This window comes from Rhodococcus sp. T2V (assembly GCF_029269925.1).
GTDB classification, from domain to species: Bacteria; Actinomycetota; Actinomycetes; order Mycobacteriales; family Mycobacteriaceae; genus Rhodococcus_F; species Rhodococcus_F koreensis.
Genome location: NZ_JARJBD010000058.1, coordinates 1 through 57,671, shown reverse-complemented (window position 1 = coordinate 57,671; position 57,671 = coordinate 1). Strand labels below are relative to the sequence as shown.

The 57,671-nt window shown below is 70.1% G+C and carries 25 protein-coding genes (1 of these 25 running past the window's edge); 13 read left to right on the top strand and 12 right to left on the bottom strand.

Annotation, left to right across the window (positions count from 1 at the left end; translation table 11 throughout):
• Positions 1–1,640: the 3' portion of a bifunctional SulP family inorganic anion transporter/carbonic anhydrase gene (locus tag P3H15_RS35285; protein ID WP_276141501.1), read on the top strand. 637 nt of this gene lie to the left of the window's left edge; the window shows 1,640 of its 2,277 coding nt (coding positions 638–2,277); its start codon lies beyond the left edge, outside the window; it ends in the stop codon at positions 1,638–1,640.
• Position 1,641: 1 nt separating this feature from the next.
• On the opposite strand, the gene P3H15_RS35280 is transcribed toward P3H15_RS35285, so the two are convergent.
• Positions 1,642–2,538 carry a diiron oxygenase gene (locus tag P3H15_RS35280; RefSeq protein ID WP_276141500.1) on the bottom strand — a complete coding sequence of 299 codons (897 nt, stop codon included), beginning with the start codon at positions 2,536–2,538 and terminating at the stop codon, positions 1,642–1,644.
• A 115-nt stretch (positions 2,539–2,653) separates the two neighbouring features.
• On the bottom strand, positions 2,654–4,159 hold the full coding sequence (locus tag P3H15_RS35275; RefSeq protein WP_276141508.1) for a DHA2 family efflux MFS transporter permease subunit: 1,506 nt from the start codon (positions 4,157–4,159) through the stop codon (positions 2,654–2,656).
• Between the two features lie 164 nt (positions 4,160–4,323).
• Between P3H15_RS35275 and P3H15_RS35270 the strand changes: the two genes are divergently transcribed.
• Complete coding sequence (locus P3H15_RS35270; RefSeq protein ID WP_276141499.1) at positions 4,324–4,995, top strand: TetR/AcrR family transcriptional regulator; 672 nt, start codon at positions 4,324–4,326, stop codon at positions 4,993–4,995.
• Between the two features lie 203 nt (positions 4,996–5,198).
• Here P3H15_RS35270 and P3H15_RS35265 read toward each other — a convergent pair whose 3' ends face one another.
• Positions 5,199–6,254 carry an adenylate/guanylate cyclase domain-containing protein gene (locus P3H15_RS35265; RefSeq protein ID WP_276141498.1) on the bottom strand — a complete coding sequence of 352 codons (1,056 nt, stop codon included), beginning with the start codon at positions 6,252–6,254 and terminating at the stop codon, positions 5,199–5,201.
• 101 nt (positions 6,255–6,355) lie between these two features.
• Between P3H15_RS35265 and P3H15_RS35260 the strand changes: the two genes are divergently transcribed.
• Both P3H15_RS35260 and P3H15_RS35255 read left to right on the top strand, forming a co-directional pair.
• A complete protein-coding gene (locus P3H15_RS35260) occupies positions 6,356–7,072 on the top strand; it encodes a DUF6319 family protein (RefSeq protein WP_276141497.1) in 717 nt (238 codons plus the stop codon).
• A 119-nt stretch (positions 7,073–7,191) separates the two neighbouring features.
• Positions 7,192–7,845 (top strand): S1 family peptidase, encoded by a 654-nt coding sequence (locus P3H15_RS35255; protein ID WP_095863423.1) that lies wholly within the window; start codon positions 7,192–7,194, stop codon positions 7,843–7,845.
• 68 nt (positions 7,846–7,913) lie between these two features.
• Here P3H15_RS35255 and ilvD read toward each other — a convergent pair whose 3' ends face one another.
• Together ilvD and P3H15_RS35245 are read right to left on the bottom strand one after the other, a co-directional pair.
• Entirely contained in the window at positions 7,914–9,608 is a 1,695-nt protein-coding gene (gene ilvD, locus P3H15_RS35250; RefSeq protein WP_276141496.1) for a dihydroxy-acid dehydratase, read from the bottom strand.
• Between the two features lie 37 nt (positions 9,609–9,645).
• Positions 9,646–10,212, bottom strand: a complete 567-nt coding sequence (locus tag P3H15_RS35245; RefSeq protein WP_219456930.1) for a TIGR03086 family metal-binding protein — start codon at positions 10,210–10,212, stop codon at positions 9,646–9,648.
• Between the two features lie 84 nt (positions 10,213–10,296).
• Between P3H15_RS35245 and P3H15_RS35240 the strand changes: the two genes are divergently transcribed.
• From P3H15_RS35240 to P3H15_RS35225, 4 genes are all read left to right on the top strand, one after another.
• Positions 10,297–11,295, top strand: coding sequence for an aldo/keto reductase (locus tag P3H15_RS35240; protein ID WP_276141495.1), 999 nt, complete (start codon positions 10,297–10,299; stop codon positions 11,293–11,295).
• 45 nt (positions 11,296–11,340) lie between these two features.
• Positions 11,341–12,618: a nitrate/nitrite transporter gene (locus P3H15_RS35235; RefSeq protein WP_276141494.1), complete on the top strand. Its 1,278-nt coding sequence runs from the start codon at positions 11,341–11,343 to the stop codon at positions 12,616–12,618.
• A gap of 82 nt (positions 12,619–12,700) precedes the next feature.
• Positions 12,701–14,281, top strand: a complete 1,581-nt coding sequence (locus tag P3H15_RS35230; protein WP_276141507.1) for an FAD-binding oxidoreductase — start codon at positions 12,701–12,703, stop codon at positions 14,279–14,281.
• Complete coding sequence (locus P3H15_RS35225; RefSeq protein ID WP_276141493.1) at positions 14,278–15,192, top strand: diacylglycerol kinase; 915 nt, start codon at positions 14,278–14,280, stop codon at positions 15,190–15,192. Before P3H15_RS35230 ends, P3H15_RS35225 begins: the two co-directional genes overlap by 4 nt.
• A 4-nt stretch (positions 15,193–15,196) precedes the next feature.
• Here P3H15_RS35225 and P3H15_RS35220 read toward each other — a convergent pair whose 3' ends face one another.
• Positions 15,197–15,580 (bottom strand): RNA-binding S4 domain-containing protein, encoded by a 384-nt coding sequence (locus P3H15_RS35220; protein WP_015888907.1) that lies wholly within the window; start codon positions 15,578–15,580, stop codon positions 15,197–15,199.
• Between the two features lie 34 nt (positions 15,581–15,614).
• Positions 15,615–17,105: an MFS transporter gene (locus P3H15_RS35215; RefSeq protein WP_276141492.1), complete on the bottom strand. Its 1,491-nt coding sequence runs from the start codon at positions 17,103–17,105 to the stop codon at positions 15,615–15,617.
• On the opposite strand from P3H15_RS35215, the gene P3H15_RS35210 reads away from it, so the two are divergent.
• Both P3H15_RS35210 and P3H15_RS35205 read left to right on the top strand, forming a co-directional pair.
• Complete coding sequence (locus tag P3H15_RS35210; protein ID WP_276141490.1) at positions 17,085–17,249, top strand: hypothetical protein; 165 nt, start codon at positions 17,085–17,087, stop codon at positions 17,247–17,249. The two genes, P3H15_RS35215 and P3H15_RS35210, sit on opposite strands and share 21 nt — an antisense overlap.
• A 53-nt stretch (positions 17,250–17,302) precedes the next feature.
• Positions 17,303–17,716, top strand: coding sequence for a hypothetical protein (locus tag P3H15_RS35205; RefSeq protein WP_276141489.1), 414 nt, complete (start codon positions 17,303–17,305; stop codon positions 17,714–17,716).
• A gap of 12 nt (positions 17,717–17,728) precedes the next feature.
• On the opposite strand, the gene P3H15_RS35200 is transcribed toward P3H15_RS35205, so the two are convergent.
• Entirely contained in the window at positions 17,729–19,177 is a 1,449-nt protein-coding gene (locus tag P3H15_RS35200; RefSeq protein ID WP_276141488.1) for an MFS transporter, read from the bottom strand.
• Between the two features lie 86 nt (positions 19,178–19,263).
• Positions 19,264–20,508: a hypothetical protein gene (locus tag P3H15_RS35195; RefSeq protein ID WP_276141487.1), complete on the bottom strand. Its 1,245-nt coding sequence runs from the start codon at positions 20,506–20,508 to the stop codon at positions 19,264–19,266.
• A gap of 91 nt (positions 20,509–20,599) precedes the next feature.
• On the opposite strand from P3H15_RS35195, the gene ubiG reads away from it, so the two are divergent.
• Complete coding sequence (gene ubiG / locus P3H15_RS35190; protein WP_346348813.1) at positions 20,600–21,439, top strand: bifunctional 2-polyprenyl-6-hydroxyphenol methylase/3-demethylubiquinol 3-O-methyltransferase UbiG; 840 nt, start codon at positions 20,600–20,602, stop codon at positions 21,437–21,439.
• On the opposite strand, the gene P3H15_RS35185 is transcribed toward ubiG, so the two are convergent.
• The 3 genes from P3H15_RS35185 to P3H15_RS35175 all read right to left on the bottom strand — a co-directional run bounded on the left by P3H15_RS35185 (position 21,430) and on the right by P3H15_RS35175 (position 24,386).
• Positions 21,430–22,278, bottom strand: coding sequence for a 3-hydroxybutyryl-CoA dehydrogenase (locus P3H15_RS35185; RefSeq protein WP_276141485.1), 849 nt, complete (start codon positions 22,276–22,278; stop codon positions 21,430–21,432). The two genes, ubiG and P3H15_RS35185, sit on opposite strands and share 10 nt — an antisense overlap.
• Before the next feature lie 74 nt (positions 22,279–22,352).
• Positions 22,353–23,513 carry an acyl-CoA dehydrogenase gene (locus P3H15_RS35180; RefSeq protein WP_276141484.1) on the bottom strand — a complete coding sequence of 387 codons (1,161 nt, stop codon included), beginning with the start codon at positions 23,511–23,513 and terminating at the stop codon, positions 22,353–22,355.
• A 174-nt stretch (positions 23,514–23,687) separates the two neighbouring features.
• Positions 23,688–24,386: a TetR family transcriptional regulator gene (locus P3H15_RS35175; protein ID WP_276141483.1), complete on the bottom strand. Its 699-nt coding sequence runs from the start codon at positions 24,384–24,386 to the stop codon at positions 23,688–23,690.
• 118 nt (positions 24,387–24,504) lie between these two features.
• Here P3H15_RS35175 and P3H15_RS35170 point away from each other — a divergent pair, with 118 nt between their 5' ends.
• On the top strand, positions 24,505–51,258 hold the full coding sequence (locus P3H15_RS35170; RefSeq protein WP_276141482.1) for a non-ribosomal peptide synthase/polyketide synthase: 26,754 nt from the start codon (positions 24,505–24,507) through the stop codon (positions 51,256–51,258).
• Between the two features lie 164 nt (positions 51,259–51,422).
• Positions 51,423–57,671: non-ribosomal peptide synthetase (locus P3H15_RS35165; protein WP_276141481.1), on the top strand; the 6,249-nt coding region annotated here is incomplete at its 3' end.

Genomic DNA, 57,671 nt, shown 5'->3' with positions numbered 1-57,671 from the left:
CCGTCGTCGCCGCAACCGTTCTGTCCCTGGTTCTCCCGTTCGAGCTCGATCGAATCACGTTGGACGGCTCCCTGTTCGACGCCGTGGCGCTGCCCTCGATGCCGGAAGGCCCGTGGCTCGCCGTGGCCACCGGTGTGCTGACGGTCGCGCTGATCGCCAGCGTCGAAAGCCTGCTGTCCGCCGTCGCCGTCGACAAGATGCACGGCGGGACCCGGTCGGAGTTCAATCGGGAACTCGTCGGTCAGGGTTCGGCCAACATGGTCTCGGGTCTCATCGGTGGCCTGCCGGTCACCGGTGTCATCGTGCGCAGCTCCACCAACGTCGCCGCCGGGGCGAAGACCCGGGCATCCGCGGTGCTGCACGGCGTCTGGATCCTCGTCTTCGCCGCACTGCTCACCGCGCTGGTCGAGCAGATCCCGATGGCCGCGCTCGCCGGACTGCTCATCGTGATCGGCATCCAGCTCGTCAAGATGGCGCACCTGCGCACGGCCCGCCGCACCGGCGACCTGTGGGTGTACGGCGTGACCGTGGCCGGCGTGGTCTTCCTGAACCTGCTCGAGGGCGTGATCATCGGTCTCGCACTCGCGGTGGTCCTGCTGCTGTGGCGGGTCATCCACCCCAGGATGCGCGCCGAACCCATCGGATCCGAGGACTCCGGGCGGTGGCGCGTGACCGTCGAGGGGTCGTGCAGCTTCCTGTCCATGCCCGCACTGACCGGGCTGCTCGCGAAAGTCCCCGCGGGCGCACACGTCACCGTGGAACTGGCGGTCGACTTCCTCGACCACGCCATGTTCGAAGCGATCGACGACTGGAAGCGGCACTACGAGAACAACGGCGGAACCGTCGTGATCGACGCGCTCGGTCCCGTCGACATGGACGCCGTGGGTGCGTCGCCGCCCCGGCGCGGCGTCGGCGTGGCGAGCCCCCGCGGGTTCGCCCCGTGGAAGAGCTGGCAGCCGCGGCACCACGACACCGGGGAGACCACCACACCGGCGGCGCTGCGACCCGTCCTCGCCGGAGTGTCGGAGTACCACCGGCGCCACGCGGCGCAACTGCAGCCGCACCTCGACGACCTGCGGGACGGGCAGCGCCCCGACTCGCTGTTCCTCACCTGCTCCGATTCACGCATCGTGCCGAACGTGATCACCAGCAGCGGTCCCGGCGACCTGTTCACGGTGCGCAACGTCGGCAACCTCGTCCCGACCGGGAAGCAGGACGTGTCCGTCGAAGCGGGCCTGGCCTTCGCGCTCGACGAACTCGAGGTCAGCTCGGTGATCGTGTGCGGCCACTCCGGCTGCGGCGCGATGAAGGCCGTCCTGGCAGAGGCGCAGGCGGACACGGACGGATCCGAGGGCGCCGTCGAGCAGTGGCTGACGTTCGCGCAGCCGAGCCGCACGGCGTTCCTCGGCGGTCACCCGGTGGCGCGTGCGGCGGCCGAACTGGGATTCGACGAAGTCGACCAGCTGGGCATGGTGAACGTGGCGGTCCAGGTGCACACCCTCGGGCGCCATCCCCTCGTCGGCGCGGCGGCGGCCGAGGGCCGAGTACGCGTCGCGGGAATGTTCTTCGACATTCCGTCCGCGCGCGTACTCGAGATCACCTCGACCGGTGTGTCCTACCTGGACCACGTGCCGACATGATTCAGAGGAGATGGACCCTCTTGTAGAGGCGCTTCGACGGGCCGCCGACGAGGCCGACGCCATCGAGGAACTGCATCAACTTGGAACCGGACGTCCGGACGGTGTCCTTGTAGTGCTGGTTGCTCTTGGCCTCGGCGGCGGCCCGCTTCGGGTCGAGGCCGGCGTTCGCGTAGACGTCCTTGCGGATCATGCTCTTCATCACGAAGTACACGACCACCGCCGTGTTGAGCCGCTCGATCTGGAGGCGGGTCCAGCTCGCGCCCTCGATGCGGCGTCCGACCTCCTCGCGGGCGAAGCGGATGTGGCGGGCCTCCTCGAGGACGTGGATCTTGCTCACCGTGCGGGTGACGGGCTGCACGCGCTCGTCCTTCATGAAGTCGCGCTGCATCATGTCGAGGATCTCCTCGGCGGCCATCACGCTGGCGTACGCGTTGGCGCCCCGGAAGAAGCCGCCCCAGATGCGCCCGAGCTTGTGGATCACCGGATGGGGGCCGTAGCTCGGCATGTTCAGGCGTTCGCCTGCGCGGGCGAACATCACCGAGTGGCGGCACTCGTCCGCGACCTCGGTGAGGGCGAACTGGACGTGCCGTGAGTGCTTGTCGCGGCCGTACACGTCGCGCAGGAGCATCTGCATGAGGAGGATCTCGAACCACAATCCGACGCTGGAGACGCTGGCGGCCTCGTGCTTGGTGAGTTCGACCTTCTGATGGTCGGTCATCTCGTCCCAGAGGGCCGTGCCGTAGAGCGTGCTCCATTCGGGGGTGAGGCCGAACTTGTCCTCCGGGATCGGTGCTTCCCAGTCGACCTCGACCATCGGGTCGTAGGACTTGCGTGCCGAGGACGCCAGCAAGCGCTGGGCGGTCTCTTCGCGGTCGGAGACGACGATCGATGCGGTCATCACTACCCCTTGATCTGTGACTGGTTGACCTGTGATGTGGGCGGTCAACTAACTGTGACATTCAGTTACTGATACTGAACGATACAGCGACGGCGGTCACAAGGGCAACGTCCGCTCAGTCGATCTCGGCCAGTTCCTGCGGCGATTCGGCCCTCGGCACGGACCCCTTCCGCCCGGGCGCCCACACCGCGAGCAGTAGCGATGCGCCGAACAGCACGCAGGCCAGAACGATGGACGCCTCGTCGAAACCCTTCAGGAACGAATCCCGGGCGAACGTCGCCAGTTGCTCACCCTGCGGGCCGGCGACGTCGGCGACCTGCAGTGCCGCCGCCAGCGAACTCGACACCGGCTCCTTCGCGGCCTCCGGGACGGCGTCGACCGTGGGCTGCACGTGCCTGCCGTAACCTGCGGCCAGGACGCTGCCCGCGAGCGCGACCCCGATGGCCGAGCCGATCTCGCGCGCCGTGTCGTTGACGGCCGACGCGACACCCTGCTTCTCGTCGGGAGTGTTCTGCACGATCGCCGACGTCGCGGGCGCCGTGCACAGTCCGATGCCGAACGCGGCCACGATGAGCGGGGCGCACACCTCGGCGTAACTCGACTGCGCGTCGAGCCGCACCAGTAGGAGAATGCCCAGGCCGAGCAGCGCGGAGCCGGACGCGAGCAGCGGCCGCAGCCCGACGTGCGGGACGAGCATCGGCATGACCGCGGACATCGCGACCACCGGCACGGCGAGGGGAGCGAGCGCGAGCGCCGACTGCAGAGGGGAGTAGTCCAGCACCAGTTGCAGGTACTGGACGAGCAGGAAGAACAGGCCGAGTGAGGCGAGGAACTGCAGCAGCAGCGACATCGACCCCGAGCCGAACGCACGGTTGGCGAACAGTCGGACGTCGAGCAGGGGATGTTTTCGGCGAAGTTCCACGAGGGCGAACGCGGCCGCGGCGGCGAGTCCGCCGACGAGCAGTCCGAGCACGACGGGATCCAGCCAGCCGCGCTGCGGCGCCTCGATGGTTCCCAGGACGAACAGGCCGACCGCGGCGGCGATCAGCCCGGTGCCGGGCAGGTCCAGAGGTGGGCGCTGCGACTCCCGGGACGACGAGATGGTGAAGCCCGTGACGAAGATCAGCGCGGACACCACGGTGAGGCCGATGAAGATGGCGTGCCACGACCACTTCTCGAGCAGAAATCCGGAGACCAGCAGGCCTGCGATCGCACCGGAACCGGCGACACCCGACCAGATGCCCACGGCCCGGCCCCGGTGTGCCGGTGGAAAACCCGACGTGAGCAGCGACAGCGTGGCGGGCATGACGAGGGCGGCGCCGACGCCCGCCATCGCCCGGGAGCCGATGATCCACTCGGGCGCGTCGTCGACGAGGGGGATCGCGGTGGAGGCGCCGAAGATCAGCAGTCCGATCATGAGCAGCCCACGCCTGCCGTACCGGTCGCCGAGCGCGCCCGCCGGAAGCAGCAGGGCGGCCAGCGTCAGGGTGTAGCCGTCGACGATCCACGTCAGCTGACTCTGCGTCGCACCCGTGTCTCGGGCGAGGTCGGGGAGTGCGGTGTTGAGGGCCGCCATCGCCGCGACGACAAGGGCGACGGCGCAGCACGAGACCGTGAGCATCCAGATCTGCCGCAGGGTCCAGCCGGCATTCTCCGGTTGTTCCTGCTGTTCCTGTGATGCCTCGTTCCGAGCGTGCACGACACTCCTCCCGATAGAAATAAGACTGTCAGTATCGTTGGTAGACTGACGGTTCACAAGAGGTCGGGCAGTGGCAGGAACGGGCGGTGCAGATGACCGAGCAGGATCCCCGCAGGCAGCGCTCGCGTGCGCGACTTCTCGACGCCGCGACAACTCTCCTCGCGAAGGGCGGCACGGACGCCGTCACCATCGACGCCGTCACGACGCTGGCGAAGGTGGCTCGTGCCACGCTCTACCGGCATTTCGACAACGGCACCGAACTGGTTGCCGCGGCGTTCGGGCGGCTGATTCCGCCGGCCCCGACGGTGCCCGCTGAAGGCGACCTCCGGGACCGGCTGGTCGAGTTGATGGTCAGTCAGGCGAAACTCATCGAGAGTGCCCCCATGAACGTGACGGCGATGTGCTGGCTGGGCATGGGTCCCGCGCTGGACGACTACTCGAGCGCGGACGCCGCCCAGTCGGACAAACCGGAACTGCGGACGCTCCGGCAGACGATCGTCGCGCAGTACCGGGCGGCGTTCGACCAGGTCTTCGGCACACCGGAGGCGGCGGAACGCCTCGGAAAATTCGACTACGACCTCGCCCTCGCCCAGCTCCTCGGACCGCTCGTCTTCACCCGGCTCGCCACCCTCACCCCGCTCGGACGCGCCGCGTGTGAGCAGATCGTCGACGACTTCCTCGCGGCACGCGCCGCCCAGGTCGAAGCCGGTGTCGGCTCGCCGGCGCTGCGCGAGATACCGCCTGCTCAGGCATTATGACGTCGACAGCTCAGGCTGTCGTCATTACCGTGGCAGTGCGCGCGGCACCCGACGCCGCGCCTGTCTGATGAATGGTGTGGGAAGGTTTTTCGATGATCACTGATGCACTCAACTGGCTCCTCGGTGCGTGGGGCGGCGTCGCCGCCGGCAGCAGCGGATACTCCATCCCGCCCGGAACCCTTCCCTTCGGAAGCTGACGCTCGTCAGGCGTCCCGGTTGCGGCGCAGCACGAACTGCTCCAGCCTGCGTATCCCTCGAACGCGTCGTGGGCGTAGCTGTTTGAGGTAGTAATCGGGAGCGCCGTCGAGTTCGTGGGCGAGTTCCTCGTCGATCAGCACCGTGCCGGGACGCGCCGAACCGGTGAGTCTCGCCGCGGTGTTGACGACAGAACCGTAGAGGTCGCCGAACCGGACGAGAACCGGACCCATCGCCAGACCGACCCGCAGTTCGGGGTCCGACTCGTCCGGCAAAACCCGCTCCTGGAGTTGCAGGGCGATCTCCGCCGCATCCGCCGGCGATTCGACGGCGAACATCACCTCGTCGCCGACCGTTTTCACCACCCACCCCTGATGCCCGCCGATCACCGTCGTCGAGGCCGACTCGAAGCGTTCCAGCAGATCCGCGAGATCCCGGGCACCGAGCTGACGCGTCAGGGACGTGTATCCGACGATGTCCGCGAACCCGACCACCAGGGTCCGGCTCGCGACCTCCTCACCGGGATTGCCCACGTTGCGGCCCGTGGTCGAGGCGACGTGCCTGCGCCACACGTACGCCTGCAGCGACTCGACCGCCGGAAGGATCTCGGCGGTGAGTCCCCGCACCTGCTCCCGGATCGCCTGCTCGTCGCTGCCCGCCGAGTCCGCGAGCTGATCGTCGATGTGCGTGCTGATCAGCGACACCTGCCATTCGGCGAGCCGCGACAGCGACTGGCCCAGAGCGCGGGCCGCCGCCACTTCGCGTTCCGGCGAGATGATCCCGCGGTCGACGAGTGACGCGATGGTCCTCAGCGCGGCGGCGTCCCCCTCGGTGAACATGACGCTGTCGGGGTCGATGTCGACCGCGAACCCCATCGACACCCACAGGCGGTCCGCCCGGTCGAGGGACACCCCCGCGACGTCGGCGATCTCGGCCCGCGTGTACCGGCGGGGCCCGCCCAGAAGCGACTCCTCGAGATCGGCCTGGACGTCGCGGAGCAGGGTCGGTGAGATCTCCGTCGGCGCTGACGTCTCGTCGCCGTTCTCCGGTGCTTCCGAGGTCACGTCGTTCCTCTCGTTACGTTCGATGCGGAACCGTCGGTGGTGTGTGCAAGAGTTGCGGTGCTCACGAGCGTAACCAGGAGACAGACCAGAAAGGACAGCGCATGCCGCCCCGTAGACGTTCCGGCGCCGCCGCACCGGATCACCTGACCGCGGAGAATCTCGAGACCCTCGCTGCCGCGATCGCGGAAGGCAAGCGGGCCACCGTGTATCTGCGCGAGGCGATGCCCAGCCTCGGGCTCGAGGCCGGAGCCTCGGCCAAAGTCATCTCCGTGCAAGGCAATACGGTCTTGATTCGCCCCAAGGGCGTCGACGACGAGCTCCCCTTCGAAGCCGAGGAGCTTCTGATGAGACGAAGTCCGGCGCCCAAGCCGGCGCCCGCCGCCAAGTCCGCCCCCGCAGCGCCGGTCGTGCACCAGGAGATCGAACCGGGTCCGCCGCCCGCCCCCAAGACGCCCGCGGCGAAGGCCGTCGCGGTGCCGCAACCGGCCGCCGCCGCAGTCCCGAAACCCGCCGCGGCACCGGCCAAACGCACCGCCAAGAAGGTGCCGGCGGGCGTCAGCGTCACCATCCACGCCGGCGCCGACAACGACTGGAGCGTCACCGTCGCGCACGGAGCCAAGCGTCCCGGCAAGGCCGTCCCCGTGTCACCGGACGCCGTCGAGCGTGCCGTCCGGGAACTCGGCGAGGAGACGGCGATCGAGGCCGTCGAGTCGATCATCGTGGCGGCCCGCAACCTCGCCGCCGCCCGGGTCGACGAGCTGAGCCGGCAACTCGAGGACGCCCGGAAAGCGCTGGAGGCACTCGGCGCCGGCGAGTAGTACCGGAGCGAGCAACGGCCGCGGTCTCTACATCGGCATTTCCGCACGCAGGTCTTGTGCGGGGTGGGATTCTTATGGAGACACGCGGCCGTCGGGGCTCATCCGGGAAGGTTCGAAAAATGTTGAAACGATTCGCGGCGGTTGTTGCGGCGACAGCGGGAATTCTGGGATTCGTTGCGGCAGGGACCGCGACAGCAGCTCCGGCCGCCGTCATGGGGGGCGGTTCGGGGATCGTGGTGAACGACGAACTGGTCTGTTCACTCACCACCATCGGACACGACAATGCGGGCAGGCTCGTCGGCCTGACGGCGGGCCACTGCGGTGAGGTCGGCTCGTACGTGGTGCCCGAGGCCAGTCAGGACAGCGGCATCATCGGGAAGTTCGTCATCTCCAACCCCGCGCTCGACTACGCGGTGATCCAGTTCGATCCGGCGAAGGTCGTCCCGGTCAACCGGGTCGGCGGCGTCACCATCACCCGGATCGGCGCCCCGGCAGCGTTCCCGCAGGTGGCGTGCAAGGAAGGCCGAACCACGGGCAACACGTGCGGCATCGTCTACGGCGACCTCATGCAGACGGGGGAGACGTGGACCCAGGCCTGTGTGATCGAAGGTGACTCGGGCGCACCGATGGTCGTCGGCACCACCCTCGTCGCCATGGTCAACGCCTACCTCGCCGCCCCGTGCATCGGCCCGGAGATCGGCACCAACCTCAACTCGATCGTCGCCGACATGAACGCGAACGCCGGTCCCGGCGCCGGGTTCCGGCCCATCTAGGCGCCTTCGGCGCCCGTGAGTGCTTAACGAGTCTCTGGACTCGTCAACCACTCACGGGCGCGGAGCGCCTACCCGCAGACGGCGCCGCCCGAGGCGGAACCGACGAGCTTCGTGTACTTGGCCAGGACCCCGCGGGTGTAGCGCGGGGGCAGGGGTTCCCACTCGCTCTTGCGGCCGGCGAGTTCCTTCTCGTCGACGAGCAATTCCAGCGTGCCCTTTCCGACGTCCAGGCGGATCTGGTCGCCGTCGCGGACGAACGCGATCGGACCGCCGTCGACGGCCTCCGGTGCCACGTGCCCGACGCACAGGCCGGTGGTGCCGCCGGAGAATCGGCCGTCGGTGAGCAGCAGGACGTCCTTGCCGAGGCCTGCGCCCTTGATGGCGCCGGTGATCGCGAGCATCTCGCGCATGCCGGGACCGCCCTTGGGTCCCTCGTAGCGGATGACGACGACGTCGCCGCCCGTGATGGTGCCGTCCTCGAGGGCGTCCATCGCGGCCCGCTCCCGTTCGAAGACGCGTGCCGTGCCGGTGAAGACGTCGGAGTCGAACCCGGCGGACTTCACCACCGCGCCGCCCGGCGCGAGGGAACCCTTGAGGATCGTGATGCCGCCGGTCGGGTGGATGGGCGAACTCATCGCCCGCAGCACCTTGCCGTCCGGGTCGGGCGGCGCGATGTCGGCCAGGTTCTCGGCCATCGTCCGGCCGGTGACGGTCAGGCAGTCGCCGTGCAGCATCCCGGCGTCGAGGAGGGCCTTCATGATGACGGGGACGCCGCCGATGTGGTCGACGTCCTTCATCACGTGCTTGCCGAACGGTTTGACGTCCGCGAGGTGCGGGACCCGGGCGCCGACGCGGGAGAAGTCGTCGAGGGTCAACTCCACCCCGGCTTCGCTGGCGATGGCCAGCAGGTGCAGGACGGCGTTGGTGGAGCCGCCGAACGCCATCACCACGGCGATGGCGTTCTCGAACGCCTCCTTCGTGAGGATGTCCCTGGCGGTGATGCCGCGGCGGAGCAGTTCGACGACGGCCTCGCCGCTGCGCCTCGCGAACCCGTCGCGGCGACGGTCGGTGGCCGGCGGGGACGCGCTGCCCGGCAGCGACATGCCGAGCGCCTCGGCGGCGCTGGCCATCGTGTTCGCCGTGTACATGCCGCCGCACGCACCCTCTCCGGGGCAGATGGCGCGCTCGATGGCGTCGACGTCCTCGCGGCTCATCAGTCCGCGCGAACACGCGCCGACCGCCTCGAACGCGTCGATGATGGTGACGTCGAGTTCGGTGCCGTCGGACAGTTTGGCGACGCCCGGCAGGATCGACCCCGCGTAGAGGAACACGCTCGACAGGTCGAGGCGGGCCGCGGCCATCAGCATGCCGGGCAGCGACTTGTCGCAACCGGCGAGCAGCACGGACCCGTCGAGGCGTTCGGCCTGCATCACCGTTTCCACGCTGTCGGCGATCACCTCACGGGACACGAGGGAGAAGTGCATGCCCTCGTGTCCCATCGAGATGCCGTCGGAGACGGAGATGGTGCCGAACTCGAGGGGATACCCGCCCGCGGCGTGGACGCCGTCCTTGACGGCCTTCGCGAGCCGGTCGAGCGACAGGTTGCAGGGGGTGATCTCGTTCCACGACGACGCCACGCCGATCTGGGATTTTCCCCAGTCGTCGTCGCCCATTCCCACCGCACGGAGCATGCCGCGTGCTGCGGTCTTCTCCAGTCCGTCGGTGACGTCGCGGCTGCGGGGTTTCGGATCCGGAGTACTCATGCATCCCAGCGTAGGCGGGACCCTCGGGCGCGGTTGGTTAAATGCGTTGCCGGGGATCGCGACCGGTCAGGGCGATCAGGCGATCCTGCAGCGGCGCGTCGCCGGGTACGTCGACGGGGTCGGCGAACAGTCCGCTCTCGGAGAGCATCTCGCGCTGGCCGTCGAGGTCCGACCAGACCCCGGCGACGAGTTGCGGGTCGAGTGTGTCGTCGGATCCGGTGGCCTTGGCGAGGTCCCAGGCGTGGATGGTGACGTCGGCGGTCTGCTGCCGCAGGTACGGCTCGAGCGGCACCGTGCCGTAGGACAGGTGCACGTGCGTCTGCGGGTCGGTCGACGACCACGCGCGGATGGCCGCGTCCGAATACCGCTGCCATTCCGCCCGCATGTCGCCGTGCAGGGGTTCGATGTCCGGGGTCGCCTCGCCGACCGTCTTCCCGGCGAGCAACGGGGGAACCCACTGCTGTTCCTCGATGACGTGCCGCACCAGGTGGGTGACGTCCCATTCGCGGTCCGGTGTCGGCGCCGACCAGTCGGTGATCGCGGCGACCCGCGCACCGAACTCGCGGTGGGCGATGCGGGCGAGTTCGAACCAGTCGAATGCCATGCCTTCAGGGTAGAGGCAGACGGGTCACGATCAGCGCGATTCCAAACGATGCACCTGTCGGGGTGCTCGGGAAGGATGGGGCGCATGACCAACATCCCCACCGTGCAGTTGTCCGAAGGCCTCACCGTCAGTGCGCAGGGCTACGGCGCCATGTCCGTCGCCTCCGTGTACGGCCCCGTCGATCCCGCGGAGGCGCTCGCGACCCTCCACCACGCCATCGACATCGGAGTGACGTTCATCGACACGGCCAACGTGTACGGCGACGGCGCGAGTGAGGTCGCGGTGGGCACGGTGTTGAAGGAACGCCGCGACGAGGTGCAGCTGGCCACCAAGTTCGGTCTCGTCGGCAACATCGCGAACGGCAGGCGCAGCATCAACGGCAAGCCCGAGTACGTGGGGCAGGCTCTCGACGAATCGCTGAGCCGGCTCGGTGTCGACACCGTCGACCTGTACTACCTGCACCGCGTCGACCCCGAGGTGCCCATCGAGGACACCGTCGGCGCGATCGCGGAACAGGTGAAGGCCGGGAAGGTCCGCCACATCGGACTGTCGGAGGCGACCGGCGACGAACTCCGTCGCGCGTCGCGGGTGCATCCCATCGCCGCGATCCAGAGCGAGTGGAGCATCTGGAGTCGCGACGTCGAGAAGCACGTGGTTCCCGCGGCGGCGGAACTGGGCATCGGCTTCGTGCCGTACTCGCCCGTGGGCCGGGGCTTCCTCACCGGAACGTACGACCCGGCCGTGCTGGGCGACAAGGACCTGCGTCGCCGGTTCCCGCGTTTCGGGGACGACTCGCTGCCGTCGAACCTGAAGGTGCTCGACGTCGTCCGGGAGGTGGCCGCCGAACTCGATGCGACGCCCGCCCAGGTGTCGCTGGCGTGGCTGGACGCGAAGGGCCGCGAGTTCGGGTTGCCGTCCGTGTCGATTCCCGGCACGCGGTTCGCGGCCCGTGTGACGGAGAACGCAGGTGCGGTCGCGCTCACCCTGACCGAGGGGCAGATCGCGCGTCTGGACCTGCTCGCGGACCTCACGGTCGGCGAGCGCACGGCCGATCCGACCTGGGTGTCGCTGGGCCGCGAGTGACTTCACCCAGCGGGTAATACCTGCTGGCGGGTAGTTTGATCTGCGATGAGCAGAGTGTGGTTGGTGTGGGGCGTCGGGGTTGTCGCATATATCGTCGCCGTCCTGCATCGAACCTCGTTCGGTGTGTCGGGGCTCGCGGCGTCGGAACGATTTTCGATCAGTCCGAGTGTGCTGTCGAGTTTCGTCGTACTCCAGATCGTGGTGTACGCGGGGATGCAGATCCCGGCCGGTGTGCTCCTCGACCGGTACGGGTCGCGGGTCATGATCGCCGCCGGCGCGCTCATCATGGCGTCGGCGCAGATGGTGCTCGCGCTCACCGACTCGCTGCCGCTGGCCGTCGCCGCGCGCGTGTTCGTCGGCGTCGGCGATGCGATGACGTTCATCTCCGTGCTGCGCCTGGTGCCGCAATGGTTCGCGCCGCGGCGGGTCCCGCTCGTGTCCCAGCTGACGGGCATCTTCGGTCAGATCGGTCAGATCCTGTCGGCGCTGCCGTTGATGCTGCTGCTGAACGGGCCGGGCTGGAGTTTCGCGTACGGCACGGCGGCGTCGCTCGGGTTGCTGTCCTTCGTGCTGGCCGTGTCCGTCATCCGCAACGCCCCGCCCGGTCTCGAGGTGGTGGCCGCGCCCGCCGGGCTGCGGGAGGTGGGAACGCAGATCCGCGCGGTGTGGCGGCGGCACGGCACCCGGCTGGGCTTCTTCACCCATATGGGCACGCAGTTCTCGATGACGACGTTCGCGCTGTTGTGGGGTGTGCCGTACCTGAGGTCGGCGCAGGGGCTGTCGGCGGCCGAGGCCGGTTCGCTGCTCACCCTGTCGGTGATCTCGGCGATCGTGGCCGGGCCGATCATCGGCATCCTCAGCGGCCGGTTCCCGATGCGCCGCTCGTATCTGGTGCTGGCGATCATGATCAGCAACGCGGCGATGTGGACCGTGGTGCTGGCACTGCCGGGTCCGGCGCCGATCTGGTTGCTGGCGCTTCTGGTGATGGTGATCTCGGTGGGCGGCCCCGGTTCGATGATCGGCTTCGACTACGCCCGCATGTTCAACCCCAGCACCAGCATGGGTACCGCGCAGGGAATGGTCAACATCGGTGGATTTCTGGCGTCGTTGCTGGTCATTCAGGCGATGGGGCTCATCCTCGACGCGATGGGAGGGTACTCGTTCGACAGTTTCCGGGTGGCCTGGCTCGTGCAGTATCCCGTCTGGATCGTGGCGATCACCGGGGTTCTGGTGACGCGGGGGAAGACGCGGAAGCAGATGGGACTGGTGCTGCGGCCGATCCGGCAGGTGTGGCGGGAGCGGGGCGATCGCCCGAAGGGCTAGTTACACTCTTACATGATATGTAACACTATAACGCATGAGCAATGAGCGTTCGGAAGATCACGCCGTCCTGACGGCACCCCCGATGCAGTGGGACGCCTGGGGTGCGCCCGAGAAGCACAAGGTCCTCTCGGACGGCATCAAGGGGCTGCTGCAGCAGGCCCTCGGAGTCACCATCAGGGAACCCTCCGAGCGGGCGGCCGACGACGCCGTCCTCGCTCCGAGCGCACTGTCCGACCAGCACGTCACCGCGCTTGCGGGCATCGTCGGAGAGCAGTTCGCCGGCACCGCACACACCGACCGGCTGCTGCGCTCCGGCGGCAAGAGCACGCTCGACCTGTTGCGCCGCCGCAGCACCGAACCCCAGAACGCGCCCGACGCCGTCGTCACCCCCGGCACCGACGCCGAGGTCGCCGACGTGCTCCGGTACTGCGCCGCCAACGGCATCGCCGTGGTCCCGTTCGGCGGCGGAACCAGCGTCGTCGGCGGACTCGACCCCGTGCGCGACCGATTCGACGCCGTCGTCTCACTGGACCTGCGCCGGTTCGACTCGCTGATCGACCTCGACACCGACTCCGGCATCGCGACGCTCGGAGCGGGCGTGACCGGTCCGCTCGCCGAGGAACTGCTCGGCGCGCACGGCTTCTCGCTCGGGCACTTCCCGCAGAGTTTCATGTTCGCGACCATCGGCGGCTTCGCGGCCACCCGGTCGTCGGGGCAGGCGTCCGCGGGGTACGGGCGGTTCGAGGACATGGTGCAGGGACTGCGAGTGGTGACCCCCACCGGAACCCTCGACACGGGGCGTGCCCCGGCGTCCGCGGCAGGCCCGGACCTCGGCGAACTGTTCGTCGGGTCGGAGGGCACGCTCGGCGTCATCACCCGGGTGCGGGTGCGCGTGCACGCGGTCCCGGCCACCACCGTCCGGGAGGGCTGGCGGTTCCCCGACTTCGAGACCGGCGCGGCCGCACTGCGTGCGCTGCGGCAGGAGGGTGCGGTCCCGACCGTGCTGCGACTGTCCGACGAGGCGGAAACGGCGGTGAACCTGGCGACCACCGACAAGATCGGCGAGGAGACCGTCACCGGCGGCTGCCTGGCGATCACCACGTTCGAGGGCACCGCCGAGCACACCGCGGAACGGTCGGCGGAGGCCCGCGCGGTGCTGCGGGCGCACGGCGGCACGTCGCTGGGCGAAGAACCCGGAAACGGCTGGGAGCACGGCCGTTTCGACGCACCGTACCTGCGCGACTCGCTGCTCGACGCGGGAGCGCTGTGCGAGACGCTGGAAACCGCGACCACGTGGGGCAACCTCGCCGCCCTCCGCGTGGCCGTCACCACCGCGCTGACGGAATCGCTGTCGGCGCAGGGCACCCCGCCGCTCGTCCTCTGCCACATCTCGCACACGTATCCGACGGGCGCCTCGCTGTACTTCACCGTCGTGTCCGCGCAGGCGGACGACCCGATCGAGCAGTGGCGGAAGGCCAAGACCGCCGCCGGGGACGCGATCGTCGCCGCCGGCGGAACCATCACGCACCACCATGCGGTCGGCGTCGACCACCGCCCGTGGATGCGGGACGAGATCGGCGATCTGGGCGTCACGATTCTGCGGGCGGTCAAGGACGCCGTCGATCCCGCGGGAATCCTCAACCCCGGCAAGCTGATTCCGTGAGCACGCAGCAGGTGATCGAGAAGGTCACCGTCCTCGTCAACCCGCTCGCCGGGCACGGCCACGCGCCGGTCGCCGGGCGCAAGGGGGTCGCACGCCTGCGGGAACGCGGCGTCGCCGTCACCGAAATCATCGGAACGGACGCCGATCACGCGCGCGCGCTGGCCCGGCGGGCCATCGACGACGGCACCGATGCGCTCGTCGTCGTCGGGGGAGACGGCGCCATCAGCATCGGATTGCAGGCGGCAGCGCAGTCCGGGACACCGGTCGGCCTGATCCCGGCAGGCACCGGCAACGACCATGCGCGCGAATTCGGCATCCCCGTCGGCGACCCCGTCGCGGCCGCCGACGTCATCGCGGACGGCGAGGTGCAGGAATCCGACCTCGCCAGGATCACCCTCGAGAGCGGTGCGGTCGTGTGGGCGGGCACGATCGTCGCGAGCGGTTTCGACTCACTCGTCACCGACCGCGCCAACCGGATGTCCTGGCCGAAGGGCCCGATGCGGTACAACCTGGCGATGCTCGCCGAACTGACGCAACTCCGCCCGCTGCACTACCGCATCGAACTCGACGACCAGACCTTCGAGGTCGACGCGACACTCGTCGCCGTCGGCAACGGCCGCTCCTACGGCGGCGGGATGCAGATCTGCCCGAACGCCGACAAGACCGACGGACTGCTCGACGTCACCGTCGTCGACTACGGCCGCCGGTCGAGGCTGGTCCGGCTGTTCCCCCGCGTCTACAAGGGCACCCACGTGGAACTCCCCGACGTGCAGACCTACCGCTCGCGGACGGTGCGACTGCAGTGCGACGGCATCACGGCGTACGCGGACGGCGACCGCGTCGGCCCGCTGCCGGTCACCATCGAGGCGGTGCCTGCCGCGCTGCGGATCCTCAGCCACACCCCGGCCTGAGCGCTCACAGCCCGCGCAACCGGTCCATCTCGCGGCGTTCGCGTTTGGTGGGCCTGCCCGCGCCGCGGTCGCGCTGCGGGATCGACGCGAGGACCTCGCGCGGTGGGGGTGGTGGTGTGTTGTCGGTGTAGCACTCGACGGCCACCACCGCGCCGACCCGTTTGGTGATCGGCCGGATCACCTCGACGATCCGTTCGACACCGGCCGCGCGGATGCGGACCTCGTCGCCTGCCTTGACCGGCTGCGCCGGTTTCGCGGTGCTGCCGTTGACCCGCACGTGCCCCGACCTGCACGCGGCCGCCGCCGCGGAACGCGTCTTGAACAGCCGGATCGCCCACGTCCAGCTGTCGACCCGGACGCTCGACGGGTCGGTACCGGAAATCGCCACCCGACCAGGATACGAAAGCGTGCCCGCAGGCGCGTCATCCCTCCGGCGGGGTGGGGCCGGGCCGCGCGAGCGCCGGTTGTACCGCGGGACCGGTGACGTCGCAATGCGGTTTGCACGCGATCGACTCCGGGATCGGACCGCGCGGGGCGGGAGCCGGTGCGGCGGGCGCCCGGATCAGGGCCGCGGCGATGGCCGCCCCGACGAGGAGCAGTGCGATGCAGACGAACATCGCGATGCGGAAGCCGTCCGAGAAGCTGGTGGGGTCGAGCATGCTCTCGGCGTCGATCCCGGCGATCCCGGGGAGCGCGGCCACCGCCAGCAGCTGGCTGGTGCGCGCGACCGCGTTGTTCACCCCGGACGCGATGCCCGACTGTTCCACCGGGACCGATCCGAGCACGGCCGCGGTCAGCGGCGCGACCATGGCGGACAGTCCGAGACCGAACACGACGACGCCGGGAAGCACGACCGTCCAATAGCTCGCGTCCGGCCCGATCCGCGTCATCAACAGCAGCCCGACCGCTGCGAGGGCGGGCCCGACGGTCATCGGCAGTCGCGGGCCGTGGGTCTGGGCGTAGCTGCCGGCGCGGGAGGAGAACGCCAGCATCGCCAGCGTGATCGGGATGGTGGCCAGCCCGGCCTCGATCGGCGAGTACCCGGCCACCAACTGCAGCTGCAGCACCAGCAGGAAGAAGACGCCGCCGAGCGCGGCGTACACGGCGAGCGTCACCAGGTTCGCCGCCACGAACATCCGCGACGCGAACAGGCTCGGCGGCACCAACGCGTTCGGTGAACGCACCTCCACGACGACGAATGCGATCAGCACGACGGCGCCGACCACCCCGGCGATCAGGTTCATCTCGATCAGACCGTAGGTGAGCGCGCCCAGGCCGATCACCGCGCACGCCGAACCGAGTACGTCGAGGTGATCGGGCGGGTGCGGGTCCCGGCTCTCCGGGACGTGCCGCATCGACGCCCACACGACGAGCGCGGCGAGCGGAAGATTGAGCAGGAACACCGACCGCCAGCCGGCCACCTCCACCAGCCAGCCGCCCAGCAGAGGTCCGATGGCGCCCGCGACCCCGCCGAGCCCCGACCACAGTCCGATCGCGGCGCCCCGGTCGTCCTCGTGGATCGACGCCGAGATCAGCGCGAGACTGCCGGGGGTCAGCATCGCGGCCCCGACGCCCTGCAGAATCCGTGCGATCACGAGGAAAGTGATGTCGGGCGCGACGCCGCACAACAGGGATGCCGCCGCGAACCACACCGTCCCCCAGACGAAGACGCGGCGCCTGCCCCAGCGGTCCCCGAGCGCCCCGCCCAGCAGGATCAGCGACGCCAGGGCCAGGGTGTAGCCGCTGAGGATCCACTGCAGTCCCGCGACACCCGATCCGAGGTCCTCGCCGATGTGCGGCAGGGCGATGTTCACCACCGTGCCGTCCAGCAGCGCGAGGCTCGAGCCCAGCACGGTGGCGACGACGACCCACCGCCCCCGGCGGGTGCTCAGGTGCAGAACGGTCTCGGTCACCTCCCCATGGTGCGCCGCGATCCGCGCGGTGCGGCGCTCGTTGCGAATTCCGGCGCCGGCTTCGGCATACTCGACGTCGTGTGTGCGACGCCGCTGGACTACGGCAACGATCCGAACAGCATCTTCTCCACACTCGCCCTGTGACGGCCGTGCGCGTGCGACACTGTCCGGCACGAACCTCGACAGACGGAGTACTCATGGACATCAAGCGCAAGGTCGCAGTCGGGGCCGTCGCGGTGGCCGGCCTGTCTCTCGTCGGCGCGGGGACGTCCGCGGCGGATCCGGTCCCGGCACCCATGCCCGTCCCGGTCCCGCTGCCCGTGCCGATGCCCGCCGGTACCTATGTCGGAACGACGAACCTTCCCGGTGCCGACCTGATCTGGAAGGGAAAGACGTTCGGGCGCGGGTGGGTCATGGACAACTTCGGGGTGTTCTTCCCCTACGTCTTCGGCATGACCACCCCGGAGCCGGGCGGCTCCCTCGTCACCGACTACAGCCCGTCCGGCCTGAATTTCCTCACCGACCGGATCACCCCGAGGCCGGACGGGACCTACGAGGGCACCGTCTACATCAACGGCAACCCCGTGGCCGGATACGCCCTGCACAAGTAGGGCGGTCGACGGCTAGACCTTCGACGACGCGAGCGGTTCGGTGGGAGCCGTGTTCGGCGCCGCGGAGGCGGCACGTCGGGTGGGAATTGCCAGGGTGATGGCCGCGGCGACGAGCGCGACACCGCAACCGATCAGCAAACCGGTCCGGAATCCGCCCTCGGTGGGCAGGGTGTGGCCCGCGACCTGCACGCTCATCTGCGCCAGGACCACGCCGACGACGGCCGCGGACACCGACGTGCCCACCGAGCGCATCAGCGAGTTCACGCTGTTCGCGGACGCCGTCGCGGACTGCGGCACGGCGCTCATCACGAGGGCGGGCATCGCGCCGTAGGCGAGACCGACGCCCGCGCCGCAGATACAGGTCACCACGACCAGCCCCCACGTCGACCCCATCAGGAACATCGACGACCCGTAGCCGAGGGCGATGACGAGGCTGCCGACGAGCAGCGTGACCTTCGGTCCGCGGGTCGACGACAGCTTCGCGCCGAACGGGGACACCGCCATCATCATCAGGCCCGACGGGGCCATCCACAGACCCATCGCCAGCATCGACTGTCCCAGGCCGTATCCCGTCGACGCGGGCAACTGCAGGAGTTGCGGAACGATCAGCGACTGGGCGTACATCGCGAAGCCGACGACGACGGACGCGGCGTTGGTCAGCAGCACCTGACGTCCCGCGATGACCCGCAGGTCGACGAGGGGCTGCGGAGTGCGGAGTTCCCACCAGCCCCACGCCGTCAACACGATGACCGTGGCCGCGAACAGGCCGAGGGTGGTGCCGCTCGTCCAGCCCCAGTCGGCACCCTTGGACACGGCCAGCAGCAGGCACACCAGTCCGACGCCGAGCCCGACCGCCCCGACGGGATCGAAGCGGCCCCGGGTGCCGTGCACCGGGGTGGCGGGCACGAAGTACCAGAGCAGCACGGCGATCACCGCGCTGAGCCCGGCGGCGCCCCAGAACAGCACCCGCCATGAGGCGTTCTCGGCGACCGTCGCGGCGAGCGGCAGGCCGAGGGCGCCGCCGATGCCCATCGACGAGCTCATCAGGGCGATGGAGGAGTGCAGGCGCTCGGGCGGCAGCAGGTCCCGCAGCGCGCTGATTCCCAGCGGAATCAGGCCCACCCCGACGCCCTGCAGTCCCCGGCCGATGACCATCGGGGCCAGGGTCGTCGCGAGTGCGCAGACCACCGAGCCCAGGACTAGCGGCACCGTGCAGATCAGCATCATTCGACGCTTGCCGTAGAGGTCGCCGAGACGTCCCGTGACCGGGGTGGCCACGGCGCCGGCGAGCAGCGTCGCGGTGATCACCCAGGACGCGTTGGAGGCGGTCGTGTCGAGCAGTCGGGGCAGGTCGCCGATCAGCGGCACCACGAGGGTCTGCATGAGTGCGGCGACGATGCCGGTGAATGCCAGCACGGCGACGAGGCCGCCCGGGCGGACGACGGGCGTCGGACTGTCCACACGAATCTCCTTGACGTTGCGAAACACAATTTGTGCACCATACACAAGCTATGCATGGTGCACAACGTATGTATCCTGCATATTGGTCAGGAGGGGCGTTTTCCGAGGTAGGCGGCGGTGAGGCCGTACGCGACCACGGCGGCCACGGACACTCCCGTGGACGTCCACCCCCACGAGTCCGGCCACTGCGTGGTCGCCGATGTGGTGAGCGGCGTGTACGCCGTCCACCCGTAGTCGACGACCAGCGGGACGGTGAGCGCGGCGGGGATCGCCAGCGCCGCCGCAGTGACCGGTCCGCTCGACGGCAGGCTCGACGCGAACGTGTACGTGGCCGCGAGCGGAAGGAGCAGCCACATCGCGCCGAGTTGCAGGTTGTCCCACGGCGGGTGCTCGAACACTGCCGACGCGGCGACCATCGCGAGCGCCGCGATGCCGAGAACCGGCCGCGGGAAACGCCGTCCGAGCACGGCGCCCGCGAGTGACAGTGCCGCGGGCACCAGCAGCCACGGCCAGGAGTCCGGGAACGCAGATCTGCCGATGCCGCCCGTGGCGACGAGCGCCATCGCGGCGAGTAACACGATCCCGGTGCGGCCCTCCAGCCACAGCGCGGCGGCGATCACCACCGCGACGAGGACGATCCCGAACACCCACCGGCCCCGCATTCCGTCGTCGGAGTCCACGTCCCACGCCTGGTGAACGAACCACCAGCACAGCACCAGCCCGACCAGCGGCACCACGATCCCGGCGACGACGGCGCGCCTGCTCACCGGGAGGTCCGCCCGCTCGCCGAAGTCGCCGGACCGCAACGCCACGGCCAGAACCACGGCCGTGAGCGCGAGGACGACCAGCGCCGCCGGATCGACGGTGGGTTCGGGAACGTAGTCCGCGTAGCGACGGGGAAGGGATATCCGGATGTGCTCGATCGGTCCGTCGAGGAGGATCCCGGCGACGACACCCGTCGCGAGTGCGGTCTGCAACCACTCGAGGTCGGCGGTGGCGCACAGCCCGACGAGAGCGCCGAGGAGAAGTCCCGCAGCGACGCCGCCGAGGAACATCTCGAAGTCCCACGGCCCGATCGAACGGGCGACACCCAGCAGTGCGAGGCCGCCGAACGACAGCGCAGACAGGCCCCGGCGGGCCCGAACCAGCACCGTCACCAGGACTGCGACGACCGCGGCGAGGGTGGCGCCGACCGCGGGATAGAGATACGACACGTCCAGGACCTCACGGCCCACGACGAACACGAACCCACCGGACCCGGTGGACGTCAACGCAATTCCCGCGACGAACCCGCCCAGCAGCAGGCACACGTGCGAGATCCGGAAAGTCATCCTCCGAGCATTGCGCACGGGTGTCGGCCTTGAAGTGACCGACGCGCAGGAGAAGGCTGGACGTCGTCGCTGTGCGGACGGCAGAGAAGGGGTGGTCGGCTTGGTCATCGACAACGACGTCTACAACCGGGTGGGGGAGTCGTGGTGGGAGGAGGACAACCCGCTCAACCTGCTGCACGGAAGCCTGACGCCGGGACGATTCGCCTACTTCCGCAAGGTGCTCGGCGAGACGATCGGTCGTGACTATCGCGGTCTGCGTGCCCTCGACGTCGGGTCGGGTGGCGGGTTCCTCGCGGAGGAGTTCACCCGCATCGGTTTCCGTGTGACGGGCATCGATCCGTCCCCGGTGTCGATCGACACCGCCCGCCGTCACGCCGCCCGCGCGGACCTCGACATCGAGTACCGCATCGGGTCGGGCGAGCGACTCCCCGTGCCGGACTCCACGTTCGACGTCGTCTACTGCTGCGACGTCCTCGAGCACGTGTCGGATCTGGGCAAAGTGATCGCCGAGACGTCCCGCGTGCTGAAACCCGGCGGCCTGTACCTGTTCGACACCATCAACCGCACGTTCGTCAGCAAGCTGGTCGCCATCAAGATCATGCAGGAGTGGCGGATGACGCGGATGTTCGACACCCCCATCCACGACTGGTCGATGTGCATCCGTCCCGCGGAGCTGACGGCGATCCTGGAGCGCCGCGACCTGCGGCTCGGCGAGATCGTCGGGCTCGGGCCGCGGTCGAGGAATCCGCTCCGGCTCCTCGACCTCGCCCGGGCGGGCGGAACCCGGCTCAGCTACGGGGAGTTGAGCCGCCGCCTCGACTTCGGGCAGATCCGGAGCACGGCCATCTCGTACATGGGATACGCCGTCGCGAACGGCGAAAGCCCGCCGCGACAACGCGACGGGCTCCCGGACGGGCGCGATCAGCTGTAGTCGTAGAAGCCCTTGCCGCTCTTCTTGCCGAGGTGCCCGGCATCCACCTTGCGCTTGAGCAGCGTCGGGGGAGCGTAGTGCGGCTCGGCGAACTCCGCGTACAGCGACTCCGCGGCGGCGAGCGTGATGTCGAGACCGACGGTGTCGATCAGCGTCAGCGGACCCATCGGGTACCCGCAGCCGCCCTTCATGGCCTCGTCGATGTCCTCGGCGGTGGCGTAACCCGACTCGAGCATCCGGACCGCCGACGTGAGGTACGGGATGAGCAGCGCGTTCACGATGAATCCCGCGCGGTCACCGGCTCGCACCGTCTTCTTGCGCAGCGTGTTCTTCGCGTAGTCGGTGACCGCGGTAACGGTCTCCTCCGACGTGACGAGGCTGACCACGATCTCCACCAGCGGCATCACCGGCACCGGGTTGAAGAAATGGACACCCACGACCTGCCCGGGACGCTGCGTGGCGTTGGCCATCTTGATCAGCGGGATGGACGACGTGTTGGACGCGAGGATGCCGGACGGCTTCACGACCTTGTCGAGCTTCTGGAAGATGTCGACCTTGAGGGCTTCGATCTCCGGCGCCGCCTCGATGACGAGGTCGCGGTCGGCGAAGTCGTCGATGTCGAGGGTGACCCGCACCCGGGCGAGCGCGGCGTCCGCGGCCTCCTGGTCGAGCTTGCCCGCCTTGACCCCGCGGGCGAGGGACTTCTCGATCCGGGCCTGCGCGGCCTCGGCGAACTCCGGCTTCGTCTCGAGGATGAGAACCGAGCTGCCGGCCTTGATACATACTTCGGCGATGCCGGCACCCATGGTGCCGCCGCCGATCACGCCTACTAGTTCCACAAATTCTCCTCACGTAGCCGTGCGTGGTTAGCGAGTCCAGAGACTCGCTAACCACGCACGGGCGGCGTAGCCGCCTACTTCAACAGTGCACGCGACATCACGACGCGCTGAATCTGGTTCGTGCCTTCGTAGATCTGTGTGATCTTCGCATCACGCATCATCCGCTCGACAGGGAAGTCCGTCGTGTAGCCGGCGCCACCGAACAGCTGGACGGCGTCGATGGTGACTTCCATCGCGACGTCGGAGGCGAAGCACTTGGCTGCCGCGGAGATGAAACCGAGGTTCTTCTCGCCGCGCTCGGCGCGTGCCGCGGAGGTGTAGACCATGAGGCGCGCGGCCTCGACCTTCATCGCCATGTCGGCGAGCATGAACTGCACGGCCTGGAAGTCGCTGATCGACTTGCCGAACTGCTTGCGGTCCTTGGTGTAGTCGAGGGCGGCGTCGAGGGCGCCCTGTGCGAGGCCGACTGCCTGCGCGCCGATGGTGGGACGGGTGTGGTCGAGGGTCTGCAGCGCCGTCTTGAAACCGGTGCCGGGCTCGCCGATGATGCGGTCGCCGGGGATCTTGCAGTTCTCGAAGTACAGCTCGGCGGTGGGCGAACCCTTGATGCCGAGCTTCTTCTCCTTCGGTCCGACGACGAATCCTTCGTCGTCCTTGTGGACCATGAACGCGGAGATGCCGTTGGCTCCCTTGTCGGCGTCGGTGACGGCCATGACGGTGTACCAGCTGGACTTGCCACCGTTGGTGATCCAGCACTTGGACCCGTTGAGGATCCAGTCGTCGCCGTCGGCCTTGGCGCGGGTGCGCATGCTCGCGGCGTCCGAACCGGCTTCGCGCTCGGACAGCGCGTACGACGCCATCGCCTCGCCGGACGCGAGCTGCGGCAGGACCTGCTGCTTGAGTTCCTCGGAGCCGTTGAGGATCAGGCCCATGGTGCCGAGCTTGTTGACGGCGGGGATCAGGGAGGAGGAGCCGCAGACGCGGGCGACCTCTTCGATGACGATGCAGGTGGCGACGGAGTCGGCACCCTGCCCGTCGTACTGCTCGGGGACGTGGATGGCGTTGAAGCCGGAGTTCACGAGGGCCTGCAGCGCCTCTTCGGGGAAGCGCGAATCCTCGTCGACTTCCTTCGCGTGGGGTGCGATCTCCTTCTCGGAGAGCGCGCGGATCGCGGACCGCAGTTCGTCGTGCTCTTCACCGAGCTTGAACAGATCGAAGTCCGGATTTCCGGCCATGGGGGCGCTCCTTGCTGGGTCTCGACGGCACCGATTCTGAGCGGCACTCCGTGCCAGATCTATTTCCGTTCAGGTGGGCCGCAACGTTCGTGGTCGGCAAACTACTGCCACTGGAGTGCAGTCAACCACGGCACTGAGTGCCAGTCAAGGGTGGGTATCGTCACCTTCGGCCGCTCAGTCCCGGCGCCGGGACAACTGCGTCCGGATGCGCCCGGTGATCTCCTCCACGGGAGTCCCCGGCGGGTACGAGACCACCAGTACGGCGTCCTCTTCCTGCGTGGATGCCCCCGGAGCGACGCCGAACGTCCGGCGCACGTCGAGCAGGGCCCGCTCGAGTTCCTCCGCGGTGGCATCCGGGTCGCCCTTGATCATGTTCCGAAGCAGAAAGTTGTGGCACGCGGTGACAGCGGCCGCGAATCCGATGACCTTCAGGACCGGTTGGGTGGGCACGACGCCGCGCAGGTAGTCGACGAACAACCGCTCGTAGCGGACGCCGGTGACGATCTCCCGGTCGCGGAGTGCGGGAACCCTCTGGACCACCTGGTACCGGCGCACCGCCAGTTCCCGGTTCTCCCGGAACCTGTCGAAGACCAGGCCCGCCGTCCTGCAGACCGCCGCCCACGGGTCGTCGGTTTCCGTGGTCAGATGGTCCTCTGCCTGCTGAAACAGTGATTCGTGATCGGCGAAGATCACGTCCTCCTTGGAGCGGAACTGGCGGAAGAACGTCCGCCGGGACACCCCGGCGGCCGACGCGATCTGCTCGACGGTCGTCGCCTCGTACCCGTTCTCGGAGAACAGCCGGATGGCCTGCGCCACCACGTGGACGCGGAAGTCCGCGGGATCGATGCCGGGTGTGTCGACGCGCTCGGTCATGAGGCCCAGTATCCATCGGCGGCATTGGACCCGCAGTGCCCTGGACCCGGAACACCGCGCGGGCGGATACTCGAAAGAGTGCGTCCGTCCTGGTTGGGCGGGGCGAGGTCGAGTTCTAGTGTGCCCTGGACAAGGTGAAGGACCCGTTCCGGGGGCGGGGGATCCGCGCCGCCCCGCGGACCTGCGCGTCCCGGGGCAGCGATCGGACGGTTCCGCCCCGGACGGCGGCGAACCGATTCCGCTCTCGGCGGCGCAGCGGGCCACGTGGTTCGCCCAGCAACTGGAACCGCGGGTCCCGATCTTCATCGCCCAGTACGTCGAGTTCCGCGGTGCGCTGGACATGGACCTGTTGCGGCAGGAGACGGTGGAGGCGGCCCGCGAATTCGAATCGCCGTTCCTCAAGGTCTACGACGTCGACGGCCGCCCGCTGCAGTACGTGGACCATCGGACGGACACGTCGATCGCGTACGTCGACTTCCGCGCCGAAGAGGATCCGATGGCGGCGGCGCACGAATGGATGGAGCGTGACTACGTCACGCCGATCGACCTGAGCGCAGACCGGCTGGTGGAGACGTCGATCCTGCAGACCGGGGACGCGCACTTCCTGTGGTACAGCAGGATTCACCACGTCGCCCTCGACGGCTACGGTGCGATGACGATGCTGCGCCGCATCGCGCACCGGTACTCCGCGAAAGTCGCGGGCCGCGAACCGGATCCGAACAGGGCGGTCAGCTTGCGGCAGTTGTACGACATCGACAGCCGGTACCGCGCCTCGGACCGTTTCCTGACCGACCGCGAGTACTGGGCGGAGCGGGTCGCCGGGGTCGAGGGCAGCACACTGGCGCAGACGGCGGGACACGTGTCCGCCGCCAGCACGGTGGAGAGCGCCGTCCTCTCCGACGACGTCGTGGCCGTTCTCGATTCCCGCGACAGCCCGTCGGCGGCGACCATCATCGCGGCCGCGGCGTGCTACCTGGCTCGCCGCACCGGCAGAACCGATGTGCTGGTGACCATCCCGGTGTCGGCGCGCACGACGGCGGTGCTGCGCAATTCCGGCGGCATGCTCGTCAACGTCGCCCCGATGCCCGTCTGCGTCCGGGCCGAGGACACCGTCGCGGACCTGATCGAGCAGGTCCAGCGTGAACTGGTCGCGGCACTGCGGCACCAGCGGTGCAGCCTCGACGACATCCGCCGTGACGCCGGCGACACCGCGTCGACGGAGTTGTACGGGCCGATGGTGAACGTCATGTTGTTCCGCCAGGAGGTGGCGCTGGGTTCGCTGGTCGGCGATTTCCACATCGTCACCTCGGGTCCGGTGGAGGACCTGCTGATCAATGTGTACCAGAGCGGCACTCCCACCAGGATCTTCGTCGACTTCCGCGCGAACCCCAGCCGCTACGAGCGCGGCGAACTGCGGGAACACCATCGGCAGTTCGTGGAGTTGCTCGCGGAACTGGCCACCGCGAACCCGGCGTCCCGGGTGGGCGACATCCACGAGGAAAGCGCCCGCATCGGGGAACGGTTGCTGGGCGAGGCCCGGGAAGTCGAGTACTGGCGCCGGCGACTGGACGGGTTGCCCGACCTCCTGCCGTTGCCCACCGACCGGCGGCGGCCCGCGCGGTTGTCGCCGGAGAGCGACCGGGTCACCGTGGTGGTGCCTGCGGAGTTGCACCGCCGGGTGGCCGCACTGGCCGACGCGACCGGCGCCGCAGGCCGCACGGTGTTCCTCAGTGCGCTGTCGATCCTGCTCGGCCGGGTCACCGGGAGCAGCGACATCGCCGTCGGGACGGCGGTGGACGTGGGTGACCGCACGGACACCGTGGTGGTGCGTTCGCGGTACGCGGGCGAGGTGTCGTGCCGCGACTACCTGGCCCACGTCCGGGACGTCGCCGCGGAGGCGGTGTCGCACACCGGGGTTCCGTTCGACCGTCTGGTGCGCGAACTCGGCGTGTCGGTGTCGGAGGCGTACACACCGATCGTCCAGGTGCTGCTCGACACCAGGCCCCCCGGCTCCCCGGATGCGGAGTTCCCCGGCCTCGACCTGTGCGTGACCGTGACGGAAGCGGTCGACGAGTCGGGGGGACCGGCCGGGGCCGCCGTCGAATTCGGCTTCGCCGCAGACCTATTCGATGCCCACACCATCCGGGTGGCGGCCGAGCGGTACCTCCGCATACTCGACGCGATGGCGGACGATCCGGACGTGCCCGTCGGTGACATCGAGATCCTCTCGACAGAAGAACGTTCCGCGCTGACACCGGTACGAGGACGGCCGGGCCGGTCCGAGCGCACCCTCCCCGGCCTCTTCGCGGACGCCGCGGCACTGGATCCGGCTGCGACGGCACTGTCGCGGCAGGGCGAGGAGTTGTCGTACCGCGAGCTGGACCGGTGGTCGACGCAGGTCGCGCGCGTGCTGATCGACCGCGGGGTGGGACCGGAATCGTTCGTCGCGCTGGCGCTCCCGCGTTCGTTCCGGTCGGTGGCGTCCGTGTGGGCCGTCGCGAAGACCGGGGCGGCTTTTGTTCCGGTGGACCCGAACTACCCGGCCGATCGGATCGAATACATGCTCGCCGATTCGGGTGTGGTGCTGGGCCTGACGGAGGAGTCGGCGCGCGGCCGCCTGCACGACTCGATTCCGTGGTGTGTGCTGGACGATCCGGACTTCCGGGCCGACTGCGCCGCCCGCTCCGGCCGTCCGCTGACCGACTCGGACCGCATTCGGCCCCTGCACCTCGACAATGCCGCGTACCTGATCTACACGTCCGGTTCGACGGGACAGCCGAAGGGCGTCACCGTCACCCACCGCGGCCTGGACAACTTCGCTACCGACCAGCAGGAGAGGTTCGGCGCCACGAGATCGTCTCGGACGCTGCACTTCTCGACTCCGAGCTTCGACGCGTCCGTGTTCGAGTATCTGCAGGCGTTCGGGGTGGGCGCCACGATGGTGCTGGTGCCGCCATCCGCGTACGGCGGCTCGGAGCTGGCCGACGTGCTGAGGTCGGAACGCGTCACGCACGGCTTCATCACCACCGCGGCGCTGGTCACGATCCCGCCGGATTCGCTGGGCGATTTCCTCGACGTGGTCGTGGGCGGTGAGGCCTGCCCGCCCGAACTGGTGGCCCGGTGGGCGCCGGACCGTCGGCTGCACAACGCCTACGGTCCGACCGAAACGACCATCATGGCGAACATCAGCGCGCCGATGACCCCCGGCGACCCCATCACGCTGGGTGGGCCGCTCCGGGGCACCGAGGAAGTGGTGCTCGACGCCCGGCTCCATCCGGTACCCGTCGGGGTACCGGGTGAGCTGTACATCGCCGGTGCCGGTGTGGCGCGGGGCTATCACCGCCGCCCGGGTCTCACCGCGGCGCGATTCGTCGCCGACCCGTACGGCCGGGGCCGGATGTACCGCACCGGTGACGTGGTGCGGTGGCGGCCCGATCACACGCTCGAGTACCTGCGGCGCAGCGACTTCCAGGTGAAGGTGCGGGGTTTCCGCATCGAGCTCGGCGAGATCGACGCGATGCTGCAGACGCAACCGGACGTGCGACTGGCCGTCACCATCGGCAGGCCGGGACCGTCCGGGGACACTGTCCTGGTCTCGTACGTCGTCCCGGCCGCAGGCCGGCCGATCGAGACGGCGGAACTGCTGCGGCAGGTGCGGAACCGGTTGCCGGCGTACATGGTTCCCTCGGTCGTCGTGGTGCTGGACGAGATCCCGCTGAACCCGGTCGGGAAGCTGGACCGCGCGGCACTGCCGGAACCGCGGTTCCTGTCCGCGGCCGCCGAGTTCAAGGCGCCGGCCGACCCGGTCGAGGAATCGATCGCCGAGGTCTTCACGGACGTCCTCGGCGTCGAACGGATCAGTGTCGACGACAGCTTCTTCGACCTCGGCGGCAATTCTCTCGTGGCGACGAGGGTGATCGCGCGCGTCAACGCGGCACTCGGATCGGACGTGGGTGTCCGGGCGTTGTTCGAGGCGCCCACCGCCGAACTGCTGGCCGCGTATGTTCGCCATGCGGGAACGGACCTCGTGGACCGACCGCCCCTCGTCGTCGGGGATCGGCCCGATCGGATCCCGTTGTCGCTGGCCCAGCAACGGATGTGGTTCCTCAACCAGTTCGACACGTCGTCGGTGGCGTACAACATTCCGATGGCCGTGCGCCTCACCGGACCTCTGGACGCGGACACGTTGCGGGCCGCGGTGGGGGACGTGATCGAGCGGCACGAGTCGTTGCGCACCGTGTATCCGGCGTCGGAGGACGGCCCCTACCAGGTGGTGGTCGACACCGCGGCGGTCGCCCCGGACCTCACCCCGCACGTCGACGGCGACGAGTCGCTGCACGACCGGATCGCGACCCTCCTCGCAGGTGGGTTCGACGTGAGCGCGAAGGTCCCGCTGCGCGCGGCGCTGTTGTGGACCGGCCCCGACGAACACGTGCTGGTGATCGTGGTGCATCACATCGCCGCCGACGGAGCGTCGCTCGCGCCGCTGGCCCGCGACCTGATGGTCGCCTACTCGGCGCGGCGGTCCGGGACGCTGCCGAGCTGGGAACCGCTGCCCGTGCAGTACGCCGACTTCAGCGTGTGGCAGCGTCGGCTTCTGGGCAGTGCCGAGGACCCGGACAGCCTCATGTCCCGGCAACTGCAGTACTGGCGCGATGTGCTGGCCGAACTTCCCGAGGTCAGCGCCCTGCCGCTCGACCGGAACCGGCCGGCCACCCGCTCCCTCGAGGGGGCGACCGCGGCGTTCCCGATCGACGCGGGCCTGCACCGGAAACTGCTCCTCCTCGCACGCGAACACCACGCGACCCTGTTCATGGTGATGCACGCGGCGCTGGCCGTGCTGCTGTCGAGGATGACCGGGTCGGGTGACGTCGCCATCGGCACCCCGATCGCGGGTCGCGGTGAGGCGGCGCTGGACGACCTCGTCGGGATGTTCGTCAACACGCTGGTGCTGCGGACTCCGGTGGGATCGGGTGACGTGTTCACCGACGTGCTGGCCCGGGCCCGCGACACGGATCTGGGCGCGTTCGGGCATACGGACGTCCCGTTCGAGAGCGTCGTCGACGAGCTCGCTCCGGGCCGGTCGACGTCCCACTCGCCGCTGTTCCAGGTGCTGCTCGAATTCCAGAACACCGTGCGTGCCCACCTCGAACTGCCGGGCCTGACCGTGGAGGCGGTCGACGTCGACCCGGGGGTTGCCAAATTCGACCTCCAGCTGTCGCTCGCCGAGTACCACGACGAGAAGGGCACCGCCGCGGGGATGTCCGCCGCCTTCCTGTACGCGACGGACGTGTTCGACCGGTCGTCGGTGGAGGGGTTCGGGGAACGCTTCGTCCGGGTGCTGCGGGCGGTGGTCGACGACCCGGCGGTGGTGGTGGGGGACATCCCGGTTCTCGGTGCGGTCGAGCGCGAGCTGGTGCTGGACCGCTGGAACCGTGAGGGTGTCGCCGCCGACGCGCAGACCGTGGTCGAGTTGTTCGCGCGGGTGGCCTCGGCGACCCCGGACGCCACCGCGATCGTGTGCGGCGACGAGACGCTGACCTACGGCGAACTGGACGAGCGGGCGAACCGGTTGGCCCGGTTGCTGATCGCCGAGGGCGTGGGAACCGAGTCGCTGGTCGCGGTGCTGGTCGATCGCACGCCCGCCCTCGTGGTGACGTTGCTGGCGGTGCTCGCCGCCGGTGGCGGGTACGTGCCGGTCGACACGAGCTATCCCGCCGAGCGGGTGGCAGCGATGTTCGAGGACGCGCGACCCGTGTGCGCCGTGGTGAGCGCAGAATTCGCGTCGCTGGCGCCGGCCGGAATTCCGGTGGTGGCGATCGACGATCCGGACACGGTGGGAGCGGTGGCCGAACTGTCCGGGCTGCCGGTCACCGACTCGGACCGGTTGCAGCCGCTGTGGGCCGACGCCGTCGCGTACGTCATCTTCACGTCGGGATCGACGGGGCGGCCGAAGGGCGTCCAGGTGTCGCATCGGTGCGTCGTCGCGCTGCTGGCCAACACCCGGGAGCTGTTCGGGTTCGACTCGTCCGACGTGTGGACGCTGTTCCACTCGTACGCTTTCGACTTCTCCGTCTGGGAACTGTGGGGTGCGCTCGTCCACGGCGGCCGGCTGGTGCTGGTCGACTACTTCACCGCGCGGTCGCCGGACACGTTCCTCGAACTGCTCCGCCGGGAACGGGTGACGGTGCTGAACCAGACGCCGACGGCGTTCTATCAGCTGACGGAGGCCGATCGTGCGGCGAGCGCCGTCGAGGACGGCGACGCAACGCCACTGTCGTTGCGGCACGTGATCTTCGGTGGCGAAGCCCTCGACGTCGGGCAACTGGAGCGGTGGTACACCCGGCACGACGACCGCGCCCCCGTGCTGGTGAACATGTACGGCATCACCGAGACCACCGTGCACGTCAGCTACCTCGCCCTCGACCGGGCGCTGGCCGCGTCCGTGTCCGGCTCGGTCATCGGCGGCGGACTCCCCGGACTGCGCGTCTACGTCCTCGACGGCCGGCTGCATCCGGTGCCGCCCGGGGTGGTGGGCGAGCTGTACGTGTCCGGCGACCAGGTGACCCGCGGCTACATCGGGCGGCAGGGGCTGACCGCGACGCGGTTCGTCGCCGACCCGTTCGACCACCGCCGGGACGGGGCGCGCATGTACCGGTCGGGCGACGTCGTCAAATGGGGTGCGGGCGGGCGGCTCGAGTATGTGGGGCGCAGCGATTTCCAGGTGCAGCTGCGCGGGTTCCGGGTGGAACTCGGCGAGGTGGAGACCGCCCTCGCCGCGTGCGCCGGGGTGGCGCAGTCGGTGGTCGTGGTGCGCGGCGACGAGCGGGACGGCGACCGTCTGGTGGGCTACGTGGTCCCGGAGGCGGGCGCCGACGTCGACGCGGCGGCGGTTCTCGCCGCGGTCGGGGCGAGCGTGCCGTCGTACATGGTGCCCGCCGCGGTGGTGGTGATCGACGCCCTGCCCCTCACCGTCAACGGCAAGCTCGACCGGAAGTCGCTGCCGGACGCCGACTTCGGCACGGCGACGGTGGGATTCGTGGCCCCGCGCAATCCGGTGGAGGAGATCGTCGCCGCCGTGTTCGCCGACCTCCTCGGCATCGTCCGGGTGGGGGCGAACGACAGCTTCTTCGCGCTCGGCGGGAACTCGCTGACCGCGACCCGGCTCGTCGCCCGCGTCAACGCGGCGGTCGGCGACCGCCTGGGCGTGCGGGACGTGTTCGACGCCCCGACCGTCGCCGGACTCGCCGCCCGCGCCGAGGCCGGGGAATCCCGGGCGGAATCCCGGCCGGCGCCCGCCCCGCGGGATCGGTCGCGGGAGGTCCCCGTCTCGCTGGCGCAGCAGCGGATGTGGTTCGCCAACCAGTTCGACACGGCCAGTGCGGCATACAACGTCGCGATCGCACTCCGCCTCACCGGCACGCTCGACGTGTCTGCGCTGCAGGCGGCCGTCACCGACGTCGTCGAACGCCACGAATCCCTCCGCACCGTCTTCCCCCTCACCGACAACGGTCCGCGGCAGGTGATCCTGCCGCCGGAGACCGTGGCGCCCGATCTCACACCGCACCCCGTCGCGCCGTCGGACGTCGACGCGGCACTCCACCGCCTGCTCTCCGCGGGATTCGACGTGACCACGGAGGCGCCGCTGCGGGCCGGGCTGTTCTTGGACGGCGAGCACGAGCACGTGCTGGCGGTGGTGGTGCATCACATCGCGGCGGACGGCTTCTCGATGGTCCCGCTCGCCCGCGACGTCCTGTCGGCGTACACGGCCCGCGCCCGCGGCGTGGCACCCGACTGGACTCCGCTGCCCGTCCAGTACGCCGACTACACACTCTGGCAACGGGACCGGCTCGGCGACGAACACGACGAGGAGTCGCCGCTCGCCCGCCAGCTCCACTACTGGTCGGCGGCGCTCGCCGACATCCCCGACGTGCTGGAACTGCCCACGGACCGGCCCCGCCCGGCCGCCCGCACCCTCGGCGCGGGCCGCGTCGAGTTCGGGATCGGCCCGGACCTCCACCAGGGTGTCGTGCAGGTCGCGCGCAGGCACGGGTCGACCGTGTTCATGGCGTTGCACGCCGCGCTGGCGGTCCTGCTGTCGCGGCTGAGCGCGTCGGACGACGTCGCCGTGGGCACACCGATCGCCGGCCGCGGCGAGGCCGAGCTCGACGACCTGGTCGGGATGTTCGTGAACACCCTCGTGCTCCGCACCCCCGTCGACGGCGCCCGCACGTTCGCCGAACTGCTCGCGCAGGTCCGTGAGGCCGACCTCGGGGCGTTCACGCACGCGGACGTGCCGTTCGAGCGCGTCGTGGAGAGCCTGCGCCCCTCCCGTTCGACGGAGTACTCACCGCTGTTCCAGGTCATGCTCGAATTCCAGAACACCGAGCGCCCCGAGCTGGAACTGCCCGGTCTCCACGTCGAACCCCTCGACCTCGAGTTCGACACGATCAACTTCGACCTCCAGCTGACCCTGCGGGAGAACGTCGACGCCGACGGACGTCCCGCGGGGATCAGCGCGGCGCTGGGATACGCCACCGACATCTTCGACGCGGACACAGTGGCCGTGTTCGCCGAGCGGCTGGTCCGGATCCTCGGCGCCGTCACCGACTCGCCGGACGTCCCGGTCGGCGACGTCGACGTCCTCGGCGCCGGCGAACGGGCCGCACTGACGCCGGTGAGCGGGGGACCCGGCGTGCCGGCGCGGACGCTGCCGCAGTTGCTGACGGCCGCCGCCGCCGTGGAACCGGATGCCGCGGCACTGGTCTTCGACGGACGCCGGGTGTCCTACCGGGACCTCGACGAGCGGTCGGACCGGCTCGCCCGGCTCCTGATCGGGCGGGGCATCGGCCCGGAACAGGTGGTGGCGCTGGCCTTGCCGCGGTCCATCGAATCCGTCCTCGCCGTCTGGTCGGTGACCAAGACCGGGGCCGCGTTCCTGCCGGTCGACCCGAACCATCCGGCCGAGCGCATCGAGTACATGCTCGGCGATTCGGGCGCCGTCGCCGGTCTCACCACGGCCGCGGTGCGGTCCGCCCTGCCCGCATCGATCCCGTGGCTGGTGCTGGGCGACCCCGGCACCGACGCCGAGCTGTCGCTGTTCCCGGCGACGGCGGTGACCGACACCGACCGCACGTCGGCCCTGCACCTCGACCACCCCGCGTACGTGATCTACACGTCGGGATCGACCGGCACACCGAAGGGTGTGGTGACCACACACCGCGGGCTGGCGAATTTCGCTGCGACGGAGCAGGACACGTTCGGCACGACCACGGGGTCCCGGACCCTGCACTTCGCGTCGCCGAGCTTCGACGCCTCGGTGCTCGAACTGATGCTGGCGGCCGGGCCCGGCGCGACGATGGTGATCGCGTCCCCGTCCGTCTACGGCGGCGACGACCTGGCGGACCTGCTGCGGCGCGAGCGGGTCACGCACTGCTTCGTCACGCCGGCCGCGCTCGCCTCGGTCGATCCCGCCGGGCTCGAGAGCGTGCGGTGCGTGGTGACCGGCGGCGAGGCCTGCCCGCCGGAACTGGTGGCACGCTGGGCGCCGGGCCGGACGATGTTCGACGCATACGGTCCGACCGAGGCGACGGTCGTGTCGAGCATCAGCACGCCGCTGGCGCCGGGCGAGCCGGTCACGATCGGCGCGCCGACACTCGGGTTCACCGAGACCGTCCTCGACCAGCGACTGCACCCGGTACCGGCAGGCGTGGCCGGGGAGCTGTACCTCGCGGGCCCCGCGCTCGCACGCGGCTATCACGGCCGGCACGCCCTCACCGCGGAACGCTTCGTCGCCAACCCGTCCGGGCCGCCGGGCAGCCGGATGTACCGGACCGGCGACCTCGTGCGCTGGACGGCGGACGGGCAACTCGACTACCTCGGGCGCACCGACTTCCAGGTGAAGATCCGCGGATTCCGCATCGAACTCGGCGAGGTGGAGTCGGCGCTGCTCGCCCACGAGAACGTGGCGGCGGCAGTCGCCGACGTGCGCCGGGACGAACGGTCCGGCGACCGGCTGATCGGGTACGTCGTCCCCGAACCCGGTGCGGCCGTCGATCCGGGCGAAGTCCTGCAGTTCGCGGGCACGCGGCTCGCGTCGTACATGGTGCCCGCCGCCGTTCTGGTGATCGCGGCGCTCCCGGTGACGGTGCACGGCAAGATCGACCGGAAGGCGTTGCCGGAACCGGATTTCGGAGTCGTCGTCACCGACAGCCGGCCGCCGCGCACCGAGACGGAGGCGCTGCTCGCCGGCCTGTTCCAGGATGTGCTGGGACTCGCCTCGGTGGGTGTGGACGACTCGTTCTTCGCGCTCGGCGGCGACAGCATCATGTCGATCCAGCTGGTGGCCCGCGCGAAGGCCGCGGGACTGATCCTCTCCCCGCGGGACGTGTTCGAGCGCCGGACCGTTGCCGGTCTCGCCGAGGTGGCCCACCACGAACGCGCCGATGCCGTGGTGCTGGAGGAACTGCCCGGCGGCGGAGTCGGCCCGGTGCCGCTGACCCCCGTCGTCGCGTGGATGCTCGACCGCAGCGGCGGCAGGCTGGAGCGGTTCTCCCAGTCGGTGCCGGTCACCGCACCCCGCGGTCTCACCCGCGAGGATCTCGCCGCCGCCGTCGACGCCGTGCTGGACCGCCACGACATGCTCCGCGCGCGACTCGCCGCCGACGAGGCGGGGCGGTGGGCGATGACGGTGCTGCCGACCGGATCGGTGCGCGCCGACGCGCTGATCCACCGCGTGCCCGTGACGTCGTTCGACGCCGGCGACTTCGCTGCGGTGGCGAGAGCGGAACTGCACGCGGCGGCCGACCGGCTGGACCCGGCCGCGGCCAGCATGGTGCAGGTGCTCTGGTTCGACGGCCCGGACGGGCAGGGGCGTCTGCTGCTGGTCGCGCATCATCTCGTCGTCGACGGCGTGTCCTGGCGGATCCTGATCGCGGATCTCGCGGCCGCCCATTCCCGCGTCGCCGAGGGTCTGCCCGCCGCACTGCCGGCAGTCGGGACGTCGATGCGGCGATGGTCGCACGGGCTCACCGATGCCGTGCAGTCCCGGCGCGCCGAAGGCGCACTGTGGCAGTCGATCCTGGACGGACCCGATCCGCTTCTCGGCTCCCGGCCGCTGAATCCGGGCATCGACGTCGACGCCACGACGGGCCGCGTCGTCGTGGACGTGCCCACCGGGGTCACCGACGCACTCCTCACCACCCTTCCCGCTGCGTTCCACGGCGCCGTCGGCGACGGCCTGCTCACCGCCCTCGCACTGGCGATGATCCGGTGGCGGCGGCATCGCGGGGTCGACACGGCCGACGTGCTGATCAACCTCGAGGGCCACGGCCGCGAGGACCACGTCGTGCCGGGCGCCGACCTGTCCCGCACCGTCGGATGGTTCACCACACTCTTCCCGGCGCGACTCGACCTCACCGGCATCGACGTCGACGCCGCACTCGCCGCCGACGACGCCGCCGGGGCCGCGATCAAGACCGTCAAGGAACAACTCCTCGCCATTCCCGATCACGGCATCGGGTACGGCATGCTGCGGTACCTGGACCCCGGCGACTCCGCGGGGCTGCGCCGATTCCGGCCGCCGCAGCTGAGTTTCAACTACCTCGGCCGGGTGGCGACGAGCGCAGGCGACGTGCCCTGGCTGCCGGTCGCGGACAGCGGGGACCTCGGCGGAACCCAGAACCACGACATGCCCGCCTCCTGGGTCGTGGATATCAACGCCGCGACCACGATCCGCGACGGGGCGCCGGTGCTGACGGCGACGTGGTCGTACCCCACCGGTGTGCTCGCCGCCGAGGACGTGGACGAGCTCGCCGCGCTGTGGGTGCGGGCGCTCACGGCCCTCGCCGAGCACGCGAACCGGCCGGGCGCGGGCGGGCTGACCCCGTCCGACCTCGACCTGGTGTCCGTCGGGCAGACCGACATCGACCGACTGGGGCGCACGTACCCGGACCTCGAAGACATCTGGCCGCTGTCCCCGCTGCAGGCGGGTCTGTTGTTCCACGCGCAGCTGTCCGAGCATCGACTCGACGCCTATCAGGTGCAGCTGGTCCTCGACCTGCGCGGCACCGTCGACCCGGCGAGGCTGCGCCGTGCCGCGCAGGGCCTGCTGGATCGGCACGCGAATCTCCGCGTGGCGTTCGCCGACACCGGCAACGGACCGGTGCAGGTGGTACTCGATTCGGCGATCGCGCCGTGGACCGACGTCGACCTCTCAGACCTCGACGACAGCGCGTTCCTCGCCGCCGACCGCGCCGTCCCGTTCGAGATGTCCGAGGCGCCGCTTCTCCGATTCACGTTGCTGCGCACCGCACCCGACCGGTACCGGCTGGTGCTCACCCATCACCACATCCTCCTCGACGGCTGGTCGACGCCGCTGGTGATCAAGGACCTGCTCGTCCTGTACGCCACGGACGGCGACCCGACGGCCCTGCCCCGCGTCACGCCCTACCGCGACTACCTGCAGTGGATCGGCAGGCAGGACCACGAACGGTCCACGGCCGCCTGGGTGTCCGCCCTCGCCGGCGCGGACGAGCCGACGTTCGTGGCGCCCGCGGCGCACGGCGAACAGTCCTTCGCCGAACCCGAGGACGTGCGCCTCGAGGTGGGCGAGGAGAAGACCCGCGCGCTGGAGTCCCTCGCACGCGAGCGCGGCCTGACGATGAACACCTTCGTCCAGGTGGCGTGGGGGCTGGTGCTGACCACGCTCGGCACCCGGGAAGACGTGACGTTCGGCGCCACCGTGTCCGGCCGCCCACCGGCGGTCGCGGGCATCGAGTCGATGGTCGGGCTGTTCATCAACACGGTGCCCGTCCGGCTGCGCCTGCGCAGGGAGGAGACGCTCGCCGAACTGCTGCAGCGGTTCCAACGCGAACAATCGGCCCTGCTCGATCACCACTACCTGGGACTCACCGAGATCCAGCGCGCCGTCGGGGAGGGTGCCGCGTTCGACACGCTCACCGTGTTCGAGTCGTATCCGGTGGACCGGATGGGGCTGTCGGAAGACACCGACATCGGCGGCATGCACGTCGCCGGGATCGAGGGGATCGACTCCACCCACTATCCGTTCACCCTGATGGCGCACGCCGACACGGCACTGCACCTGCGACTGCGGTACCAGCCGAACGTCTTCGGCAGCGAGTTCGCGGAGTCGGTGGCCGCCCGCGTCGCACGTGTCGTGCAGATCCTGCTGTCCGATATCGACACCCCGCTCGCGCACCTGACGCTGCTGTCGGAGGCCGAACTGCAGGAGTACACCGCGGTGTGCGGTGCCCCCGCCGGGCCGCCGAGGACGCTGCCCGAGCTTCTCACGGCCTCTGCCGGGAATCGGCCGGACGCGTCCGCGTTCGTCTTCGACGGGCAGGCGACGAGCTACCGGGAACTCGACGAGCGGTCGAGCGCGCTGGCCCGCGTGCTGATCGAACGGGGTGCCGGGCCGGAGACGTTCGTGGCGCTCGGGCTACCTCGATCACCGGAATCGGTGCCCGCGGTGTGGGCGGTCGCCAAGACCGGAGCTGCGTTCGTGCCGGTCGACCCGACCTATCCCGCCGACCGCATCGAGAACATGCTGGCCGATTCCGGTGCGGCACTGGGGGTGACGACGTCGGCGCACCGGCACCGGCTGCCCGGCTCCGTGCCGTGGCTGGTGCTGGACGATCCGGACTTCGAGCGCACCTGGTCCGCCGCCTCCTCGGCCCGCGTCACCGACCTGGACCGCCGGTCGGTGCTCGACGTCGACCACGCCGCCTACGCGATCTACACGTCCGGGTCCACCGGCAGGCCGAAGGGTGTCGTCGTCACCCACCGCGGTCTGGCGAACCTGCTCACCGAGCAGACGGAGCACTACACCGTGTCGCCGGATTCCCGGTGCCTGCACATCTGTTCACCCAGTTTCGACGTGGCGATCCTCGAACTCGTCCAGTCGTGCGCGGCGGGGGCGACGCTGGTGATCGCGCCCCCCGACGTCTACGGCGGTGCGGAGCTCGCGGACCTGCTGCGCCGCGAACGGGTCACCCACGCCTGCATCACCCCGGCCGTCCTGGCCACCGTGGAGCGCGACGGCATCGAGCACCTCGAGGCGCTCGTCGTGGCCGGCGACGCCGTCGGCGACGAATTGGTGGCCACGTGGGGCGCGGACCGGGCGATGTTCAACGGCTACGGCCCCACCGAGGCGACCGTCCTCACCACCTTCAGCGCACCGATGGCGCCGGGAGAACCGGTCACGATCGGGAGCCCCGTCCGCGGCATCGCACTGTCCGTCCTCGACGCCCGGCTGCAGCCCGTCCCGGCCGGGGTGCCCGGCGAGTTGTACATCGCGGGAACGGCTCTGGCCCGCGGGTACCACCGGCGCGCGGCGCTCACCGCGGAGCGGTTCGTCGCCAACCCCTACGGCCGTGGCCGGATGTACCGGACGGGCGACGTCGTGCGGTGGCGTCGCGACCATACCCTCGAGTATCTCGGGCGCAGCGACTTCCAGGTGAAGATCCGCGGTCAGCGTGTGGAACTGGGGGAGATCGATTCCGTGCTCACCACGCACCCGCATCTCGACTTCGCCGCGACCCTCGGCAGGCCGGGGCCGCTGGGGGACACGGCGCTCGTGTCGTACGTCCTGCCGCACGACGGCGAGGAGGTGGCGGCGCCGGACGTGCTCGCGTTCGCGGGCCGCATCCTGCCCAAGTACATGGTGCCCGCGGCCGTGGTGGTTCTCGACGAGATCCCGCTGACCCCCGTCGGCAAGCTGGACCGGAAGGCGCTGCCGGCACCGGAATTCGTGACGACGACCCTCGGGTACCGGGCGCCCACCACGCCGGTGGAGGAGGCCGTCGCGGACGTGTTCGCCGAGGTGCTCGGCGCCCCCCGCGTCGGTGCGGACGACAGCTTCTTCGACCTCGGCGGCGACTCGCTCAGCGCCACCCGGGCCGTCGCGCGCATCAACTCCGCCCTCGACGCCGGGATCGGGGTGGCCGCCCTGTTCGACGCGCCCGTGGTGGCCGATCTGGCGGTCCGGATCGATTCGGCCGCGTCGGCGAGGACGCCGTCGGTGGCGCTCGCCGCCGGGCCGCGCCCCGACCGGATACCGCTGTCGCTGGCGCAGCAGCGGATGTGGTTCGTCAACCAGTTCGACACGTCCTCGCCCGCCTACAACATCCCGATCGCCCTGCGGCTGACCGGCGCCCTCGACCGCCCCGCCCTGCACGCGGCGGTCGGCGACGTCGTGGAGCGGCACGAATCGCTGCGCACCGTGTTCCCCGGGTCGGTCGACGGACCGCACCAGGTGATCGTCGATCCCGGGCCTGCGACCCCCGGCCTCGACCCGGTGCCCGTGTCCGGTGACCGTGCGCTGCGGGAGGCCGTCGCGGGACTGGTCGGGACGGGATTCGACGTGAGCGACGAGATCCCCTTCCGCGCAGCGCTGTTCGCACTGGAGCCCGAGCAGCACGTCCTCGCCATCGTCGTGCACCACATCGCCGCCGACGGATTCTCGATGATGCCGCTGGCCCGCGACGTCATGCTCGCGTACACCGCCCGGACCGTGGGGGAGACGCCCGGCTGGACGCCGCTGGCGGTGCAGTACGCCGACTACAGCGTGTGGCAGCGGGACGTCCTCGGCGCGGTGGACGATCCCGACTCGGTGATGTCGAGGCAACTGGGCTACTGGACGGACACGCTGTCCGGCGCGCCCGAGGTGCTGCAGATCCCGGTCGACCGGCCGCGGCCCGCCCAGCGGTCGTACCGCGGGGACGTGGTCGAGTTCGACGTGCCGGCGCGACTGCACCGCGCTCTGAACGCAATCGCGGCCCAGCACAATGCGACGCTGTTCATGGCCGTGCACGCGGCGTTCGCCGTGCTGCTGTCGCGGTTGTCGGGCACCGGCGACGTCACGATGGGAACGCCGGTCGCCGGCCGCGGGCAGGCGGTACTCGACGACGTGGTCGGCATGTTCGTCAACACCCTCGTCCTGCGGACGGTGGTGGACCCGCGGGCGTCGTTCGGCGAGGTCCTGACCGCCGTCCGGGCCGCGGATCTCGGGGCGTTCGAGCACGCGGACATCCCGTTCGAGCGGCTCGTCGACCACCTCGCCCCCGAGCGGTCCACGTCGCACACCCCGCTGTTCCAGGTGCTCATCGAATTCCGGAACGCGGAGGGCACCCACCTCGAGCTGCCGGGACTCACCGTCGACTCGCTCGACGTGGACCTTCGTGTCGCGAAGTTCGACCTGGAACTGAGCGTCGCCGAGCAGGTCGACGAGGACGGCGCACCCGCCGGACTCGCCGCCGGGCTGCGGTTCGCGACGGACGTGCTCGACCGCGACACGGTGACGCGGTTCGGGGAACGGTTCCTGCGGGTGCTCGAATCGATCGCCGCGGGCGGGGCGCTCCCGGTGGGGGACATCGACATCCTGGACCCGGCGGAGCGGGAGTCGGTGCTGCCCGCGCTCGCCGAACCGATCGGGGCGCACGCGACGCTGGTGGAACTCTTCGAGCGGGCCGCGGAGCGGTCCCGCGACGCGACAGCGGTCGTCTGCGAGGGCGCGTCGCTCACGTACGAAGAACTGGACACCCGGGCGAATCGACTGGCGCGGTTGCTGATCGCGCGCGGGGCAGGCCCCGAGACCCTGGTGGCCGTCGCCGCCGCACGGTCGGTGGACCTGGTGGTAGCGCTGCTCGCGGTGGTGAAGTCGGGGGCCGGCTATCTACCGGTCGACGTCACGTATCCGGCGGATCGGCTCGCGTTCGTGTTCGCCGACGCCCGGCCGGTATGCGTGCTGACCACCGAGGACGAATTCGACGCGGTCCGGGCGAGCGGCGTCCCGGCCGTCCTCGTCGACGGCCCGGAGACGGTGGCCGAACTGGGCCGTACGTCGCCGCTGCCGGTGACCGACCAGGACCGGCGGGGACCCCTGCACCCCGACGCGGTGGCGTACGTCATCTACACCTCCGGCTCGACGGGACAGCCGAAAGGCGTTCAGGTGTCGCACCGCAACGTCGCCACCCTGTTCGCGCACACGCAGCCGCTGTTCGGCTTCGACGCCGCCGACGTGTGGACGATGTTCCACTCGGCGGCGTTCGACTTCTCCGTCTGGGAGTTGTGGGGTGCGCTGCTCCACGGCGGCAGGCTGGCGGTGGTCGACTACTTCACCACCCGCTCACCCGACGCGTTCCTGCGACTGCTGCGGGACGAGAACGTCACCGTCCTGAATCAGACCCCCACCGCCTTCTACCAGCTCGCCGAGGCGGACCGGGTGTCCGGCGGCACCGAACTGGCGCTCCGCGTGGTGGTGTTCGGCGGCGAGGCCCTCGACCTGGGGCAGCTCACCCGCTGGTACACGCGGCACGGAGACACCGTCCCGGCGCTCGTGAACATGTACGGCATCACCGAAACCACCGTGCACGTCAGCTACCTGCCGCTGGACGGGGAACTCGCCGCGTCCGCGTCGGCGTCCGTGATCGGCCGGGCACTGCCCGGACTGCGCGTGCACGTGCTCGACTCCCGCCTGCACCCGGTGCCGCCGGGAGTGGTCGGGGAACTCTACGTGTCCGGCGCGCAGGTGTCCCGCGGCTACCTGGGCCGGTTCACGCTCACGTCGACGCGGTTCGTGGCCGACCCGTACACACCCGGTTCCCGGATGTACCGGTCCGGCGACCTCGGCCGGTGGAACAGGGACGGACAGCTGGACTATCTGGGCCGCAACGACTTCCAGGTGCAGGTCAAGGGGTTCCGCATCGAACTCGGCGAGGTGGAATCGGCGCTGCTCGCGTGCGGCGGTGTGGCGCAGTCGGTGGTGCTGGCGCGGAACGAGCGCCTGGTGGGCTACGTGGTGCCCGAGGCGGGCCGGGTGCTGGACCCCGCCGGGATCGTCGACACGGTCGGGGGCCGGCTGGCGGCGCACATGGTGCCCGCCGCCGTGGTGGTGCTCGACGCGCTGCCCCTCACCGTGAACGGCAAACTCGACCGCCGGGCGCTGCCCGAACCGGACTACGGCCGGCAGGTGTCGCTCGGCCGCGCACCGGCGACGGAGACGGAACGGATCCTCGCGGGCCTGTTCGCCGAGGTCCTCGGCCTCGACACGGTGGGCGTCGACGATTCGTTCTTCGCGGTCGGCGGCGACTCGATCATGTCGATCCAGCTGGTCACCCGGGCGAAGGCGTCCGGGGTGGTGATCACCCCGCGGGACGTGTTCGAACGCAAGACGGTTGCCGCGCTCGCGGAAGTCGCCACGTCGGGGGAGGAGACGATCACGCTCGAAGAGTTGCCCGGCGGCGGTGTCGGCGAGTTCCCGCTGACCCCGATCGTGCGCTGGATGCTGGGCCGGGACGGCGACTTCCGGCGGTACTCGCAGGCCGCGCTGTTCACGACCCCCGCCGAACTCGACGAGGACACACTGACGGCGGCGATGCAGGCCGTCCTGGACCGGCACGACATGCTGCGCGCCCGCCTGTACCGCAGCGATCGGGTCGGTTGGACGGCGGCGGCGCCGCCCGGGTGGACGGCGGCGACCGCGCCGCCCGGGTGGGTGCGGGCGACCGAGGTGGTGCGCACGGTGCCGCTCGGCGCCGCGGACTCGTTCACCGACGCCGCGTCCCGCGAATTGGACGCCGCCGCAGGCCGCTTGGACCCGGAGTCGGGCGTGATGGTGCAGGCGGTGTGGTTCGCGAGCGCCGCGGTACCCGCGACGGCGGGACGGTTGCTGATCGTCGCCCATCACGTGGTGGTCGACGGCGTGTCGTGGCGCATCCTCGTCCCCGATCTCGCCCTCGCCTGCGCCCGGGTGCTGTCCGGTGAGGCAACCGCCCTGCCCGCCACCGGAACGTCGATGCGCACGTGGGCGCACGCACTGACCGACGTGGCGCAGGAACCCTCCCGCACAGCCGAACTCGCCCTGTGGCGGCGGATGCTCGACACCCCCGACCCGCCGCTGGGGTCGCGGCCGCTGACCCCGGCCGACGTCCAGACGTCCGACGTCGAGGTCCGGCTTCCTGTCGCCGTCACGGAGACGCTGTTGACGTCGCTCCCGCAGGCGTTCCACGGGAACGTGGCAGACGGGTTGCTGACGGCGCTGGCGTTGGCGCTCGTCCGGTGGCGCCGGCGCCGCGGGATCGAGTCTTCCGCCGCGCTCGTGAATCTCGAAGGGCACGGTCGTGAGGAGCACGTGGTCCCCGGCGCCGATCTGGCCCGCACGGTCGGCTGGTTCACCACGATCTTCCCGGTGGGCCTCGACCTGGGCCGTGTGGACGTCGAGGAGGCGTTCGCCGCGGGCCCCGCCGCAGGCGACGCGGTCAAGGCGGTGAAGGAGCGGCTGCACTCGATCCCCGACCACGGCATCGGGTTCGGGCTTCTCCGGTACCTCGACGACGACACGGCCCGGGAACTGTCGGCGCAGGCGAGTCCGCAGGTGAGTTTCAACTACCTCGGCAGGCTCGGGGCGGGCACCGCCCCCGGCGGCGACTGGATGCCGGTCTCCGACGCGGGGCTCGCCGCCGCCGCGCACTCCGGGTTGCCCGCGGCGGCCGTCGTCGACGTGAACGCCCGAACCACCGACACGGCCGCAGGCCCGGTACTCACCGCGACGTGGTCGTTCCCCGTCGGGGTGATCGCGGCGGACGACGTCGGCGAACTCGCGCGGCTGTGGGTGCGGGCGCTGGAGGCCCTGTCCGAGCACGCCAGGTCGGGTGGCGGCGGCTTCACCCCGTCCGACCTGGACCTGGTCCGACTCGGCCAGAGCGCGATCGACGACCTCGAACGCCGGTACCCGGCGATGACCGACGTCTGGCCGTTGTCGCCGTTGCAGGCGGGCATGCTGTTCCACGCCGAACTGGCCGACGAGTCGGTGGACGCCTATCTCGTCCAGCTGATTCTCGACCTCGCCGGCGACGTCGACGCGGCACGGTTGCGCCGGGCTGCGGGCGCGCTCCTCGACCGTCACCCGAACCTGCGCAGCGCGTTCTGCCACGACGCCGACGGCGGGGCCGTGCAGGTCGTCTCGGGGCGGGTCACCGTGCCCTGGCGGGAGATCGACCTGAGCGGACTGGACGGGGACGCGGCGGAAGCCGAGATCGAGCGACTGCTGGCCGCCGACCGGACCACCCCCTTCGACATGGCCACCGCACCGCTGATCCGGTTCCTGCTGGTGTGGACGGCGGGTGGCCACTGCCGACTGGTGTCGACGAACCACCACATCCTGCTCGACGGCTGGTCGATGCCGCTGATGATCCGGGAACTGCTCACGCTGTACGCCACGGACGCCGACCCCTCGCCGCTGCCCCGCGTGCGGGATTACCGCGACTACCTGGCGTGGATGAGCGGGCGCGACAGGGGCATGTCCGCGCGGGCCTGGGCGGACACTCTGGACGGGGTCGAGGAACCGACGCTTCTGATCCCCGCGGACCGGGCGCGGCAACTGTCGACCGTGTCGCGGGAATGGGTGTTCGACCTCGACGAGGACCGCACCGACCGGCTGCGCGAATCCGCGCGCACCCGTGGGCTCACGCTCAACAGCATTCTGCAGACGGCGTGGGGCATCGTGCTGGGAATGCTCACCGGACGCGACGACGTCGTGTTCGGCGCCACCGTGTCCGGCAGGCCGCCGGAACTCGCCGGCATCGAGACGATGGTCGGGCTGTTCATCAACACCGTGCCGGTGCGGGTCACGCTGCGCCCGGACGAGATGCTCGGTGCGTTGCTGGAGCGGGTGCAGGCCGAGCAGGCGGCGATGCTCGATCACCACTACACGGGTCTCGCCGAGATCCGGGACGCCGCGGGCCCCGGCGTCGGGTTCGACACCCTCACCGTGTTCGAGTCGTACCCGGTGGACCGGGCCGGGCTGTCGGAAGACACCGACATCGCCGGGCTCCGCGTCACCGGCGTCGACGCCCGCGACGCCGCCCACTACCCGCTGAGCCTCGTCGCGTCGGCGGCGGCGAGCCTGCACCTGAAGTTCGAGTACATCCCCGACCTGTTCGCCCCCGGAGAGGTCGAGGACATCGCCGACCGGGTGGTGCGGGTGCTCGACGCCTGCGCCGGACCCGACCTGCCACTGGCCCGGTTGTCGCTGCTCACCGAGCGGGAACGCGAGGAACTGGTGCCGGTCCGCGGTGGCCCCGCCGGTTCCGTCCGCACTCTCGCGCAGATCTTCACCGACGCCGCCGCGGTCGACCCGGATGCGGTCGCCCTCTCGTCCGGCGACGTCGAGGTGTCGTACCGGGAGCTGGACGAGCGGTCCACCCGGCTCGCGCGCGTTCTGATCGGCCGCGGTCTCGGTCCGGAAATGTCGGTAGCCGTGGGTGTTCCGCGTTCGATCGAGTCGGTGCTGTGCGTGTGGGCGGTGGCCAAGGCCGGGGCCGTGTTCGTGCCCGTCGACCCGAACTATCCCGACGAACGCATCGCGCACATGCTCACCGACTCGGAATGCGCTCTCGGACTGACGACGTCCGAGCATCGTGCCCGGCTGGCCGGGAGCACGCGCTGGCTCGTCCTCGACGATCCCGAGTTCGGCGCCGAGTGCGCGGCCGGTTCTGCGGCACCGGTCGACGACGGCGACCGCACGGCACCGGTCACCCTCGACTCGGCCGCGTACGTCGTCTACACGTCGGGCTCCACCGGAATGCCGAAGGGCGTCACCGTGACGCACCGCGGCCTGGACAACTTCGCCAAAGACCAACTCGCCCGTTTCGGGGCGGACTCGGAGTCCCGGACGCTGCACTTCTCGACCCCGAGCTTCGACGGCTCCGTGTTCGAATACCTGCAGGCGTTCGGTGCCGCGGCGACGATGGTGATCGCGCCGCCCACCGTGTTCGGCGGCGACGAACTCGCCCAGCTGATCCGCGACCGGCGGGTCACGCACGCATTCGTCACCACGGCGGCGCTCGCATCCCTCGACCCCGCGGGGCTGGATCTGTTCGCGGACGTCGCGGTCGGCGGCGAGGCCTGCCCGCCCGAACTCGTGTCCCGGTGGGCGCCGGGACGCCGGTTGTACAACGCGTACGGGCCGACCGAGACCACCATCATGTCCAACATCAGCGATCCCCAGACCCCGGGGGAGCGCATCACCATCGGCGGACCGATCCGCGGTGTCACGGAACTGGTGCTGAATTCCCGGTTGCAGCCGGTTCCGGCCGGGGTTCCGGGGGAGTTGTACCTCGCAGGAGCGGGACTGGCGCGCGGCTACCATCGCCGCCCCGGGCTCACCGCCACCCGGTTCGTGGCCGACCCGTGCCGGCCGGGACAGCGGATGTACCGCACCGGCGACGTCGTGCGCTGGACCGCCGGGCGCACCATCGAATACCTGGGCCGCAGCGACTTCCAGGTGAAGGTCCGCGGGTTCCGCATCGAACTCGGCGAGATCGACACGACGCTCGCGGCGGTCCCCGGCGTCCGGTTCGCGGTCACGGTCGCCTACCTCGGCCCGGCCGGCGACACGCTCCTCGCGTCCTACGTCGTACCCGCCCCCGGGCACACCCTCGACACCGGCGACCTCACCCGCGCTCTCGCGAGCAGACTGCCCGCCCACATGATTCCGTCGTCGATCACCGTGCTGGACGAGATCCCGCTGACCGCCGTCGGCAAGTTCGACCGCAAGGCCCTGCCCACCCCCGAATTCGACGTCGGCACCGCCGAATACCGGGCACCGGCCGACCCGGTGCAGGAGACGGTGGCCGGCGTCTTCGCGGAGGTACTCGGACTGGACCGGGTGAGCGTGGATGCGGGATTCTTCGATCTCGGCGGCAACTCGCTGAGCGCCACCCGCGCGGTGGCCCGCCTACGCGCCGCGCTCGGCACCGACATCGGCGTGCGGGCGTTGTTCGAGGCGCCCACGGTGGAGTCGTTCGCCGCCCGCATCGAGCACACGGGAGCGGGCCCGTCCGGCCGTCCCGCCCTGACCGCCGGGGACCGCCCCGCCCGCATCCCGCTGTCCTACGCGCAGCAGCGCATGTGGTTCATCAACCAGTTCGACACGAGTTCGCCCGCCTACAACATCCCGATGGTCGTGCGACTCACCGGCGACCTCGACGTGGACGCGCTGAGACTGGCTGTCACGGACGTCGTGACCAGGCACGAGTCGCTGCGCACCCGATTCCCGCTCCGTGACGGCGAACCGGTGCAGGAGATCCTCCCGCCGCCGGCGCCGATGGCTCCGCCGACCGCGGTCGCGGACGACGACCGGCTCCGCGAAGAACTCACCCGCCTCGTGTCGGCGGGCTTCGACGTCGCCGCCGCCGTCCCGCTGCGCATCGCCCTGTTCTCTCTCGACACCGTCTCCCAGAACACCGTCTCCCCGAACACCAGGACCCACGTGCTCGCCGTCGTAGTGCACCACATCTCGGCCGACGGCTTCTCGATGGCACCGCTGGTGCGGGATGTGATGGTCGCGTACGAATCCCGCGCCCACGGTCACGCTCCCGCGTGGACGCCGCTACCGGTGCAGTACGCCGACTACACACTGTGGCAGCGCAGGCTGCTGGGTTCGGAGGACGACCCCGGGTCGCTGATCTCGCGGCAGCTGTCCTACTGGGAGTCCGCGCTCGCCGGGCTGCCGGAACTCCTCGAACTGCCCACCGACCGCCGGCGTCCCGCCCAGCAGTCGTTCCACGGCGACCGGGTGGGATTCACGATCGATGCGGGGCTGCACGAGCGGATCCGGGCGGCGGCGCGCGAGCACCGGTCCACCGAGTTCATGATCGTGCACGCCGCACTCGCCGTCCTGCTCGGGCGGCTCGGCGGCACGGGCGACGTGGCGATCGGCACCCCGATCGCCGGTCGCGGCGAGGCGGCGCTCGACGACCTCGTCGGCATGTTCGTCGGCACGCTGGCCCTGCGCACCGCGATCGAGGCGGGGCAGCCGTTCCGCGACCTGCTCGCGCAGGTCCGCGACGCCGATCTCGGTGCCTTCGCGCACGCCGACCTGCCCTTCGAGCGGGTGGTGGACGCCGTCGGCCCGGTGCGCTCGACCGCCCACTCGCCGCTCTTCCAGGTGTCGCTCGAATTCCAGAACACCGAGAATCCCGCGCTGCGGTTGCCGGGGCTGAGCGTCGAGGGACTCGATCCCGACCTCGCCGTCGTGAAGGTGGACCTCGAGGTGATCCTCGATGAGCGGTTCGACACCGACGGCACCCCGGCGGGCATGACGGGCGCGATCGACTACGCGACCGATCTGTTCGACGCCGACACGGTGCTGGGTTTCGCGCAGCGGTTCGTGCGCATCCTCGACTCCGTCACCGCTCAACCCGGAATTCCGGTCGGCGACATCGAGATCCTCGGCACCGACGAGGTCGCGGCGCTCACCCCGGCGCGCGGAGCACCCGACGCACCGAACGTCCTGCTGCCGGACCTGCTGACGGCCGCGGTCCGACTCGACCCGGACGCCGACGCGCTGTCGTACCGGGGCCGGGCGGTCACGTACCGCGAACTCGACGAGACCTCGAACCGGCTGGCGCGCCGGCTGATCGAGGCCGGTGCCGGTCCGGGAACCACTGTCGCGCTGAGCCTGTCGAGGTCGATCGAATCGGTGCTGTCGGTGTGGGCGGTCGCCCGCACGGGCGCCGCGTTCCTGCCGGTCGATCCCGGCTATCCGCCCGACCGGATCGAGCACATGCTCACCGACTCGGGTGCCGTGTCGGGCGTGACGGTCCGGGAACACCGAGATCGGCTGCCCGCCGCCGTGACCTGGATCGTGCTCGACGACGTCCGGGACGCCGACCGGATCAGGACGCAGTCGCCCGAACCGGTCACCGACGCGGACCGGACCGCACCGCTGCACGAATCGCATCCCGCGTATCTCATCTACACGTCCGGATCCACGGGCGTCCCCAAGGGTGTGGCCGTCACGCACCGCGGCCTGGCGAACCTCGCCGCGGAGGAGCGGGACCGCCTCGCCGTCACCCGAGGCTCGCGGGTGCTGCACTTCGCGTCGCCGAGTTTCGACGCATCCGTCTTCGAACTCGTCATGGCGTTCTGCGCGGGTGCGACGCTGGTGATCGCACCGCCCACGATCTACGGCGGCGTCGAACTGGCCGCGCTGCTGAGCGACGAGCGGGTGTCCCACGGATTCGTCACCCCGACCGCACTGGCGTCGATGGACCCGCTGGGCTTCGAGTCGCTGCGGACGCTGGTCGTGGCCGGTGAGGCCTGCCCACCCGAACTCGTCGCCCGGTGGGCGCCGGGCCGCCGCATGTTCAACGCCTACGGGCCGACCGAGACGACGATCATGTCGAACATCAGCGACCCGCTGGTGCCGGGCGACCCGATCACACTCGGCGCACCCACCCGCGGCGTCGCGGAGGTGGTGCTCGATTCCCGGCTGCGCCCGGTGCCGGTCGGTGTGGTCGGTGAGCTGTACGTCTCGGGACGCGCCCTGGCTTCCGGGTATCACCGCCGGTCCGGGCTGACGGCGTCCCGTTTCGTGGCCGCGCCGTGGGGTGCCCCCGGCGACCGGATGTATCGCACGGGCGACGTGGTGCGGTGGCGCCGAGACGGCACCCTCGAATACGTCGGGCGCAGCGATTTCCAGGTGAAGATCCGCGGGTTCCGCATCGAGCCCGGCGAGATCGACGCCGCACTCACCGCCCACCCCGGAGTCGGGTTCGCCGTCACGATCGGCCGGGACGGGCCGGCCGGGGAACCGCTCCTCGTCTCCTATGTGCGGCCGGCCGGCGGCGCGGACGTCGACACCGCGGAACTGTCCCGTCTCGTCGCCGAGCGGCTGCCGTCCCACATGGTGCCCGCCGCGATCGTCGTGCTCGACCGGATCCCGTTGACGCCGGTGGGCAAGCTGGATCGCGCCGCGCTGCCCGCTCCCGAGTTCCTGTCGGGCACCCGCTTCCGTCCGCCCGCCACCGACCTCGAGGCGGCGATCGTGGACGTGTTCGCCGAGGTGCTCGGTCTGGACCGGGTCGGGGCCGACGACAACTTCTTCGAGAGGAGCGGCAACTCCCTGCTGGCCACGAAGGCGGTCGCCGCCCTGCAGGAGCGACTCGACCGGAAGATCCCGTTGCAATGGATGTTCCTCGACCCCACACCGTCCGGCCTCGCCCGCAGGATCGCACTGCCGTCGGCGGAAGGCGCGGTGACGGAGGCGCTGGCGGTGGTGATTCCGCTGCGCACCGAGGGCACCGGACGCCCGCTGTTCTGCGTTCACCCGGGAATCGGGCTGTCCTGGGGGTACGCGGGCCTCGTCCGGTATCTGCCCGCCGACCGCCGCGCGTACGGCCTGCAATTGCCCACGATCAGCGGGGACGGCGAATACCGGTCGATCGAGCAACTCGCGCACCGGTACATCGAGGAGATGAAGGCCATTCAGCCGGAGGGACCGTACGACCTGCTCGGCTGGTCGCTGGGCGGGGTCATCGCCCACGCGATGGCCGTCGAACTCCAGCGGGCAGGCGACGACGTCGCGACCCTCGCCGTCATGGACAGCTATCCCGACAACGGCGAGGACCCGCTGTTCGGGAAACTCGACATGCGGGATCTGCTCCGCGGGCTGGGCCTCGTCGTCGCCACCGACGGCGAACTCACGTACGAACGCGCAGCGCAACTGCTCAACGAATCGTGGGGTAGCGACTCCGGGCTACGCGGAGAACACCTCGAGCGGATCAACGCCGGATACGAGAATTCGCGCGAACTCGTCCATCGGTTCGAGCCGCAGGTCTACGACGGCGACCTGCTGATCTTCCCCGCGACCGGCGAAGACGACGGCACCACCCGCGCCCGGTCGGTGGACGAGTGGCGACCGCTGGTGACCGGCCGGATCGTGGAGCATCCGGTGGACTGCGGGCACAACGACATGATCGAGCCGCAGTCCCTCGCCGTCATCGGGCCGGTGCTGTCGAGGTATCTGGGCGCCGATCGCACCCCGCGCCGCGACGACCGAATCGGCTGAATACGGCCACGCCGCTGTGCAACGATGGGGTCTGTGCGCCCTGTGGACGGCGAACGATCGACCTGGGGGACGGGGAAGAACTACCGCCTCCCGCATTCGCGAGTCAGGATCCGGACGCGCTCACGACGTCGACGGTCGGGGATACCGTACGGGGAGGACCCACCGTGAAGGCCCCAGACACGCGCAAGCCGGCTACACAGAATTCGGACGCGGACGCATTCCCGCTGTCCGCGGCGCAGCGTGCCACATGGTTCGCGCAGCAACTCGACCCCGCGGTACCCATCTCGGTAGCGCACTACGTGGAGTTGCACGGCGACCTCGACATCGACCTGCTGCGACGCGAGACCATCGTGGTTGCCCGCGAGTTCCAGTCGCCGTTCCTCAAGGTCGTCGAGGTCGACGGCAGACCGATGCAGTACGTCGACCACACCACCGACACGTCCATCGAGTTCGTCGACTTTCGCGGCGACGACGACCCGGTCGCCGCCGCGCACGAATGGATGGACCGGGACTACCAGTCCCCACTCGATCTCGACGCCGATCGGCTGTTCGAGACGTCGATCCTGTGCGTGGGCGAGGCGCATTACCTGTGGTACAGCCGCATTCACCACGTCGCGCTGGACGGCTACGGTGCCATGACCCTGATCAACCGCATCGCGCACCGGTATTCGGCCGCGGTCGCCGGTCGCGAACCGGATCCGAGCCGGGCCGCGACGCTGCGCGCACTGTACGACGTCGACGCCCGCTACCGGGCGTCCGATCGCTTCGTGACCGATCGGGAGTACTGGGCCGAACGAGTCGAGGGAATCGGCGGGTCGACGTTGGCCGACGCCCCCGCACCCGCACTCGCCAGGAGCACGGTCGAGAGCGTGCTGCTGTCCGAGGCGGCCGCGTCCGCAATCCAGAGTTCCGACAGCCAGGCGACCGCCGCGGCGGCCGTCACGATCATCGCCGCCTTCGCCTGCTACCTGTCGCGGGCCACCGCGAAAACCGAAGTCCTCGTCAATGTTCCGATGTCCGGGCGGACCACGTCGCTGCTGCGCAATTCCGGCGGGATGACGGTCAGCGTCGCGCCGTTGCCGATCACCGTCGACGAGAGCGGGGCGGTCGCGGACCTCGTGTCGCAGGTCAGGCGAGAGCTGATGGGCGCGTTGCGGCATCAGCGGTGCAGCGTCGAGGACATCCGCCGCGACGTCGGCGCGGGCGGTGTGGCGGAACTGCACGGACCCATGGTCAACGTCATGCTGTTCCACCAGGACGTGGTGCTCGGCCCCCTGGTCGGCGAATACCACATCGTCACCTCGGGCCCGGTCGAAGACCTCCTGGTCAACGTGTATCCGAGCGGGAAGCCGGCGGAGATCTTCGTCGATTTCCGGGCCAACCCGAACCGGTACGAGGATGCGGCGCTGCGCCGGCACCACCGGCACTTCGTGGAACTGCTGGAAGAATTCGTCTCGGCAGATCCGCAGGCCCGGCTCGCGACCGTTCACGAGGCGACCGCCCGCGAAGGCGAGCGGCGACGCCGCGAGGCCAACCACCTCGCGTACTGGACCGATCGGCTGTCGGGGATGCCCGAAGTGCTGAACCTGCCGTCCGATCGGGCCCGGCCGCCCACGCAGTCCGGGAGCGTCGACCGCGTCGACGTCCCGATCGGAGCCCGGACCCACCGCGGAGTGCAGGTGCTGGCAGACGAACATGGCACCACCGCGTTCACCGTTCTGCACGCGGCCGCGGCCGTGCTGCTGAGCCGGCTCTCCGGTGCCCCGGAGGTCGCGGTCGGAACGACGGCCATCCTGGACCGGGGGCAGAATCTCGTCGTCCTCCGGACCCGCGCCGAACCGGACGTGACCTTCACTGAGCATCTCCGTCACGTTCGCGACGTCGACCGGGAAGCGTTCGAGCACCCCGACGTCCCGTTCGAGCAGGTGGTCCGGGCGCTCACGGTCCGCGAGTCGCCCGCATACTCGCCGATCGTCCAGGTGCTGTTCGAGTGCGGCGACGCGGCCGAAACAGCCGGGATCGAGCGGTTCGACCTCCGGGTCACCGCGGCGGAGACATTCGACGCCGACGGCATCCCGGCCGGCATCACGGTGACACTCGCGTTCGCCACCGATCTGTTCGACCCCCGCACTGTTCGTCGACACGGCGAACGATTGAGCCGAATCCTGGAGGCGGTCACCGGCGACCCCGGCCTCGTCGTCGGAGACATCGACATCCTGTTCGACACCGAACGGGCCACCCTCGTCCCGGTACCCGGCGCCCCCGGGCGGCCGGGGCGCACGCTACCCGAATTGTTCTCGGCGGCAGCCGAAGCCAACCCCACCGGTGTCGCGCTCTCGTATCTCGGAATCGACGTGACGTACCGGGAATTGGACGAGCGCTCCAACCAACTGGCCCGCGTCCTCATCGAACACGGCATCGGGCCGGAGAACGTCGTGGCGCTGGGCATGACCCGCTCGATCGAGTCGGTGCTGTCGATGCTCGCGGTCGCCAAGTCTGGTGGGGCGTTCCTTCCCGCTGACCCGAACTACCCCGCCGCGCGGATCGAGCACATGCTCGACGATTCGGGCGCCGCGCTGGGTGTGACCGTGTCGGCCGTGCGGTCCCGGCTACCCCGATCGGTGCCGTGGCTGGTGCTCGACGAAGACGCGTTCCGGTCGCACTGTGCCGGTCGGTCGATCTCGGCCGTCACCGACGCCGACCGGGTTCGGCCCCTCCGTCCGGAGAATCCGGCGTACGTGATCTACACGTCCGGTTCGACGGGCAAGCCCAAAGGGGTCGTGGTCACCCACAGCGGCCTGGACAACTTCGCGGCCGAGCAACGCACCAGATCCGGTGCGACGCAGACCTCCCGGATTCTGCACTTCTCCACACCGAGTTTCGACGCGTCCGTCTCCGAGTACCTGCACGTGTTCGCCGCCGCGGCGACCATGGTGATCGTGCCGCCCGCGATCTACGGCGGAGAGGAATTGTCCCGGTTCCTGCAGTCGGAGAGGGTCACTCACGGATTCGTCGCCACCGCGGCGCTCGGCACGATCGAGCCGGACGGACTCTCCGGCTTCCGGGACGTGGTGTTCGGCGGCGAGGCGTGCTCCCCGGAACTGGTGCAGCGGTGGGCGCCCGGCCGCCGGCTGGCCAATGCGTACGGGCCCACCGAGGGCACCGTCATGTCGAACATCAGCGCGCCGCTGTCCCCGGACGGCGCCGTCACGCTGGGCGGCCCGCTCCGCGGTTTCCGCGAGGTCGTGCTCGACGAACGGCTGACACCGGTGCCCGCCGGCGTGGCCGGGGAGTTGTACATCGCCGGAGACGGCCTCGCCCGCGGGTACCACGGCAGGTCGGCGCTCACCGCGGAACGGTTCGTGGCCGACCTGTTCGGCGGCCCCGGCGACCGGATGTACCGCACCGGCGACGTGGTGCGGTGGCGAACCGACCGCACGCTGGAGTATTTGGGCCGCAGCGATTTCCAGGTGAAGGTGCGCGGCTTCCGCATCGAACTCGGCGAGATCGACACGGTCCTCCACACCCATCCACACGTGCGGACCGCGGCGACGATGCAGCGCACGGCGCCGTCCGGAGACACGGTGCTCGTGTCGTACGTGCTGCCCGCCGCCGGGCAGCGGCTCACAGCGACCGAGTTGACGGACCATGCCGCACGCCGACTGCCGACGTACATGGTGCCTGCGGCGATCGTGATACTGGACGAGTTCCCGTTGACCCCGGGCGGAAAGCTCGATCGTGCGGCATTGCCCGCGCCGGAATTCCTGTCCACGACGGCCGAATTCCGCGCTCCTGCCACCCCGGAGGAGCAGGCCGTGGCGCGGGTGTTCGCGGACGTCCTCGGCGTGGAGCGAATCGGCCTCGACGACAGCTTCTTCGATCTCGGCGGGAATTCGCTCGTCGCGACGAGGGTCGTCGCACGGGTGAATGCCGCACTCGGCGTCGAACTCGTGGTGCGGACTCTGTTCGAGGCGCCGACAGTGGAGGCATTGGCGGAACGGATCGGGAGTGCGCACGCGAGGCCCTCCGGCCGCCCGGACCTCGTGGCGCAGCAGCGCCCCGACCGGATCCCGCTCTCGCTTGCCCAGCAACGCCTGTGGTTCGTCAATCAGTACGACACCTCCTCGCCCGCCTACAACATCCCGATGGCGCTGCGGCTCAACGGAACCCTCGACGTGGACGCCCTCCGAACCGCGGTCGGGGACATTCTCGAACGACACGAATCGCTGCGCACCCTGTATCCGGCGTCGGTCGACGGACCGCATCAGGTGATCCAGCCGCTGGGCGAGATGATTCCGGATCTGAAGCCGAGAACCGTCGAGGACGAGGCGGCGTTGCGTGCGCACCTGGCCGAGTTGACCGTGCGGGGATTCGACGTGAGCACCGACGTGCCCGTGCGTGGCGCCCTGTTCCGGGCAGACCGGGACGACCACGTTCTCGTGCTCGTGGTGCACCACATCTCGGCGGACGGAGCGTCGCTGGCTCCGCTCGCCCGCGACCTGATGGTGGCGTACTCGGCGCGGGTGCAGCAACAGCCGCCGGACTGGCGACCACTGCCGGTGCAGTACGCCGACTACAGCCTCTGGCAGAGGGCGGCCCTCGGCAGCGACGACAATCCCGGCAGTGTGATGTCGGCGCAAGTGGCGTACTGGAAGCAGACGCTGTCCGGTCTGCCCGACGCGATCGACCTTCCATTGGATCGACCGCGGCCCACCGACAGGGCGCTTCGCGGCGGGACCGTCCGGTTCACCGTACCTGCGGACGACCATCGGGTGCTTCTCGCCCTTGCGCGGCAACATGATTCCACGATGTTCATGGTGATGCACGCGGCGCTGGCGGTGCTGATCGTTCGGCTGAGCGGGTCAAGAGACGTCGCGATCGGGACGCCGATCGCCGGTCGCGGCGAAGAAGCACTCGACGACGTCGTGGGGATGCTCGTCAACACCCTGGTCCTGCGTACAGCCGTCGACCCCGCAGCGGCGTTCGCCGACGTGCTGTCCCGGGTGCGGGAGGCGGATCTGGCGGCGTTCGGACACGCAGACGTGCCCTTCGAGAGCGTGGTGGACGCGGTCGCGCCGACCCGCTCGACCGCGTACTCGCCGCTGTTCCAGATCTTGCTCGAGTTCCAGAACACCGCCCCGGTCCACGTGACCCTGCCGGGACTGACGGTGGACACCGTCGACGTCGACCCCGGTGTCTCCAAGTTCGACCTGCAGTTGACGCTCACCGAGCAGTACGACGCGACGGGGACCGCAGCGGGCATCGACGCGTCGTTCACGTTCGCGTCCGACGTGTTCGACCGGGCGACGGTGGTGGGGTTCGGGGAGCGGTTCGTCCGGATTCTCGAGACGATCGCCGGTGATCCGGGCGCGGTGGTGGGGGATGTGGAGGTTCTGGGGGCGGGGGAGCGGGGGTTGGTGGTCGGGGCGTGGAATGCGACGTCGCGTGTGGTGCCGGCTGCCACTGTTGTGGAGTTGTTCGAGGCGCAGGTGGTGCGGTCTCCGGGTGCTGCGGCGGTGGTGTTCGAGGGTGGGGTGTTGTCGTATGGGGAGTTTGCGGGGCGGGTGCATCGGTTGGCGCGGTGGTTGATCGGTGTGGGGGTGGGTCCGGAGTCGTCGGTGGGTGTGGCGGTGCGGCGGTCGGTGGACATGGTGGTGGGGATTTATGCGGTGCTGGTGGCGGGTGGGGCGTATGTGCCGATCGATCCGGATCAGCCTTCGGAGCGGGTCGGGTACGTCCTCGACACGGTTGCTCCGGTGGTGGTGTTGACGACGTCGGCGGATGTGGGGGTGTTCGCGGGGTCGGTTCGGGTGGTGGCGGTGGATGGGTTGGATGTGTCGGGGTGGGCGGATTCTCCGGTGGGGGTGGGGGAGCGGTTGTCGCGGTTGTTGCCGGCTCATCCGGGGTATGTGATGTTCACGTCGGGGTCGACGGGTCGGCCGAAGGGGGTGTCGGTTCCGCATGTGGGGATTGTGAATCGGTTGTTGTGGATGCAGGATCGGTATCGGTTGGGCTCCGATGATGTGGTGTTGCAGAAGACGCCGGTGACGTTCGATGTGTCGGTGTGGGAGTTGTTCTGGCCGTTGTTGTGTGGGGCGCGGTTGGTGATCGCGGCCCCGGACGGTCATCGCGACCCGGCATATCTTGCCGGACTGATCGTCGAACACCACGTGACCACAGTGCATTTCGTTCCCTCCATGCTGGCGGTGTTCACCGCCGAGCCGGCCGCGGCGCGCTGTACGAGCCTGCGGCAGGTGTTCGCCTCGGGTGAGGCGCTGCCGGCGCCGACGGCGTCGAGGTTGCGGGCAGTGGTCCCCGAGGCTCGCATCCACAACTTGTACGGGCCGACGGAGGCTGCGGTGGATGTGACGTTCCACGAGGTGACGGGGGCGGATGGGGTGGTGGTGCCGATC

Coding starts and splice junctions, on each gene's coding strand:
- P3H15_RS35175 (WP_276141483.1), bottom strand. CDS start 24,386: ATGACCGAGCGCGTCGACACACCCGGCATCGATCCCGCGGACTTCCGC.
- P3H15_RS35205 (WP_276141489.1), top strand. CDS start 17,303: ATGGACATCAAGCGCAAGGTCGCAGTCGGGGCCGTCGCGGTGGCCGGC.
- P3H15_RS35275 (WP_276141508.1), bottom strand. CDS start 4,159: ATGCTCACGGTCTCGTGCTGCGCCGTCGCCCTTGTCGTCGCGGCGATG.
- P3H15_RS35280 (WP_276141500.1), bottom strand. CDS start 2,538: ATGACCGCATCGATCGTCGTCTCCGACCGCGAAGAGACCGCCCAGCGC.
- P3H15_RS35195 (WP_276141487.1), bottom strand. CDS start 20,508: ATGACTTTCCGGATCTCGCACGTGTGCCTGCTGCTGGGCGGGTTCGTC.
- P3H15_RS35260 (WP_276141497.1), top strand. CDS start 6,356: ATGCCGCCCCGTAGACGTTCCGGCGCCGCCGCACCGGATCACCTGACC.
- P3H15_RS35180 (WP_276141484.1), bottom strand. CDS start 23,513: ATGGCCGGAAATCCGGACTTCGATCTGTTCAAGCTCGGTGAAGAGCAC.
- P3H15_RS35230 (WP_276141507.1), top strand. CDS start 12,701: ATGCAGTGGGACGCCTGGGGTGCGCCCGAGAAGCACAAGGTCCTCTCG.
- P3H15_RS35240 (WP_276141495.1), top strand. CDS start 10,297: ATGACCAACATCCCCACCGTGCAGTTGTCCGAAGGCCTCACCGTCAGT.
- P3H15_RS35245 (WP_219456930.1), bottom strand. CDS start 10,212: ATGGCATTCGACTGGTTCGAACTCGCCCGCATCGCCCACCGCGAGTTC.
- P3H15_RS35235 (WP_276141494.1), top strand. CDS start 11,341: ATGAGCAGAGTGTGGTTGGTGTGGGGCGTCGGGGTTGTCGCATATATC.
- ilvD (WP_276141496.1), bottom strand. CDS start 9,608: ATGAGTACTCCGGATCCGAAACCCCGCAGCCGCGACGTCACCGACGGA.
- P3H15_RS35255 (WP_095863423.1), top strand. CDS start 7,192: ATGTTGAAACGATTCGCGGCGGTTGTTGCGGCGACAGCGGGAATTCTG.